Here is a 57,156-nt window from a genome sequence, read left to right as displayed (position 1 = left end):
GGCCGTCGGCGTCAGCGTGACCACCGCCACCTACAACCATGCCTGGGGCGGTCAGCAGGTCTACACGAACTTCCTCGCCCTGTTCCTGGTCTCGGTGGCGAGCTTCATGATGAGCCGCACCGCGCGCACGCGCCGAGAGAAAGAGCTCAACCAGGTCCGCCGGATCGCCACGGCCGCCCAGGAGGTCCTGCTGCGGCCCGTGCCGGCCCAGCTGGGCCCCGTCAGGGCGGCCAGCATGTACCTGGCGGCTGAGACGGGCGCGCAGATCGGCGGCGATCTGTACGACGCGGTCCAGACCCGGTACGGGGTCCGGGTGATCGTCGGGGATGTCCGGGGCAAGGGACTGCCCGCCGTACGGGCCGCCGCGGTCGTGCTGAGCGCATTCCGGGAGTCCGTGCACTACGAGGACGACCTGGTGGAGGTCGTCAACCACTGCGAAGCGGCCCTGCGGCGGGACGCCGCGGGCGCGGGCGTGGCCGGCAGTGACGACGCCCTTCTCGAGGGATTCGTCACCGCGCTCGTCGCCCAGATCCCGGACAACCCCCACGTTGAGGTGATCAACCGGGGCCATCCGCCGCCGCTGCTGCTGCGCAACGGCACGGTCCGGCCCTTGATGCCCACCGCCCCCTTGCCGCCGTTGGGTCTCGAGGAATTCATCAGCGGTCCTCCCGGGCGGATGGACAGCTATCCGTTCGCACCGGGGGACCGGCTGCTGTTGTGCACCGACGGCGTCATCGAGGCCCGCGACCGGGACAGCACCTTCTTCGACTTGCCCGAGGCCATGGTGACCATGCGGGAACACACCCGGCAGGCGTTCCTGGAGGGCCTGCGCCAGGCATTGGTCCGCCACACTCAGGGCCGCCTGGCGGACGATGTGGCGGTCATCCTTCTCGACCGGCGCGAAGACGAGGGGCTCGGGTCGACCGGAGGCCCGGCCCAGGGTCCGCGGTAGGCCCCGTCGTCACGTCAAGCCCGCCCTGTGGCAGGTGGGCCGGAACCGGCTGCCGCGCCGATGACCGTTTCGGCCGCGGCGGAATGGGCCGCCGGCACGGCAGCCTGACTGACTTCTCGGTCTGATCAGGCGGCCTGCCGCAGTCGGACGCAGCATCGTCCGGGGCTGGGTGCCAGGCATGCCTCGAGTCCTGCCTCGTCCAGACCGCTGAGGACACCGCGCAGCAGGTGGAGGTTCATGCCGCAGACCGTCTGGGTGTGTTCCTGGGCCAGCGCGTGGAAGGGGCAGTTGGCCAGAACGATGGCATCGTCCTCGCGGCGTGGCTCGAAGCCGTACCGCTCCAGCAGCTCGAAGACGTCCGTCTTGTTCTTTTCGCCCAGTTGCGTGCCGAGTTCTTCGGCCTTGCGGTGCAACACCTGGCGCACTGGCTCACCGGTCGCGTCGGATTCCTCCACGGCTTGGGCGAGCAGCCGGCCGGCCAGCTCGTAGCGGCGGTCCGGCAGGTTGACGGCGACCTGCTTCGTCGAGCGGCGGTAGAGCTTGGCCGGCCTTCCGGCGCCCGGTCCGGAGCGTCCGCTGCGGCGCTCGTAGATGACGTCGAGCAGTGATTCGTCGGCGAGCCGGTCCAGGTGGAACGCGGCGGTCTTCCGGGCCAGTCCGAGGGCGGCGGCTGCCTCGTCCCGGCTGACGGGGCTCGACTGGCGCACGACGTGGTCATACAGCCTCCTGCGGGTCGGCTCGTCGAGGGCGGCGATGGCGGAGACGTCGGGGTCGCGCACTTCCTTCGGGGTGTCCACGAACACCAGTGTAAAACCCACGGCCATTGACTAAAGAACGAGAGGGGGCTTCTATAGGAAATGAGCCTTGCCGATAGAAGGAGAGGGACATGTCCTCCGTAACCACAAGCACCAGCGCCACCTCCCGGCGGCGGGCGGCGCTGGCCGACCCCGGCTACCAGGCGTTCGTGATCCTGCGTATCGGCTTCACGGTGGCGCCAATCGTGTTCGGGCTGGACAAGTTCACCAACCTGCTCGTGGACTGGCCCATCTACCTCGCGCCGTGGATCGACGACATCGTTCCCGGCAGCGCCCAGGCGGCCATGTACGCGGTGGGTGCGATCGAGATCGTGGCCGGTGTCACCGTGGCGCTGGCTCCCCGATTCGGGGGCTGGCTGGTGGCCGGCTGGCTGGCCGGCATCATCGTCAACCTGCTGACCATCCCGGGCCACTACGACGTCGCCCTGCGCGACTTCGGACTGCTCCTCGGCGCCGTCGCGCTCGCCCGGCTCGCCCAGCGCTACCACACCGAGCAGCAGCGGTGAACAGGTGCGGAGCGCACTGAATCCACCCGGCGGGTGGAGCCTCACGGAACCACCCGCCCGCGCCGGGCCTCCTCGGATCGCCTGGAATCCTTCTCAGCCGGGTGCGAGAGCGATGGAGCAGGCCCGATGAGTGGTGAAGCCGTGTGAACGTCTCCCAGAGCCGATCACCATCGCCCGGTGGTATCGCGGAGCGATGGCTACGTTCCGCTGCGCGACTACGCAGTGATCGGCGATGGCCGCGCCGCGGCGCTGGTCGCCCGCGACGGGTCGGTGGACTGGCTCGGACTGCCGGATCTGGACTTGCCCTCGGTGTTCGGTGCCGTGCTCGACGCCGACCGGGGCGGCCGGTTCCTCCTCGAACCGGCGGTGCACTACCGCAGCGAACGCCGCTATCTGCCCGGCACGAACGTCCTGGAGACGACTTTCGTCACCCCGCAGGGCACTGCGGGGGTCACCGACGCGCTGACCTTGCACGACGAGGGCGCGCTCGCCCCGATGTGCGAGCTGCAACGGCGTATCGACGGCGAATCGGGGGCGGTGCCGATGCGGTGGAGGGTGCGGCCTCGATTCGGCTACGGGGCCCGTGCGACGCGGTTGGCCCGGCGCGCGGGTGCGCCGGCGGCGACAGCCGGTCCGGGTGCTGATGGTGCCGGCGGTGGCTGCCGCGCATGGTGCGGACTCAGCGCCCGGCAGGTCCGCGCGTACCTCTCCGCCGCCGAACCCCCACACCGCGGACATCACCCGCGCCTTCTGGGGCGGCCTGCCATGGCGGAGGACTGTCCACCGCCCGACTGCTCCCCGAGCACGGCAGCCGACATCGTCCGGGTCGGCTGGGACGACATGACGCCGCTCGACGCCGCCGGGGCCCAAGGCGCCGACGACGTCGTCCGGGGCTGCGCGAGCAGGGCGCGGCGTCGAGGGAGGACCGGCGCTCCGCCCAATGACACCCCAGGGTTCAGTGGGGCGTGTCACAGACAATCCGGCGGCGATGTGCGAGCTTCAACTCAGTTACTAGTCAGTTCAGTTACTGAAGAGCCGAGGTGGGGGCAGGACACCTCGGAACGGTCTGCCCGCCACGTGGAGAGGATCGAGTGAGCTCTTTGGAAGCCGCAACACTGGACCAGGTCGTCGACACCGCCCGCTACCCCCTGTCGGAACTCGACAGCGCCGAGGGCCGCGCAGTGGTGTCCCGTGCCCGGCGTGAACTGTCCGCCCTCGGCTGCACCGTGCTGCCCGACTTCATCCGTCCGTCACTGCGCGACACGCTGAGCCGCGAGTGCTCGACCATCGCGTCCCGGGCGCACTTCGACACCGAAACGGTCAACGTCTACAACATTGCGGTGGACGCGGAACTGCCGGACGATCATCCGGGCCGGAAGACCTTCGAGCGCGGCAACGCCTTCGTCGCCCGGGACCGCATCCCCGACGACGCCGTCATCAGCCGGCTCTACTCCGACGAACTGTTCCACCGCTTCGTCGCACTGTGCTTCGGACTTCCGGAGCTCTACGAACTCGCGGACCCGCTCTCCGGGCTCGTCCTCAACGTCGTGGCGCCGGACAGGGAACACCCCTGGCACTTCGACACCAACGAGTACACGGTCAGCATGCTCACCCAACAGGCCGAGTTCGGCGGCGACTTCGAATACTGCCCGGGCATCCGGTCCGCGCACGACGAGAGATTCGACGACGTCCGGGCCGTGCTCGAAGGCCGGGGCGGGGCACTCGTCCGCAGCCTCCCCCTGCAACCGGGTGACCTGCAGCTGTTCAAGGGCCGCTACTCGCTGCACCGGGTCAGCCCCGTCCGGGGCGGCGTCGCACGCCACTCTGCGATCTTCGCCTACAGCGAGCGCCCCGGCGTCGTCGGCAGCGTGGCCCGCACCCGGCAGCTCTTCGGCCGCGTACTGCCCGAGCATCTGGCGGCCGAGGGCCGGGCCGTCCGGGGCGACGCGCTGCTGGACTGACCGACCCACCGACCGGCACAGCCGCCGCCCCCCGCTCTGCGATCGACGAGGAGTAAGCCCTGTGCGTTTCGACGCGACCGGGAAAGTCACGCTCGACCACATCTACACACAGCCCGATCCCCGGGCCTACTTCCGCCTGCTGCGCCCCCTCGGCTACTGCGTTCCACAGCAGGCGAAGCCCTACTTCGCGAAACTCGTGAAGGAGTACCGGGAGGCCCTGCACGTCACCGTGCCCCACATCGTGGACATCGGCTGCTCGTACGGAATCAACGCCGCACTGCTCAAGTACGACGTGACCATGGACGAGCTCTACGCCCGCTACGACGACGAGGGCCTCGACGGGAAGAGCCGCGAAGCCCTGCTCGTCCGCGACCGGAAGCTGTCCCGCTCGCACCAGCCCGCCCAGCGCATCCGTTTCACCGGCCTCGACACCTCCCATCACGCACTGTCCTACGCGCACGAGGCCGGGTTCCTCGACGACGCGGTGCACGCCGACCTGGAGGCGAACGAGCCCACGCCGCGACAGCGCGCCCAGCTCGCCGGGGCGGACCTGGTGATCTCGACCGGCTGCCTCGGCTACGTCACCGAGCGGACACTCGTACGGATCGTCGAGGCGCAGGGCCCCCGGCGGCCCTGGATGGCGCACTTCGTGCTGCGAATGTTCCCCTTCGACCCCGTGGAGCAGGCACTGGGAGGACTGGGCTACCGCACGATCCGCGTCGACGAGGTGTTCAAACAGCGCCGTTTCGCCTCCCCGCAGGAACAGGCGCTCGTGCTCGAGAGCATGTCGGCCGCCGGAGTGGATGCGAGGGGCCTCGAAACGGAAGGCTGGCTCTACGCACAGCTCTATCTTTCCCGCCCGCACGACACCCCAGGTATCGACGATCCGAATCGAGAGCAGAATTGAAGACCAGTCAGGATGCTGTGGTGAACGCGACCTTCGCCCGGGAGGCCGACCTGCCGCGGGTGCCGCTGCCCACCCTGGAAGCCAGCTGCGAGAAATTCCTCGCCTGGTGCGCGCCGCTGCTGACGCCGGACGAGCGGGCGGCGACCGAGGCGGAGGTGGCCGCCTTCCTCCGACCCGGTGGCCCCGGCCGGGTCCTGCACGCGGCGCTGGAGGAGTACGACGCCACGGAGGGTGTGCACAGCTGGCTCGACACCTTCTGGCCCTACCGCTACCTGGGCCGCCGGGACCGGATCGCTCTGAACGCCAACTTCTTCTTCTTGTTCAGGGACACGGGCCGCCCTCAGGTGGAGCGGGCGGCCGGGCTCATCGCGGGGGCCCTCGACCACAAGCGGCAGCTCGACGACGGGCTCATCGCGCCAGTGGTGCAGCGCGGAGCACACCAGTCGATGGTGCAGAACAAGTTCCTGTTCTCCACCACCAGAATCCCCGGCGCACAGCAGGACACCGTCCGCGCCCCGTACACCGACGCCTGGCCTGGTCCGTCCGACGCCCCTCACATCGTGGTGTTCTTCCGTGGCCGGATTTTCCGGCTCGACGTCATCGGTCCCGACGGCGTCCCGCACGCCCTGGACGAACTCGAGGCGGGGCTGCGCGCGGTGATGAAGGCGGGCGACGAGCGAGCCGGCGAGGACACGTCGGTGGGTCACCTGACCACCATGGCTCGTGCCGAATGGGCCGCAGCCCGGGCCTCTCTCGTCGCCGTCCACCCAGGTAACGCCGACGCGCTCGACACCGTCGAGACCGCACTGTTCTGCGTCTGTCTGGAGGACTTCGCACCGGAGAGCACTCAGGACGCCTGCGACCAGTTGCTGTACGGCGACCGCGGCAACCGGTGGTTCGACAAGGCCGTGTCGTTCGTCGTCTTCGCCGACGGGCGCGCCGGCATCAACGTCGAGCACTGCGAGCTGGACGGCACCACCATCCTCAGCTTCACCGACGCCCTGCTCACGAGCCCCGCCGAGGAGTTCTCACGCCGGTCCGGGGCCCGCTCTCAGGGACAGCCCGTACTGGAGCCGGTCGTGTTCGCGCTCGACGACGCGCTGCGCACGCAGGTGCGCGCCGCCGCCGACGCATTCGCCGCGTACGGGCGGAACACCGCGACCAGCACCGTGTCCTTCGAGGACTTCGGCAGCAGTGCGGCCAAGGCGCTGGGGGTTTCGCCGGACGCGTTCGTCCAGGTCGCCTATCAGCTGGCCCACCAGCGGGCGAAGGGCCGGCTCGGTGCGACGTACGAATCGATCGCGACGCGGCAGTACCAGCACGGGCGGACGGAGGCGATGCGCGTCGTCACCCCCGAGATGCTCGCGTTCGTCGCCGCGATGGACGACCCGTCGACGGACACCAACCTTCGGCACGTCGCTTTCCGTGCCGCCGCCGACGCCCATGTGGCGCGTGCGAAGGAGAGCCAGGCCGGCCAGGTGCCCGAGCAGCACCTGTGGGAGCTGGAGCTGATCCAGCGCCGCCGGGGGGCGGAGCTCGGGGTGGACGAGCAGCCCTCCGTGTACCGAACGCCGGGCTGGCTGACGATGCGGGACGACTACCTGAGCACCAGCTCCGCGCCGTCGGCCAACATCCAGTTCTTCGGCTTCGGCTCCACGAGCAGCCGGTGCATCGGTGTCGCGTACGTGCTGTTGCCCGAGCGCTTCAACATCTACCTGAGCACCCCGTTGCCGGTCGCCGACCAGATGCACGCCTTCGCCGGCCACCTCCGCGAGGCGGTTGCCGAACTGCGCGAACTGCTGACGTCCGTGCGGTCCGAGGACTGACCGGCGCACGGAACGGACCGTCGGCCGTGCCCTCCGGGGGGAAGGGCACGGCCGACACCGACGTTGGCCTACTCAGCGATCGCATCGCGTATCCCTATGGGTGGTCGGGTCGTCACGGGGCTCCAGGCGGCCAAGTCCCGTAAGCCATCGAGACAGCCGCACCTGGAGCCCCGAAGCCCTCCGATCTTACGAATGACCGGCTCAGACCCACGTCTTGGAAGGAGTACAGCCCACAGGGGGAGCAGAAGGGGCTTGGGTCAGCTGACCATGGCGGTGCGCGGCTCGATTCCCGGTCGACTGCCTCCGTTCCTGACTGCCGGAATGACGATGATCACGGACGCTTTCTGGAGGGTGGTGGCCATCGAGCCGGCCGCCCGCTCGGCCGACGCGGTCGGGCGGCTGTGGATCGTGGACGGCACCCTGATTCCGGTCCGCGACCGCAAGGCCGGAGCGTCCTCACGCAACTACCGGTTCTCGGCGAACGTGTAGGACATCATCGACGCCGAGACCAAACCGGTGATGGCCGCGGCCCGGCCCGTTCCCGGCAACTCCGCGGACGCGAGGGCATGGCGGGACTCCGCCCTGGCCCAGCACTGGGAAGGCGTGACCGTGCCGGCCGTCGGCGCGTACATCCATTCCGGCCTCCTCGTCCCGCACCGCAAACGCTCCGGACGAGCCCTGCTGTCCGGCGAGGAAGAAGGCAACGCCGAACACCGACGGGTGCGGGTCAGCGGCGAGTGCGCCTTCGCCCACATGAAGCACTACAAGATCCTCCGAGGCTGCCGGCAGCGCGACACCGGCCTCGAACCGGGTCGCCGGAGCGGCCGGCCGAGCTCTACTTCCGGCGCGCCGACCAGGACGAGGTCAACCCGGCCCGAGTGGATCGAGCGCCTGGACAAGGCGCTCATTGCTGCGGGAGTCCGTCATCGGGGCGAACCCTTCGCCAGTGTCGGCACGGCCACACCCAAGCCGACACCTCCCCAAACAGCGAGGAGGCCGTCGAGTGCCACTGGGCGGTGCCGCTGGGCCTTGATGAGCAATATGCCGTGTCCGGTACCCAGCAGGACGAAGCCTTCTTCAGGCACTCGCTGTTGCCTGGTATGGAGAACGTGCCGAGCGCAAAGACGCGCCTGCTCGTGCGACTGGCGTGGCGTCAGAAAAGTCAGCAACGGGTCAGTGTGAGTCCTGAAACACCGGACAACAGCCGACCGCACATGCGAAGCGATGTAGCCTCCCAAGACCGCCTTTGACCTGCAGGAAGCAGGCAGGGAGCAGACATTTCGGGAGTTTCTTCATGTTCCGGACAATGTTCAAGTCCAAGATCCACCGGGCCACCGTGACCCAGGCCGACCTGCACTACGTCGGTTCGGTCACCGTCGACGCCGACCTGATGGAGGCGGCCGACCTCCTGCCCGGTGAGCTCGTGCACATCGTCGACATCGACAACGGCGCCCGACTCGAGACCTACGTCATCGAGGGCGAGCGCGGTTCCGGTGTCATCGGGATCAACGGTGCCGCCGCCCACCTCGTACACCCCGGCGACCTCGTGATCCTCATCAGTTACGCGCAGATCGAGAACGCCGAGGCCCGGACGTTCGTGCCGCGCGTCGTGCACGTCGACGGTGACAACCGCATCGTGGAGCTGGGGACCGACGCCTCCGCGCCCGTCCCCGGGAGCGACACGGTGCGCGGCCCGCATGCCGTGCCCGCGCCCGCCGCCGCGCCCGTCACCGTGCGCATCTGACCGATCCACGCCGAGGGAGCGTCGCCGCATGGCCGAGCCGGAGATTCGAGACGACCGGGCGAACGGACGCCTGGAGGCCTTCGAGGATGGCACCTACGTCGGTGTCGTCGTCTACTTCGTGCTCACCGCCGAGCCCCACGCCCTCGTCGCCGTGCACACGGTCGTCGAGGACGGCCACGAGGGCAAGGGCGTCGCCGGGGCGCTCGTGCGCGAGTTCTACGCGATCGCCGCAGGTGAGGGCGTACCCGTCGTGCCGCTCTGCCCGTACGCCGCCGCCTGGGCCGAGCGTCACCCGGACGAGGCGCCGGTCGCCCCGTCCGAGGTGGTCCGTGCGGCGAAGCTCCAGCTGAAGTCCACCCCGAGCCTGTGGTGACCACGACCGGCACAACGCTGGCCCTGCTGCACACCTCACCGGTCCACGTCCCCGTCTTCGACGGGCTCCGCGACCGGCACCACCCCGGGCTCGTCCTGCGCCACGTCGTCGACGAGGAGCTGCTGGTGCGCGCCCGGGAGGCGGGGCCCGAGGCGGTCGCCGGGGCGGTGGCGGCCGCGCTCGCGGCGGCCGTCGCGAGCGCGGCCGAGGCCGTGCTCCGCACCTGTTCCACGATCGGCGGGATCGCCGAGCGGCAGGCGGGCGACCTGGTGCCGTGCCCGTGCGGCACGGCACCAGACGCCGCTCCCTGATCCGGCCTGATCGACAAGACACCCCCTGGGCGCTGTTCGAGGCGGGGGACCGGGACGGCTACCTCGCCGCCGCGGCCGACGCGGCGTCCGGTCCGCGCGGCACCGCCGACTGACCCGAAGGACGGGATCCGGCGGGCGCCGCGGCGTCCGCCGGGCCACCCTGGGGAGTGAGGAACCCGTCGACCGAGAGGTCCGTGATGACCCACCCGTACCCCGATCCGCTGCCCCCCTCGCCCATTCCGCCGCCGGTTCCGTCACCGCCGCCGGTCCCCCCGCCGAACCCGGTCCCGGTCCCGCCGGACCCCGATCCGAGCCCGGCGCCGCAGCCCGGCGGACCGGTACCGGAACCCGAGCCTCAGCCCCAGCCGGGCCCCGCCGGTCGCCGTCCGGCGTCAACGGGAAGGTGACATACGGGCCTTGGGCTTTGGCGTATCCCTTGTCACGGAGCGTGCGCCACCCCTAACTTGGACGGCTGTTGCTGTGTTCAAGGGGGGCCCATGGCCGTACGCGGACGTCACCGCCGCCACCAGCCGAGCCGGATCAACCGTGCCTCGCTCACCGTCACCGCGGGAGGCGCCGGAATGGCGCTGCCCTTCATCGGGGCAGGCACCGTTCAGGCCGCCTCGCTCGATGTCTGGGAGAAGGTCGCGTCCTGCGAGTCGACCTCCCACTGGCACATCAACACGGGCAACGGCTACTTCGGCGGTCTGCAGTTCAGCCAGTCCACCTGGGAGGCCTACGGCGGCACGCACTACGCGCCGCGCGCCGACCTCGCCTCCAAGGACCAGCAGATCGCGATCGCCGAGCGGGTCCTGAAGGGCCAGGGGCCCGGCGCCTGGCCGTCCTGCGGCCCCGGCTCGGGCCTCGCCCGGGGCGGAGACGCCCCGGACATCACCCCCCGTGCGGCGACCACGAAGGCGTCCCGCGGCGGGAACACGCCCAGCACCGCCTCCCTGCCCGGCCAGCGCGCCTTATCCGAGCGGCCGGCCAGGAACGTCGGCCCGACCGCCGTCCCCACCGTCCGCGAGATGTACACGGTGACGCCCGGCGACTCCCTGTCGAAGATCGCCCGCGACGAGCGGGTCCAGGGTGGCTGGAAGCGCCTGTACGACACGAACCGGCCCGTCGTCGGCGACGACCCCGACCTCATCCACCCCGGCCAGCGCCTGACCCTGCGCATCGCCGCCCCGAAGAAGCCCCCGACGAAGGCCCCCTCGGTCACGACGCCCCCGCCGAGGCTCTCGGGACCCGGCACCGCGCCCCGGACCCGGCCCGCCACACCGCCGACCACGAAGCCGATCGCGAAGCCGACCGCGAAGCCGGTCGCCCAGCGGCCCGTGGCGAAGCCGGTGACCAAGCCCGTCACCAAACCCGCGTCCAAGCCGGCCGTGAAGCAGGTGTCCAAGCCCGCCACGAAGCCCGTGGCGAAGCAGACGTCCAAGCCCGCCACGAAGCCCGTGGCGAAGCAGACGTCCAAGCCCGCCGCGAAGCCCGCGTCCACGCCCAGGACGAAGCCCGCTCCCCGGCCCGCCTCCACGCCGCGGCCGCCCGCCGCGGCGGAGGACCGCTACTCCGCCCCCGTCTCCGCCGACATCGGCACCCGCTACGGCAAGCCCGGTTCCTCCTGGTCCAGCGGCTACCACACCGGCGTCGACTTCCCCGTGCCCACCGGCACCTCCGTCAAGGCCGTGGCGGGGGGACGGATCGTCTCCGCCGGGTGGGGAGGCGCGTACGGCTACCAGATCGTCCTCCGCCACGACGACGGCCGCTACAGCCAGTACGCCCACCTCTCCGCGCTCGCCGTCCGCGAAGGCCAGCGGGTCACCGCCGGCCAGCGCATCGGCCGCTCAGGATCGACCGGCAACAGCTCGGGACCGCACCTGCACTTCGAGGTACGGACGGGTCCCGGGTACGGCTCCGACATCGACCCCCTGGCCTACCTCAGGGCGCGCGGGGTCTCCCTCTGACCCCGCCGCTGGTCCGGAGTCCGGTGCACGCCCCCGACCCGACGCCGGGAGTGACTCGGCCGGCACCGTCATCCGGTCCAGCGTGAGCTGGATCAGGCCGCCCGCGGCCACCGCGCCGCTGATCAGCGCGGCGACGGTGCCCGCCGTGCCGTAGCGGAAGCTCTCGCCGAACAGGGTCAGGCCCACGGCCGCGGCGACCACCGGGTTGACCACCGTGACGGTGGCCAGCGGGGCCGCGAGCCCCGCGCCCCGGTACGAGGCCTGCGACAGGAGCAGCCCGGTCACGGCGAGCGCCGAGAGCACGAGGAGCGCGGTCCATTCGGCGAGCGGCGCGCCGGGCGTCCACTCCTCCGCCACCGACTTCGTGAAGACCGAGGCGATACCGAAGGCGACACCCGCGGCGGCGGCCAGGACGACGCTGCGCAGCACCGACCTGCCCACCAGGTGCGCGGCCGCGAACAGCGCGGCCACCACCCCGAAGGTGCAGCCCGCGAGCAGCCACCGGTCGCCGTCGGCCAGGGACCGCGCCTCGGCACCGCTCGTGAGGCTGAGCAGCCCGGCCAGACCCACCGTGGCCATCACGGCGCCGCGCCAGGCCCGCGATCCGGCCTTGCGGCCGACGAACAGCGCGGCCATGGGCAGCGCGAACACGATCGTGAGCGCACCCAGCGGCTGGACCAGGCTGAGCGGTCCGTACGCGAGGGCCGCGACGTGCAGGGTCGCGCCGACGCCGTTGAGCAGGACGGACCCCCACCAGGCCGGGCTGCGCAGCGGCGCGTAGCGCGGACCTGCGGCGGAGGCCGCGACCCGCTCCTGCACGATCGCCGCGGCCGCGTAGGCGACCGCCGAGACCAGGGCCAGGAGGACGGACAGCAGGAGGGGACTCATACCTTCCACGATCTCTCTTCCCGGCCGATCGCGTCGTCGTACCAGGGGACGTCTTCGCGGGTACACCTGTCGCAGTACGTGGGCCCGACGTACGCCTGGAGATGTACACCCGTGCAGGTCAGAACGGGTGCAAAGCGACTTTTTCGAGCAGTGTCGAAGAGCCGCGCGGAGCGGTTACGGTGGTCGGAATTCGTGCCCGGAAGACCTCGGCACGCGACCGTGACCGGAATCGGGGGGAGCTCGGGTGGATCTTGTGGAGAGCGGGTCGGTGGGCGGATTCTTCGCCCTGCGCACCAGTGCGCCGGAGACCGGCGGAGCGCACCGCCCGCTCGCGCGCCTGTACGCGGGCGACGACGGCCCCCTCCACGCGCGCGTGGACCGGGTCGCCGACCGGCTCGGCGCCCCCGAGCGGCGCGTCGGGGCATCCGTCGCCCACCTCGGGCTCGCCGCCCGGCTCTGGTCCACCGCCCTCGGGCCCGCCGCCCTGCACGGCCGCTTCCCCGCCCTCGACCCCGCAGAGCTGTACTGGGACGGGGCCCTCACCTCACCCGACGACCTGTGGTGGGCCGGTTCCGACACCCGCCCCGCGACCGTCGACGAGATCCGCGCGGCCGTCCAGGAGGCCCACCTCGTGCCGCTCCACGCGGCACTCCGCCGCGACGGGCACATCTCCCCGCGCCTGCTCTGGGGCAACGCGGGCTCCGCCCTGGCCGGCGCCCTGCGCGAGCTGACCCGCTGGGCGCACGCCCACGGCCGCCCCGAGGCCGCCGCACGGGCCGCCGACCTGGTCTCCGGACTCCTCGACCACCCTGACCTCGCCGGTACGGTCCGCGGCCCCCGGCTGCGCCGCGTCAGCTGCTGTCTCTACTACCGCTGCCCCGGCGCGGGCCTGTGCGGCGACTGTGTCTTCGACCACGCCCCCCGAACGGGTTTGGAGGGGCGGCCCCCCGCTCCGTAAAGTTGCCGGGGTTGCCGTCTTGCGAGCCCACGGACGGTGACAGCCCACGAACGGTGACGTACGAGCGAACGAGGAACCCGAAGGCCATGACGGTGACCGAAGAAAACCAGGACTACGGGCCGGGTATCGACCCCGATCGCCTGGCCGTCTGCCTCGGCGTCCTCGACGAGCTCGACAAGCTCGACGTCGACCACCCGGACGCCATCCGCGTCCGGCGCGCCACCGCCGGGATCTACCGGACCGTGAAGCAGCGCCGCCGCCAGGAGCGCCGGGCGTTCAAGACCGCCAACGACAAGGCGGTCACCGAGGCCACGGCCACCGGCTCCGCGCAGCGCATCGACGACGAGACCGAGGGCATCCTGCCCTCCTCCGTCACCGAGGAAGGCCGGATCGCGGGGATACTCCAGCGTCCGCGCTCCTGCTACATCTGCAAGACGCGGTTCGTCGAGGTCGACTACTTCTACCACCAGCTCTGCCAGCAGTGCGCCGCCGAGAACCGGGCCAGGCGCGAGGCCCGCGCCGACCTCACCGGCAAGCGCGCCCTGCTCACCGGCGGCCGGGCCAAGATCGGCATGTACATCGCGCTCCGGCTGCTGCGCGACGGCGCCCACACCACCATCACCACCCGCTTCCCCAAGGACGCCATCCGCCGCTTCAAGGCGATGGACGACTCGGCGGACTGGATGCACCGCCTCGAGGTCGTCGGCATCGACCTGCGCGACCCGGCCCAGGCCGTGGCGCTCGCCGACCAGATGACCGAGGCCGGGCCGCTGGACATCCTCATCAACAACGCGACGCAGACCGTGCGCCGGCTGCCGTCCGCGTACGCCGCCCTGGTCGAGGGCGAGAACGCCGCGCTGCCGGCCGGCGAGCTGCCCGCCCACCACGTGATCGGCGCCTTCAACTCCGGCGCTGTCGGCGAGCTCGTCGGATCGTCCGAGCTTCCCGCCGGCGTGCGCGACCTGGAGGCCCAGCAGGTCGCCGACCTCGCGCTCGTCGCGGGCAACGCGACCATCGCCAAGCACCTCGACGGCACCGCCATCGACGCGGGCGGCCTGGTGCCGGACGTCGTCGACTCCAACACCTGGGTGCAGAGCATCGAGCAGATCTCCCCGGTGGAGCTCCTCGAGACCCAGCTGTGCAACTACACGGCGCCGTTCATCCTCATCAGCAAGCTGCGCCCGGTGATGGCCGAGGCGGCGAAGAAGGCCGCCAGCGGACGTTCGTACGTCGTGAACGTCTCCGCCATGGAGGGCGTCTTCAGCCGCGGCTACAAGGGCGCGGGCCACCCGAACACCAACGCCGCCAAGGCCGCGATGAACATGGTGACGAGGACCAGCGGCGAGGAGATGTTCAAGACCGACGGCATCCTCATGACCTCGGTCGACACCGGCTGGATCACCGACGAGCGTCCGCACTTCGACAAGCTGCGCCTCGCCGAGGCCGGCTTCCACGCCCCGCTCGACCTGGTCGACGGCGCGGCCCGTGTCTACGACCCGATCGTGCGCGGCGAGGACGGCGTGGACCTCTACGGCTGCTTCCTGAAGGACTACGCCCCCGCGAACTGGTAGAAACCGTCCGCGGCAGGCCGCACAAGCGATTCCCGCTGTTTCGGCAAGAGCGCCTCACCGGCCAGGTGGGGCGCTCTTTCGGCTTGGTTCACCCGATTGCGTCACACTTCGGAGCCCGGTAGAGCGCAGGCGCGCTCATTTGGTTACTGTGATGTCCACGGTCGGCCACCGAGGAGACACACCGTCCTCACGGCCTTCCAGGGACAGGCCTGCCACCAAGGCCGCGGTCCCGCCCGACAACGGCGCCACCGCGACCGACCGGCATCTGTCCTACAGGTACGCGACACAGAGGAGTGCGCGGTGACACCAGAACTGACGAAGCAGGAACCGCGACCGGCCGAACCCAACGACCGGACGCGCAGGAACGGCGAGCTGGGGAGCCTCGACGTGTGGGCCCACGCGGCCCCGATCCGGCTCGCGGGATACGAGGACGACCTCGCCGAGCCCCACATCCTGCCCAGCATCGACTGATCCCCCGCTTCACCCCCGGTGTCCCCGGCCGTTCGCGGCCCGGGGGCACCGGTGCGTTCAACGGGGCCCGCGCGCCGGTTCCCGCAGCCGGGTCGGCGGCAGGTACTCGCGTACGAGCCTCCGGTGCCACCAGGCCCCGGTCGCGCGCAGCTCGCGCCAGGTCGTGTACCGGTACCGGTAGAGCCGGGCGCGGACGAACGTCGGTGGCGCGTCGGGGAACGGGTTGTGGGCGAGCAGCCGCAGGGTGTCCCGGTCGCCGTCGAGCAGCCGCTCGACGAACGGGCCGAACCAGTCGCGCGCGTACCCCGGGCTGAGGGCCGCGAACCACATCAGCCAGTCGAGCCGCAGATGGTACGGGGCGAACTGCCGGGGCAGCCGGCGCGGATCACCGGGCTTGCCCTTGAAACCGTACTCCCGCCACACCGTGCCCGCGTGCGGCACCGGGTCGTCGGTGCCCTCGACGACGATCTCGTCCCGGATCCGCCCGACCGTGCCGAACGCTCCGTACGTGTTGACCAGGTGGTACGGGTCGTACGAGCGGTTCATCGCCTGGTTCCGGGAGAGCAGGTTGCGCACCGGTCGGTAGCTCCGTACCAGGACGAACGCGGTGACCGCGACGACCAGGACCACGTACCAGAGCGGCGGATCGGGCCGGGGGTGCTCGCCGGTCACCGGGGAGGCGTCCACGACGGAGAGGGCGAGCACGATGGTGATCCAGTTCAGCCAGGCGAAGTTGCCGGAGAGCACCAGCCACAACTGGGTCGCGATCATGAGACCGGCCGCGATCGTGGCCACCGGCTGCGGGGTGAACAGCAGGAACGGCACGACGAGCTGGACGACGTGGTTGGCCGCCACCTCCACCCGGTGCAGCGGGCGCGGGAGGTGGTGGAAGAACCAGCTCAGCGGACCGGGCATCGGCTGGGTCTCGTGATGGTGGTAGAGGCAGGTCAGATTGCGCCAGCACGGGTCGCCGCGGATCTTGATGAGCCCGGCGCCGAACTCGACCCGGAAGAGCAGCCAGCGCAGCAGGAACAGCACGAGGACGGGCGGCCCCGTGTCGTCGTTGCCGAGGAAGACCGCCAGGAACCCGGTCTCCAGGAGCAGCGACTCCCAGCCGAAGGCGTACCAGGTCTGCCCCACGTTCACGATCGACAGGTACAGCGCCCAGAGGACCAGCCACAGCAGCATCGACACCGGCAGCGGCGCCGCGTCCCCGGCGCCCGCGAGCAGCGCGAGGGCGAGCGCGGCGCCGGACCAGGCGACGGCCGCGAAGAGGCGGTCGGAGTAGCGCCAGTGGAAGAGCGACGGGGTGTGCCGCGGCCGGGTCCTGCGCACGTACTCCGGTACGGGGAGCATGCCGCGCTCCCCGATCAGCGCCCGGAACTGCAGGGCCGCCGACAGGAACGCCACGCAGTACAGCCCGGCGAGGCCCCGCTGGAAGACGATCCGGCTCAGCCAGTGGTCGGGTGCGGTGAACCACTCCATCGCTTCCAGTATCGGCCCGGGATCACGTCCTGACGAGGCGCCGCAGCGTCCGGCCCAGCTGACGCGCGTAGGCCCGCTGGAGGAGCGGGATCACGGGGCCGCCGAGCCGGGTGTACCAGGCGGCGGGGCGGCTGAACGCGGTGACCGCGAACCGGACCGTGCCGTCGGGGTCGTGGTGGACCATGAAGGACTCCTCGCCGCACTCCGGATGCCCGGTGAGGGTTCCGTAGGCGAAACCGATCCGCTGTTCCTCGTACGCCGTCCAGATCACCGAGCAGGGGGCTCCGAGCCGCAGCGGGCCGAGGCCCGCCGATATCTCGACGGTCACGCCGGGGGCGGCACGGTCGGAGTCGGCGAGGAGGCGTGCCCCGGTGGCGCGGTGCATCCGCCAGGTGGTGACGGCGGCTCCGGCGGCCTCGAAGGCGGCCCGGCCGTGGCCGACGACCGCGCTGTGCCGCAGGTGGTGGTAGCCCTCGGGGAGGGCGGCCGGGGTGCGGGTGGCGGCGACCTCGCGGTAGCTGAGGGTCGGGCGGGGGCGGTCGGGCCGGGACAGGCTGCTCATGAGGCGGGTCATGCCGGAAGCTCCGTTCGCGGGTGGGCTGTGGGATGGGTGAGGTTCGTGGGAGTCGCGAGGTGGTCCGGCGTCGGGTGCGACGCCGGATGGTCCGAGCGGAGGCGCCGGTGGGCGAGCAGCGCGCAGACCGCGAAGCCCAGGGCGTTGCCCAGACCGTGGGTCGCGGCCGTCCAGGTCAGATCGAGGTGCGGAAGGCCGGTCGCCTCGCCCAGTGCCCAGCTCAGCGCGAGCAGCATGGTGACGAAGAGGACCAGGGCCGATACGGCGAGCAGCCCCCGGGTGAGGCGGTCGGCCGCCAGGGTGCGGCGTTCGCGCAGGGTCAGGACCGCGACCGCCGTCATGCCGGCCGTCAGGACGACGGCGCCGAGCAGCTCGGCCCAGTCGTCGACGAAGTAGCCGAGCAGCACGAGCAGGGTGCCCGCCGGGACGCTGAGCGCGGCGAAACGGGCGGTGGGGCCGTCGGAGACGCGGCAGAGGAGACCGGCGACGAGGGCGGCGGCGAAGCCCGCGAAGTGGAAGTGCGGGACGGTCAGCGCCAGGATGTCCAGGTCGAAGCCGAAGAGCGGGTACGAGGCCCGCTCCGCGACCAGGGCGAGGCCGGCGACGGATGGCGCGACCAGGGCGGTGAGGACCGCGACCTCGCCGGGCGCGAGGGAGCGGGTCAGGATCAGCCGGGCCGGGGCCTGGAGCGCGAGGGCCAGCGTGGCGAGGGCGTAGACGGCGGCGAGCGCGGTCGAGAGCCCGGAGCGGGGCAGCCACAGGGCGAGCGCGCCGGGGACGGCGAACAGCGGCCAGGCGCGCCGGAGCGCCTCCCGGCCCGGTGGTCGGGGGCCGTCGAGGAGCGCGAGCCCCGTCGGGATCGCCCAGAACATGCCGATCGTGACGACCGTGCCCACCAGGACCGACAGTGCGGTCATTGCGCATCCCCCCACTTGAACGTGTTCAACTGGCGTGTCCGAGCGTAGAGGCTTTCTTGAACGTGTTCAAGTGCGGGTGGTGACACGGTCGGCGGCCCTCCGCTTGCGGGGCCCCGCGCACTGCGACAGACATGAAGGACTGGCCGGAACCGGGCGCCGTGGCCCGGGGGAGAGAAAGCGGGAGAACCAGGTGCGCTCACCCCTCTGCCGGACGCGGCGAACCCCCACCGCTCCGGGCGCGACCCACCCGACCGCACTCGACCCGACCGCTCCCCGCGCGACCGACCGGACCGCCCCCCGAGCCGCCCCGGCGGCGGATCACCGCGCGCCCCGCCCCACGGCTCCCCGCGCGACCCCCCGCGCCGCCGTCGCCCGCTCCGCGCTCGCGGCGCTCGCCGCCTCGCTCCTCCTCGCGGGGTGCAGCTCCGTCTGGGAGGGGTCCCGGGGCGGCGCCCAGCCCGCCGCGGCCGGTTCGACGCAGGACGTCCTCCTCCAGCCGCTCGCCGCCCAGGGTCCCGACCCCTTCACCGAGTCCTCGGCCCGTGCCACCGCACGGGGGTCCTCCCCGGCCCGGGGCCCGGACAGCGGCGGCCCGCAGGTCCGCGAGGTCACCGGCTCCACCCCCGGCCTCTACGGCGGCACGCGCGCGGAGGGCAGCTGCGACGTCGAGCGGCAGGTCGCGTCCCTCTCCGCCGACCAGGACAGGACCCGCGCCTTCGCCGAGGCCGCCGGAATCCCCGACGCCAACCTCCCGGACTGGCTGCGCGGGCTGACCCCGGTCGTCCTGCGCTCGGACACCCGGGTCACCAACCACGGCTACCGCGAGGGCAAGGCCAAAGCCTTCCAGTCCGTCCTCCAGACCGGTACGGCGGTCCTCGTCGACCAGTACGGCTCCCCGCGCGTCCGCTGCGCCTGCGGCAACCCGCTCCGCACCCCGGCCGCGGTCCGGGACGGCATCCACCAGGGCGAACCCTGGGACGGCTTCGACCCCGACCGTGTGATCGTCGTCCGGCCGACCACCACCGTGGTCACCAGCCTGGTCATCGTCAACAACGCCGACCGCAGCTGGATCGAGCGGGCCACCGGCAGCGACGGGGCCGAGGACCGCAAGCCCGCCGTGGAACCCGACTGCGACCCGGACGCGTGCGCCCTCGCCGACGCGACGCCCGACGGCGCCACACCCGACCGCCGTACGTCCCCCGGCCCCGCCACCCCGGACGATCCCTCCCGGCCCGTCCCGCCCGCTCCGGTCCCCCCGGCCCCGGAGAACCCGCTGCCCGACGCCTCCGGGACCGGTGGCACCGACCCGGGCCCGGTCGACCCCGACCCGTACCCCGTGCCCGACGCTGATCCGTACCAGGACCCGAACACCGACCCGCGCGTGCAGCCGGACCCCGCCGACCCGTACGCGGAGCCCCCGGGCGAGCAGACCGTCCCGGACGGCGAACTTCCGCCGGAGGAGCTCTTCCCCGCCCGACCCGTCCCGGATCAGCCCGAGACCTTCGAGGGATGAAACGGATCTTCATGGTGCGCACGGGCGGGGCTGCGCCTAGCGTGGCCCCATGAACGCGGGCAACGGGGGAGGGGATGCGGTCGAGCGGCTCAGCCGCGCCCTGGAGGGAACGGGCGGCGGGACGGCACGGATCCTGGCCGCATTCGGTACGGCCTTCCGGATGGGCGGTTTCGACTGGGATCTCGTCAACGGCACGATGATCATGGACGAGGCCGCCCTCGACGTCTTCGACATGGACCGCGCGGACTACGACGACCGCCCCGACTCGCTCGGCTCGCGGGTGCTGCCGGACGAGGCCCGTCGCCTCGACACCCTGGTCGCGCAGGCGCTCAAGGACGGCAGCGCGGAGTACGGCGCGTACTTCCGCATCCGCCGCCGCGACGGCGGGCACCAGTGGACCCACACCCAGGGAATCGTCCACCGCGACGACAGCGGCCGCCCGGTCCGCATCGTCGGTGTCGTCCGGGACGCCACCCATGAACTCACCGAGTCCGCCGCCCGGCTCGGCCTCGACGAGGGGCGGCGCCGGCGCGCCGGGGTCGTCGAGGGCACCACGGCCGCCCTCGCCTACGCGCGGACCGTGCAGGACGTCATCGACCTGCTCAACGACTCCCACGCGCTGGAACACTTCGGCGCCGCGAGCCTCGTCATGGGCCTCCTCGACGCCGGCCGCATCCAACTGGTCGCCGAGGGCCCCGACGGCGCCTTCGTGCCGGGCACCCGGTTCACCCGGGTGGACGAGCCGTACCCGATGAGCGAGGTGATCCGCACCCTGCGGCCGCGGTTCATCGAGTCGCCCCGGGACTTCGCCGACTCCTTCCCGGTGCTCTGGCCGCACATCAGCGGACTCGGCATCACCGCCGCCGTCTATCTGCCGCTCATCGCGCAGGCCCGGCCCATCGGCGCGCTCGGACTCCTCTACAGCGACAAGACCGGCTTCAGCGAGGACGAGCGGACCCTGCTCGTCGCCCTCGGCAGCAGCATCGCCCAGAGCCTCCAGCGGGCCATGCTGTACGAGCAGGAGCACGACCTCGCCGAGGGGCTCCAGCAGGCGATGCTGCCCCGCCGGATCCCCGACGTGCCGGGCGCCCAGACGGCCGTCCGCTACCGTTCGGCCCGCCTCGGCCGGGACATCGGCGGCGACTGGTACGACATCATCGCGCTCCCCGGCGGGCGGGTCGGCGCCGTCATCGGGGACGTACAGGGTCACGACACCCACGCGGCGGCCGTCATGGGCCAGCTGCGGATCGTGCTGCGCGCGTACGCCGCCGAAGGGCACACCCCCGCCACGGTGATGGCCCGCGCCTCCGTCTTCCTCCACGAACTCGACACCGAACGCTTCGCCACCTGCACGTACGCCGAGGTCGACCTCGGCACGGGAGTCGTCCAGGTGGTGCGCGCCGGCCATGTCGACCCGCTGATCCGGGAGATGGACGGGCGCTGCCGCAGGATCCCGGTAGAGGGCGGACTGCCGCTCGGGCTCTCCGCCGAGTTCGGCCGGCTCGACTACCCGGTGACCACGCTGGAACTGGACCCCGGGCAGACGCTGATGCTCTACACCGACGGTCTGGTCGAGAAGCCGGGATCCGATCTCGACGAGGGCCTCCAGTGGCTCTCCGCCCTCGTCCGGCGCGGGCCCGCCGACCTCCAGGAGCTCGCCGACCACCTGTGCGACGTGGTCGCCGACCGGGGCGGCGAGGACGACGTCGCGATCCTGCTCCTGCGCCGCCAGACCGCGACCGCCGCTCACGGCGCCGGCCGGTTCCAGCAGCACGTGGCCCAGAACGACCCCGAGGCGCTGAGCTCGGCCCGGCACATGATCAGGGCCGCCGTCCAGGCCTGGGGCGCCGAGGAACGGGCCGACGAGATCGAGCTGGTCGCCGACGAGCTGATGACCAACGCGCTGATGCACACCGACGGCGGGGCCATCGTGACCCTGCGGATCCTCGGCGGGGCCGAACGGCGGCTCCGGGTGGAGGTCGAGGACCGCTCCAGCGCGCTGCCCCGGCGCCGTGAGGCGGGGGAGGCGGGCGTCTCCGGGCGCGGACTGCTGCTCGTCGACCAGATCTCCGACGTCTGGGGAGTGGAGTCGCGGGGGAGCGGCAAGTGCGTGTGGTGCGAATTCACCGTGCAGAACTGAGCCCGTCACAGAAAGGTGCGACTGTTAACAGAAGAGCACGACAGTTAACAGTGCGTGCATCGATCATCCTTGACCGTAACTGTCGGTACGCGATTGACTTCGTGCTCCCGGCTCTCCGCGCCGCATGTACGTGAGGACACCCGTGAGCAGTGAGCTACTGGCACCGCTGGACCTGGCCTTCTGGCACCTGGAATCCACCGCGCACCCCCTGCACCTCGGGGCGCTCGCCCACTTCGGCCCCACCCCCACGGACAGCGGCCAGGAGCCGCCGGACGTCCTCGGCCTGCTCGCCCGCCGCGCCGCCGCCGTCCCCCGGCTCCGGATGCGCGTCCGCGACGTCCTGCTCCCCGTCGGCGGCGCCGCCTGGAGCGCCGACCCCGACTTCGACGTACGCCGGCACGTCCACGAGATCGCCCTCCCCGGCGCCGACTTCCCCGCCGAGGCCACCCGCCTCGCCGCCGAACTCATGGAACGGCCCGTCGCCCGCGGCCTGCCGCCCTGGGAGATGTACCTGCTCAGCGGCGCACCCGACGGCTCCTTCGCCGTCCTCGTGAAGCTCCACCACGCCCTCGCCGACGGCATGCGCGCGGTCGCCATCGGCGCCGGCATCTTCGACGAGATCGCCGTGGGCCGCCGTACCGCCGGCCGCGCCCGCCCCGTACCCCCACGCTCCTGGCTCCCCGGACCAGGACGGCTCCTCGGCATGGCCCGCGACCGGCTCGGCGACCTCGGCCGGGCCGTCGAGGTCGGAGCCTCCGTCGTCCGCGCGAGCCGCCTCGACGGACGGCCCACCGCCGCACTCGCCGCCGAGTCCAGCGGCACCCGCCGGATCGCCACCGCCTCGCTGCCCCTCGAGCGGGTCCACCGGATTCGCCGCACCACCGGCGGCACCGCCAACGACGTCCTCCTCGCCCTCGTCGCGGGGGCCCTCCGCCGCTGGTTCGACGGGCGCGGGCCGTCCCTCCCCGGAGCCGACCTCCGGGCCCTCGTCCCCGTCTCCCGGCGCCGGCCCGGCACCCCGCCCGGCCCCGGCAACAGCCTCTCCGGCTACCTCCTCGACCTGCCCGTCACCGAGGCCGACCCGGCGGCCAGGCTGGCCGCGGTCCGGAGCGCCATGGACCGCAACAAGGCCGCGGGCCCCCTCAGGGGCGCCGGGGCCGTCGCCCTCCTCGCCGACCAACTGCCGCCGCTCGCCCACCGCTTCGGCGCCCCGTTCGCCTCCGGCGCCGCCCGGCTCCTCTTCGACCTCCTGGTCACCCAGGTGCCGCTGCCCCGCTCGGCGCTCTCCCTCGGCGGGGCGCCGCTGCGCGCGCTCTTCCCGATGGCCCCGCTGGCCCGCGGCCAGTCCCTCGCCGTCGCCATGTCCCCGTACGGCGGCCAGGTCCACATCGGTCTGGTCGCCGACGGCGAGGCCGTCCCCGACCTCGACGCGCTGGCCGACGCCCTGACGGCCGAACTCGACCTCCTGGACCCGCCGGAGACGCCGTAGCCCTGCGGTCTACGCGGTACAGGTCGTGCCGGGGCGAACCTTCGTGAGGCGGATCAGGTACTCCTCGACCTTCTTGTCGACGCAGGGGTTGCGGCCGTACCCGGTGTGGCCGGGGGCTTCGAAGGACAGCAGCATGCCGCCGGGGAACTGGCCCGCCAGGCTCACCGCCTCGGCGTACGGCGTCGCCGGGTCGCCGGCCGTGCCGACGACCAGGACCGGCGGGACACCCGCGGCCTTCACCCGGTGCGGGCGCTGGGGACCGGCAGGCCAGTCCTTGCAGACCAGCTCGCCCGTCACCCCGGTCGTGCCGTAGACGCCCGCCGCCTTCTCGGCGGGGCCGAGGGCGTCCCAGTAGGCCTGGGCGTCGCGCGGGTGGGGGACGTCGAGGCAGTTGATCGCGATGAGGGCGGCCTCGCTGTTGTCCTCGGGGACGGTGTCGGCGGGCCCGGTCTGCGCGGCGCCGGAGTCGGCGCCGGACTCCGCATCGGGCTCCGTCGACTCCTCCTCTCCCGCCGCCAGGGCCGCCAGCTTCGTACCGTCGCCGCCGTCCGCCGCCGCCAGGGCCTCGGACAGGGCCGCCCACTGGACCTCCGGTGTGTACATGGACAGGCTCAGCGCGGAGACCAGGGCTGCGGCGTCGAGACCGTACTCGGAATCGTCGACCGGCAGCGGCTCGCGCCGCGTCCGCTCGACGAGCCGGCCGATCAGCCCGCGTATCTCCTCGGGCGTCGCGCCGGGGCAGCCGTCACCGACCACGTCGGCGCAGGAGGCGGCGTACTCCTCGACCGCGTCCCGGAAACCGGTGGCCTGACCGAGCGCCCGCTGCCGCCAGTCGAGCGACGGATCCACCGCCCCGTCCAGGACCATCGCCCGTACGCGGCGCGGGAACTGCTCGGCGTACGAGGTGCCCAGGCTCGTGCCGTACGACCAGCCGACGTACGTCAGCCGCCGGTCGCCGAGCGCGGCCCGCAGGACGTCCAGGTCGCGGGCGGCATCGTCCGTGCCGACGTGCGCGAGCAGCGGCCCGCCGGCCCTCCGGCAGCCGTCGGCGGTGGCCCGCGCGTCCGCGAGGGCGTCGGCGCGCTCGGCGTCCGTACGGGGGTTGAGGGGAGGGACGGACGTGTCGTCGCCCGGGGAGGTGTCCGTGGATCCCGCAGGGGCGCAGGTCAGCGCCGGCTTGCTCTCCCCGACGCCGCGCGGGTCGAAGGACACGACGTCGAACCGCTCGCGCACACCGCGGCCCAACTCGTCGGCGCCGCCGTCCTTGATGAGCCGCACGCCGCGCTCGCCAGGACCCCCGGGGTTGAGAACGACGGACCCGACGCGCTTCCCGGGGACCGCGGTGGCCGCCTTCGCGACCGGCAGGACGAAGGTCTTGCCGTCGCCGGGACGCGCGTAGTCCATCGGAACGGTGAGCGAGGCGCACAGGTGGTCGCCGCACGGCTTCCAGGCGAGCTTCTGGCCGTAGAAGCGCCGCAGGCCGGGACGGTCCGCCGGATCGGCGGGCCCGGCCGACGACCTCGGCCGGCTCCCGTCCGGGCCGGACCCGGCCGTACAGGCGCCCAGGGAGGCGACGCCGAGTACGGCGAGGGCGAGAACGAGTGCCTGGCGGCGGCGGGTGGGGGCGGTGATCACGAGGTACTCCCATGGGTGGTCGGTCCAGGGAAGGATCGCGCGCGGATGCTGAGGATTTGCTGAGGCGGGGGGGAGGGGGGAGGGGGCGAGGACGGGAGCCGTCCGCGTGGTCATCCGGAGGCCGCGACCGGGACCGGACGCACCGGACCGACCCTCAGTCCGGTGTCGGCAGCCTCAGGACGAACCTCGCCCCGCCACCGTCCGTCGGCCCCGCCGTGAGCGTGCCGCCGTGGACGTGGGCGACCCAGGACGCGATCGACAGACCGAGGCCGGTCGATCCGGATCCGCTGCGGAAGCGTTCGAACAGGGCGCCGGCGACACCCGGCGGCAGGCCGGGCCCCGCGTCCTCGACCGTCAGGGTGCCGTCCCGGGTCACCGTGATCCGTACCTCCGCCGGAACGCCGGGCGCGTGGCCGTGCGCGAGCGCGTTGCCCAGCAGGTTGCCGACGGCCCGGCGGACCAGATCGGGATCGGCGACCACGACCGTGTCCTCGGTCTCGACCCGGACCTGATGGCCCTCCGCGGGCGCCTCGGCGGCCTCCTGGACGACCGCCTCCACCAACTGGTCGAGGCGCAGCGGCTGGCGCGCCACCGTGGCCGTGCCGGACATGAGGCGGGCCCGCGTCAGCAGCCCGTCGACCAGCCGGCCCATGCCCTCCGCCAGGCGCAGCGTGCGCCGGTGCACATCGGTGCTGTCCGTGTCGCCGCGCAGCGCCGTCTCCGCGAGCGTCCGCAGCGAGGCCGCCGGGGTCCGCAGATCGTGCGCCGCGTCCGCCAGGAACGCCTCCTGCCGGCCGAGCGCGGTGAGCGCCGGCCGGACCGCCCGCCCCGAAAGGGCATGCCCGACGGCCGCCGAGAGGAGTACGAGGATCGCGCAGCCGCCCGTCACCACCCACACCAGCCGCCGGTGGTCGTCGCCCTGTGCCGACGCGTCGGTCAGGGTCACCAGGACGCCCTGCGGCCCGTCGTCCTCGGCCGCCTCCGGTGGGTAGAAGGGCAGCGCGAAGACCCGTACCGGCTCTCCGTTCGTCGTACGCCGGTCGAAGCCCCGTGCCTCGCCGGCCCGCGCCGCCGCACGCCCGGCCTCCATGACCACCCCGGGACCGGCCGTCAGGCACGGCGCCGCCGGCGCGTGCTGGACGGTCAGATCGCCGGAGCGGGTCCCGCCGTCGCCGGTCCCGCCGGTCCCGGCCTCGGCCTCGGCGGTCACGAGGAGGACGGTCAGCGGTGGGCAGTCGGTGTTCACCGTGTCCGCGAGGACGTCCGTGACCGGCCGCCCGTTCTCGTCGGTCTCCAGCAGACCCAGGGCCCAGCTGGTGTCCGCCTCCATCGAGTGGTCGAGCTGCTCCCGCCAGCGCGTGCTGTCGCTGCGCACGGCCAGTACGGCCATCGCGATCAGACCAACGGCGCTGGTCAGCGCGAACAGCAGACTGATCCGACGGCGCAGCCGCCGGACCCGCTCCGTCGGCGTGAGCGTGCCAGACGACGCCGCCGAACGGCGGAAGGGAACCCGCCTCACCGCGTGCCGTCGGGCGGCGCGAGCCGGTAGCCGACCCCGCGCACGGTGTGGATCAGCGGCGGGTCCCCCAGCTTGCGGCGGAGCTGGGAGACGAGCACCTCAAGGACGTTGGACTGCGGGTCGGCCATCTCGTCCCAGCAGCTCTCGATCAGCTCGGCACGCGAGACCGCCTGGTCGGCGCGGGCCGCGAGGGCCTCGAGGACCGCGAACTCCCTGGTGGTGAGCGTGAGAACCACCCCGGCCCGGCGGACCAGCCGACGGGCGGTGTCGATCTCCAGGTCGCCGGCGCGATGCACCGGAGGACGTACGACGGCGGAGCGCCGGCACAGGCTGCGCACCCGGGCGACCAGCTCGGGCACGGCGAACGGCTTGACCAGGTAGTCGTCGCCGCCGCTCGCGAAGCCCTCCACACGGTCCGCCACCGTGTCGCGCGCGGTCAGGAAGAGGACGGGCACGGCACGGCCGTCGCGCCGCAGCCCCTCGACATAGGCGGCGGCGTCCCCGGACGGCAGCATCCGGTCGAAGACCGCGCAGTCGTACGCGGTCACGAACAGGGCCTCGTCGGCCCGGGGCAGATCGGCGGCCTCGTCGACGGCGAGCCCGGCGGCCCGCAGAGCGGCGGCCACCCCGAACCGGAGGTCTTCGTCGTCCTCGACGAGCAGTACGCGCACGTCACCCACCCTAGGCGGTGCGCCGCGCGTCCCGTCCGGCCCCCCGTGGACACGCCCCGGAGGGTGTCCGGCGAGCGGCCCCGCCACCCGTGCGGCAGGGTGGAACCATGCCCGAACTGCCCGAGGTGGAAGCGCTCCGCGCGTTCCTCGACACGCACCTGGTGGGCAAGGAGATCGCCCGCGTGCTGCCCGTCGCGATCAGCGTCCTCAAGACGTACGACCCGCCCCTGAGCGCCGTCGAGGGCGCCGAGGTCACCGCGGTCGGACGGCACGGGAAGTTCCTCGACCTCACCGCCGCGGGACCGGCCGGCGAGCTGCACCTCCTGTTCCATCTCGCCCGCGCGGGCTGGCTCCGCTGGCAGGACCCGCTGCCCTCGGGACCGCCCAAGCCGGGCAAGGGCCCGCTGGCGCTGCGGACCGCGCTCACCGGCGGCGACGGCTTCGACCTCACCGAGGCGGGCACCACCAAGCGCCTCGCCGTGTACGTGGTGCACGACCCGCAGGAGGTCCCGGGCGTCGCGCGGCTCGGACCCGACCCGCTCGCCGAGGAGTTCGGCCCCGATGAGTTCGCCGCGCTGCTCTCCGGCGAACGGCGCCAGATCAAGGGCGCCCTGCGCGACCAGAGCCTCATCGCCGGCATCGGCAACGCGTACAGCGACGAGATCCTCCACGCCGCGAAGATGTCCCCCTTCAAACCCACCCAGAACCTCGGCCCGGACGAGACCGCCGCCCTCTACACGGCGATGCGGACCACCCTCCACGAGGCCGTCGACCGCTCCCACGGTCTCGCCGCCGGGAAGCTCAAGGCCGAGAAGAGGAGCGGCATGCGCGTCCACGGCCGCACCGGCGAAGCCTGCCCCGTGTGCGGCGACACCATCCGCGAGGTCTCCTTCAGCGACTCCTCCCTCCAGTACTGCCCCACCTGCCAGACCGGCGGGAAGCCCCTCGCCGACCGCCGCCTGTCCAAGCTCCTCAAGTAGCCCGACGCCGCGGAGGCGCTCGCGGCCGCCCGTTACACTCCGCCGCATGCTGCGCGTACTGGCCGTCGACGACGAGGAACCCGCCCTCGGGGAGCTGCTCTATCTGCTGCGCGCCGACCCCCGTGTGCGCTCCGCCGAGGGCGCGGGTGACGCCACCGCCGCCCTCCGCAGGATCGGGCGTGCCCTGGAGACCGGGCCGGACGGCGACGACGCCGTCGACGTCGTCTTCCTCGACATCCACATGCCCGGCCTCACCGGACTCGACGTGGCCCGCCTGCTCGCCGGCTTCGCCCGCCCGCCGCTCGTCGTCTTCGTCACCGCCCACGAGGGCTTCGCGCTCCAGGCCTTCGACCTGAAGGCGGTCGACTACGTCCTGAAGCCCGTCCGCCGCGAGCGCCTCGCCGAGGCCGTCCGCCGCGTCCACGACCTCGTGCACGCCACCGCCGCCCCGGCCCCGGCGGGGCCCACCGCGCCCGCCGTGCCCGAGCAGATCCCCGTCGAGCTCGGCGGGATCACCCGGTTCGTCTCCGTCGACGACATCGTGTACGTCGAGGCCCACGGCGACTACGCCCGCCTCCACACCGACCACGGCAGCCACCTCGTCCGCATCCCGCTCTCCACCCTCGAGGAGCGGTGGGCGGCCCGCGGCTTCGTCCGCATCCACCGCAGCCATCTCGTGGCGCTCGCCCGGATCGACGAGCTCCGCCTCGACGGCGGCGCCACCTCCGTACGGGTCGGCGACACCGACCTGGCGGTCAGCCGGCGGCACGCCCGCCCCCTGCGCGACCTGCTGATGCGCCGCGCCGCGGGCTGAGCCGACCTGCGCCGCCCCTACCGCGGGTGCTCCCACCTGCGTAGACTCCACGCGACCCGGGCCCCGAGGGCCGCTCCTTCCGACCGAAGCGGACGACGATGTCCGAGCAGCACCCTCCCCCGTCCTCCGGCCGGGGGGACCCCCAGCGCCGACCCCGCCGCGAGACCGTCACGTACGCCTCCGCCCACGGCGCCGGGACGACCGTGCCGGGCCCCGCCCGGCGCCACCCCGTCCATCCGCCGGCGCGCTCCGAGATCGACGAGCAGACCACCCTCGGCCACACCTACGTCCGCTCCCTGATGCGCAGCCAGCTGCGCGCCGCGCTCACCGCCCTGGGCGCGCTCGCGCTGCTCGTCGGCTCGCTGCCGCTGCTCCTCGCCCTGCCCGCCCCCGAGTCCTTCGTCTGGCTCGCCCTCGGCGTCGGGGTGTACCCCGTCGTCTGGGGAATAGCCCACTGGTACGTACGGCGCGCCGAACGCAACGAGCGCGACTTCACCGGCCTCGTCGAACGCTGAAGCGCCGCGTGAACCAGACCTACGCCGTCGCCGCCGTCACCGCCGTCGTCCTCGCCACCGTCCTCATCGGCGCCCTCGGCCTGCGGATCTCCCGGACGACCTCCGACTTCTACGTGGCCTCGCGCACCGTCCGGCCCGGCCTCAACGCCGCCGCCATCAGCGGCGAGTACCTCTCCGCCGCCTCCTTCCTCGGCATCGCCGGGCTCGTCCTCGTCCAGGGCCCCGCGATGCTCTGGTACCCGGTCGGCTACACCGCCGGCTACCTCGTGCTGCTGGTCCTCGTCGCCGCCCCGCTGCGCCGCTCCGGGGCGTACACCCTCTCCGACTTCGCCGAGGCCCGCCTCGAATCCCCGCAGGTGCGCCGTCTCGCCAGCCTCTTCGTCGTCGGCATCGGCTGGCTGTACCTGCTGCCCCAACTCCAGGGCGCCGGGCTCACCCTGGAGATCCTCACCGGCGCCCCCGACTGGGTCGGCGGGCTGCTCGTCGCCCTCGTGGTCACCGGCACCGTCGCCGCGGGCGGCATGCGCAGCATCACCTTCGTGCAGGCCTTCCAGTACTGGCTGAAGCTGACCGCCCTGCTCGTCCCCGTCCTCTTCCTGCTCGCCGCCTGGTACGCCGACGGGGCACCCAGGGCCCGCTTCGACGCCCCCGCCGTGCTGCGCGGCCACACCGTCGTCAAGGTCGCCGACACGGTACGGATCGGTCTCGACGACCCGCTCACCGTCACGGTCACCGGCAGCGTCGACTCGGTCCCGTACGAGAAGCGGACCGTGACCCTCGCCCCCGGCACCCATCACGTCACCGGCGGCACGACCCTCGCCTTCGCGCCGGGAGCGGCACTGCCCGAGAGGGTCGCCGGCGGTGCGGACCCTTCCCCTGCCTCCGGCCGGGGGGACTCCCGTCTCGCTCCGCTCGGCTGGTCGCAGCCGCTGGCCGGGGGCCGCGACGGACACCAGCTGTACGCCACGTACGGACTGATCCTCGCGACCTTCCTCGGCACCATGGGCCTGCCGCACGTCGCCGTCCGCTTCTACACCAGCCCGCACGGCCGGGCCGCCCGCCGCACCACCCTCGTCGTGCTCGGACTCGTCGGCGCCTTCTACCTGCTGCCGCCGCTCTACGGCGCCCTCGGCCGGATCTACGCCCCCGAGCTCGCCCTCACCGGCTCCGCCGACGCCGCCGTGCTCGTGCTGCCCGACCGCATCCTGGGCGGGCTGCTCGGCGACCTCCTGGGCGCGCTCCTCGCAGGCGGCGCCTTCGCCGCCTTCCTCTCCACAGCCTCGGGGCTGACCATGTCCGTCGCCGGAGTCCTCACCCAGGACGTCCTGCCGTCCCGGGGCGTACGGCACTTCCGTCTCGCGACCCTGCTCGCCACCGCCGTACCGCTGGCCGTGGGGGTGTTCGCCTCGAAGGTGCCGGTCGCCGACGCCGTCGGCCTCGCGTTCGCCGTCTCCGCCTCCTCCTTCTGCCCGCTGCTCGTCCTCGGCATCTGGTGGCGGCGCCTCACCCCGCCCGGTGCGACGGCCGGGCTGCTGCTGGGCGGCGGCTCCGCGCTCGCGGCCGTGATGGCGACCCGGGCCGGGCTCGCCCCCGAGGGCTGGCCGCACACCCTGATGGCCTGGCCTGCGGTCTGGTCGGTGCCGCTCGGCTTCCTCACCATGGTTCTGGTCTCCCTGGCCACGCCCCGCCGCATCCCGCCCGGCACTCCGGCGCTCCTCGCCCGCCTCCATCTGCCGGAGGAGATCACCGGTACCGTCCCCGCCGCCGCCCAGGAGGTCCGCCGATGAGCGGCATCGCCCTCGCCGCCGCGGCCGCCGCCGGCGCCGTGCTGCTCGCCGCGGGCTTCGTCCTCGGGCGGTTCGCCGCCCGGCGCGGTGGCCGCGCCGCCGATCCCGACCTCGGCACACCCGTCGAACGGGCCACCTTCCACACCCTGCACACCGCCTCCCTCGCCGCCCCGCCGCTCCGCGCCGGGCTCACCGAGGAGACCGCGCGCAGGGCGGCCGGCACCCTCCGCTCGCTGCTCGGCACCGAGGCGCTCTGTCTCACCGACCGGGGCGCCGTCCTCGCCTGGGACGGACCGGGCGAGGACCATCACCGGGCGCACGTGCCGGAACAGGCGGCCGAGACCCTGGAGACCGGCCGCAGCCGGTCCGTGCACACGGACTGCGCCGACCCCGCCTGCCCGCTGCGCTGGGCGGTCATCGCCCCGCTCACCGGGGAGGACGGGGTGCTCGGCGCGCTCGTCGCCTACGGCTCGCGGGAGTCGGCCGTCCTGGTGCGGGCCGCGACCGAGGTGGCCCGCTGGGCCTCCGTACAGCTGGAGCTCGCCGAACTCGACCGCTCGCGCACCCGCATCGTGGAGGCCGAGATCCGTGCGCTGCGCGCGCAGATCTCCCCGCACTTCATCTTCAACTCCCTCGCCGCCATCGCCTCGTTCGTCCGCACCGACCCGGAGCAGGCGCGCGAACTCCTCCTCGAATTCGCCGACTTCACCCGCTACTCCTTCCGCAAGCACGGAGAGTTCGCCCAGCTCGCCGACGAACTGCGGTCCATCGAGCAGTACTTGGCGCTCGCCGGGGCACGCTTCGGGGACCGGCTGAAGGTGACGCTGCAGATCGCCCCCGAGGTACTGCCGGTCACCCTGCCCTTCCTGTGCCTCCAGCCCCTCGTGGAGAACGCCGTGAAGCACGGCCTCGAGGACCGGGAGCGGGGCTGCCGGGTCACGATCGCCGCCCGCGACGCGGGCGCGGAGGCCGTGGTGACCGTCGAGGACGACGGCATCGGCATGGACCCGGAGCTGCTGCGCGCGGTCCTGCGCGGAGAGCACCCCGCCGGCTCCGGCATCGGCCTCTCCAATGTGGACGAGCGGCTGCGCCAGGTGTACGGCGCGGAGTACGGACTCGTCATCGAGACGGGGGTCGGCGCGGGGATGAAGGTGACGGTGCGCATCCCCAAGTACCGCCCCGGCGTGCACCGTTCGCCGGCCTGACCGCGTAGGGAACGGGCAGGGGGACGGGTCAGCGCAGGTGCAGCGAGAGATGGGCGAGCGGCAGGCCCAGCTTCCAGGCGGGCAGCCAGACCTGCTCCTCCTCGTCGACCGTGCAGCCGGACTCCTCGTCCGTCCGGCCGTCGAGGTCGGCGGCGCGGACCCAGGTGTCGCGCAGGCCGCGCCACGCCGTCTCCGCGAGCGCCAGGTCGGGGCCGTCGCCGCCGGCCGCGCGGCGCGCCGCGAGCCGCTCCTCGACCCAGGGGGGCCAGGGCCGGTCGTACGCCGTGTGCCGCAGCCATTCCTCGACGCGGCCCGCGGGCCGGCCGCCCACCGGTCCGTCCGGTTCCTCCGAGAGGTGGACGGTGAGGGCGAGCGCCTGGAGGCCCGCCCGGTACTCCAGTGAGCCGGGTGCCACGAGGGCGGCGGCCCGCAGCACCTCGTCGGCCAGGTACTCGGCGCACAGCCAGGCCATCGGGACGGCGAGTTCGCCGCCACTCGTGCCGCCGGCGCCGTTCGTGCTCTCGGGGCGCAACGCTCCCACCTTCTCCCGGACATCGGGGACCCGGACGTGTGGGACCCGGGGAGAGCTTCCTCCGTGGAGGGCGCCCGCGTGTCCCGCTTTGCTCAACTCGCCCGTGTGGTTTCGGATACGTTTCCCGGCCGGATCGGTGCCGGTGGGATTACTGATGTTCCGGGAGGTGTACGGGGCGGGGGAGGCGTCTTCGGCGGCAGAGGCAGCGGCGGCAGCAGAGTCAGCGCGGCGGCAGAGTCAGCGGCGGCAGCGGCTCCGCCGGCCGCCGGGGTGGCGGCCGGGGAGTGGGTGCTCAGCCGAGGAGCGCGTACACCGCGGTCGCGTGGGCCGCGGTCTCCTCCGTGCCCTCGGCCGTCATGGTGATGTCGGCGAAGGCCATCCGCTTTCCCGCCTTGGTGAGCCGGGCCCGCACCAGGACGTCGGCGCCGACGACCGCCCGCTGGAAGCTGATCGACTGCTGGACGGTGGTCATGGGCACGAAGCCGCCCCGGGCCGCGGCGACCGCGATCACCGTCGCCGTGTCGGCGGCGGCCATCAGGGCCTGCCCGGACAGGCCCCCGCCCTCCCGGGCGAGCCGCTCCGACCACGGGAGCCGGAGCACGGCCTCCTGGCCGTCGACCGATTCGACGGTGAGTCCCAGATCGAGCACCCAGGGCGCGAAGTTGTCGGCGAGGATCTTTTCGGCGGCGGCGAGTGTCAGCGTCACGGCGTCATTGTGGGGCCGTGACGCGGGGCCGGGCAACGGCCGCGCGGTGCGGCCGGTAGCCGGGCAGCGACCGGCCCAGCTGCCGCAGCGCGTAGTGGGAGCGGGACTTGACGGTGCCGGCCGGGATGCCGAGGTCGACGGCGGCCTCGTTGACGGTCAGGCCGTGGAAGTAGATCCGGACCAGGACGGCGCGGTGCTCGGGGCTCAGTTCGCGGACGGCCGCCCGTACGTCGAGCGCGGCCTCGGCCGAGGCGGTGGCGTCGTCGGGGTCGGGGGTCACCGCGAGGACGCCGTCCCCGATCTCGGCGGGCCGGGCGAGGCGTGAGCGCCGGGCGTCGATGGCGAGGCGGCGGGCCACGGTGAAGAGCCAGGGGCGCATCGAATCGTAGGGGCCGTCGAAGGCCTCGGGATGCAGCCAGGCCCGTACCAGGGTCTCCTGGACGAGGTCCTCGGCCCGCTGGCGGTCCCCGTAGGTGAGGCCGAGCAGGAAGGAGAGGAGCGCGGGGCCGTGGTCCCGCTGCAGCTCCTCGAGGGTCCGTTCGTCGGTGGTCGCCGTAGTCATGCTCCCCGCCTCTCCTGCGGCTCGTCGTCCGGGGCGTATCGGAACCCATTCGGACGGCGAGGGACAGGGAACGCACATCGGTCTGCGACGAACGGTCGGACCGAGCGGCGAATGGTAAGGCGAGCGGTCGTGAAGTGGTCGACCGGAGTCGCTGCGTCCGTTTCAGCGGGGTTCCTGTCGTTCTGCGGCCTTGACCCTTGACTGCGGCTTTCTCGCGAGATGAATTCATGTGAACAGATGTTCATCCCACGAATCGGGCGGAGTGCCGACATGACCTCACGCACCAGACCCGCGGGCGTGGTGGCGCTCGCCGCCGTCCTGCTCGCGGCGGCGACCGGCTGCACCGACGAGAGCGGCCCGGCCGGGGGAGCCCCCAGCCCCGAGGCCACGGGCGGGCGACCGGGATCCGCGCGGCCCGCCGCCCCGTCCGCCGCACCCGGAGGGGCGTCCGCGCCCGTCGGATTCACCCTCGTCGCCTCCGGAGACGTCCTCCCGCACGACTCGATCATCCGCCGCGCGGCCCAGGACGCGGGCGGGAACGGCTACGACTTCACGCCGATGCTCTCCGGGGTGAAGCCCGTCGTCTCCCGGGCCGACCTGGCCATCTGTCACATGGAGACCGTGTTCGGGCAGGACGGCGGGCCCTACACCGGCTACCCCGCCTTCAAGTCGCCGCCCGAGGTCGCCGCCGCGCTCAAGGCCACCGGCTACGACTCCTGCTCCACCGCCTCCAACCACACCCTCGACGACGGAGCGGCGGGCCTCGGCCGCACCCTCGACGCCCTGGACCGCGCAGGTGTCCGCCACGCCGGCTCGGCCCGTACGGCCGAGGAGGCGGCGAAGCCCACGCTGCTCAAGGCGGGCGGTGCCACCGTGGCCCAGCTCGCCTACACGTACGACACCAACGGCTATCCGATGCCCGAGGGGCAGCCGTGGGCCGTGCAGACGCTCGACGAGCAGAAGGTGATCGCCGACGCCCGCGCCGCCCGCGCGGCCGGCGCCGACGTGGTCGTGGTCAGCGTCCACTGGGGCAGCGAGTGGCAGACCGAACCCGACGAGCGGCAGCTCACGCTCGGCCGGGCGCTCACCGCCTCCCAGAGCGGCGGCCGCCCCGACATCGACCTGATCCTCGGAACGCACGCCCATGTCCCGCAGGCGTACGAGAAGGTCAACGGCACCTGGATCATCTACGGGATGGGCGACCAGATCGCCGGGGACATGATCAACCACGAGGGCGCCTACGACCCCCGTGGCAACCAGGGCAGCATCGGCCGCTTCACCTTCGGCCCGCCCAGGATCCCCGGCGGGCGCTGGGAGGTCACCAAGGCCGAGTTCGTACCCCAGTGGTTCGACACCGGACGCGGCCGAGTGGTCAACCTCGGCGCCGCCGACGGCTCCGACCCGCGCCACACCGAGATCCGGAACACCATCCGGCAGGTGGTGCTCAGCCGCGGCGGGGCCGAGGACGGCCTGATGATGGGCAGGTAGCCCGCCACCGACCGGCACCGGCCGTCCAGGGCACGAAGCGGCCGGTCACGGCAGCGGCCGGCCGGTCACGGCAGCGGCCTGCCCGTCACGGCACCCTTCACGCGCTCGGCGGACATGCGGATCTCCGCGACCAGGTCCTGGGCGATCTCCACGGTGGTCCCCACCTTCGAGGCTATCGGCTCATCGGGTGCTTTCGGCGGGGCGGTCGGTGTTGATGAGCCGCGCGGGTCCTCATCCGTATGAACCATTGGTCATGAAAAAGGATCAGATGCCCAAGGGGCGCCGTGCGGTGCTGCGGCTCGCCGCCGCCCTCGGGGCCACCGCCACCGTCGGAGTCGTCGCGGCGGACCGGCTCGCGGCGCCCGAACCGGCCGGCGGGACCGCCGCGCCCCCGGCTCCACCGGGCCGGGGAGCGGGACCCGCCGCCGGCCCGCAGGCGCAGGCCGCCCGGCTGCGCCCCACCGCGTACCGCCTCCAGCCGATGACCGCGTACGCGCCCCCCGCGTTCCGGCGGGCCGTGCCGCCGGTCCGGCAGCGGCCCTTCCTCAGCATGTCCGAGGTCGGCCGCTCGATGGTGCTCAGCTTCGACGACGGCCCGGACCCCCGCTACACCCCGGGCATCCTGGAGACCCTGCGCCGCTACGACTGCCGGGCCATGTTCTTCGTCTGCGGCGAGATGGCGGTCGAGAACCCGGACCTGCTGCGGGAGATGGCCGCGGACGGGCACGTCGTCGGCAACCACTCCTGGTCGCATCCGCTCATCCCCGAACTCCGGCCCTCCCGCATCCGCGACGAGCTCGGCTCCACCAGCGAGGTCGTGGAACGGACCCTGGGGACGGCCCCGCTCTGGTACCGCGCACCCTACGGGGCCTGGAACCGGCACTCCTTCGAGATCGGGGCCGAGCTCGGCATGGAGCCGCTCGCATGGACCGTCGACACCCTGGACTGGAAGGAGCCCGGCGCCGACACCATCGTCCGCCGCGTCCTCGACGGCGCCGCGCCCGGCGTCGTCGTCCTCTCCCACGACGCCGGCGGCGACCGCGCCCAGAGCGTGACCGCGCTCCGCCGCTATCTGCCCGAACTCCTCGACGCGGGCTACCACATCACCGTCCCCCGGCGCTGACCGCTCCGGTAGGGACGGCACGGCCGGGACCGCGGGCTCGGGTGCGGGTGCGGTCGCGGTACGGGCTCCCGTACAGGCTCCCGTACGGGAAAGGGCCCCGGCACCAGGTGCCGGGGCCCTTCGCCGTGTCCCGCTAGCGGGAGCCGACCATCCGCGCGTACACGACGACGTTCCCGTCGTAGCCACGCGCGCGCGTGTAGCCGCCGCCGCAGGTGATGACCCGCAGCTCGGGCTCACCCGTGTCGGCGTACACCTGCACGCCCGGGAAGTCGTCCTTCGCGTACACCTCCAGCCCGTAGATCTCGAAGACCGCGATCCGGCCGTCGTACCGCTCCACCTCGATGTGCTGGCCCTTCTCCAGGGAGCCCAGGCCGTAGAAGACCGCGGGTCCCTGGGCGTTGTCGACATGGCCGACGACCACCGCGGTGCCGCGCTGCCCGGGAGAGATGCCGTTCTGGTACCAGCCGGCGAGATTGGCGTCCTGGGGCGGCGGGGCCGCCACCCAGCCGTCCGGGTCCAGGCCCACGTCCATGATCGGGGCCGCCACCTGGATCGCCGGGATCTTGATCCGGGAGGCGGGGGCGAAGGGCAGCGGCTCCAGACCCTCGGTCGCCCCGTCCTGCGGCGCGACGGGGCGTGCCACCGGACGGGCCGCCGCGGCGGGCTGCGGAGGCCCGTCGGCGAGGTCCACTCCGTTGCGCATCATCGCGATCCCGGACAGCATGGCGAGGGCCAGGACGCCCCAGGGGCGGCGTCTCCTGCGCTGGAAGACGCGGAAGTCCTTCGGGGGCATGGTTCTCCCTTCGTGGCGTCGTCAGAACGGTAAAGGCGACCTGACGGACCGTCGCGCCGGACGATGCGAACGGGTGGGGGCCGCCGCCGGACGGGTGTCGGAGCGCGGGTACGGGGGCGTGCCGACGTCCCTCCTGCCCCGCGCTCGCGCCGGGGCAGTGTGGAGCGCACCCCCGGCGCCCGGCTGCCGACAGGTGGGTGACATGGGGCTGACCCATCCGAGTAATCGTCAGATAAGCCGCCCACGCGGCCCTGACCTGCGGATCTTCCTCCTCCGACGGCCCGATTCCGGGCGTGTCGCCTCACCGGGGTGGACCAGTGCCGAAATGCGCTGCTCGCTGCGGCTTGTGATGGTTCGTCATGGAAGGCGTACTCGTCGACACTCCCGGAGCACCGCTTTGGGGCGTCTTCCACTGGAGGTTCAACCATGCGTGCTGCACGCACTCTGGCGGTGACCGCCACCGCGATCGCGGCGGTCGGCCTTGCGGCCCCCCTTGCCGCCGCCACCTACGGTCCGAGCAACGTCGTCAGCGGTGGCTCGAACAACACCCCGAGCAACGTCACCGTCAGCCCCTTCGAGGTCCACCCCGGGTCGACGCTCACGATCACCGCCAGGGGCTGCAACCGTGGCGGCACGGTCACGTCCAACGCTTTCCCGGACGCCACCCTCTCGGGTGGCAACGGCGTCTCCACCGCCGTCGCCCGCGTCTACAACAACGCCACTCCCGGCAACTACAACCTGGCTGTCCGGTGCAACGGCGGCTCCAACGTGGTCACGGAGCCGTTCCGGGTCCTCCCGGGCCGCGGTGCCCAGGGCGGCATCGGCGGCTCGCTGGCCCCCAGCTCCACGGAGATGGCCGTCGGCGGCAGCCTGGTCGCCGCCGCCGCCCTCGGCGGCGGGCTCTTCATCGCCCGTCGTCGCCGTATGACCGGTGCGGGGGTCTGACCGGTCGAACCTCCCGGTCGGCCCGCCCGCCCGTCGCCCCCGAGTCCCTGCCGGGACCCGGGGGCGACGGGCGTCCGCGGACGCCGGGCACCGCACCGGTCACGACGGCCGCTCAGTGACGACGGGCCGAGCCGGAGCGGCGCCGCACCACGTACACGCCGCCGACGGTCGCGGCCAGCACGAGCGCACCTCCGGCGGCCAGTTGGAGCGGCTCGAAGCCGCCCACCGAACCGCCCAGGCCGCCCTGCACGCCACGCGGGGGAGTGAGGATGGTGGAGCCGATGGTCGGGGTGGCGGTGGGCGTGCCGCTGATCGTCAGGGTCCTTGTCTCCGAGATCCCGCCGGTGCAGTTGAACGACACCGTGTACACGGCGCCGCGTCGGGAGTCCGCGTCCACGGTGGCGATGGCCGCCGAACCCGGTGCGATGGTGACGGTGTCGAAGATGCCGGCCGAGGCCGTCGCCGTACTGGCGCAGCCGGGGGCGCTCAGCGTCACCCGGCCGCCCGGGGCGACGACCGAGGGCGACACGACGAAATCGCCCGGTGCCTTGGCCCGTGCCGCTCGCGGGTTCGGTGCGGGAGCACCGTCCGCCGCGACGGCGGTGGGGGCGGCCAGGGCGAGGGCGGCCGCCCCCAGCAGGGCAGTGGACGCGGCACGTATCGCGCGCATGGTGAATCCTCCGGGTCCCGAGGGGCAGCCGCGGAAAGGGGGTTTCCGCGAAAGACCGTGCGTACACCTCGATGTCCGAAACGCTAGAAGCGCACTACCACAGCCGCGATCCCAGACGTGCGAATGGGGCACACATGTCCCCCGAGTGGCTCACCCGGCCGTGTCGCCTCACGGTGTGAGCTGCGGGAACAGATCGGTGAACGGCGCGGCGGTGGCCGAGATGCCCCGGCCGAACGGCGCGTCGAAGTCCCAGATCAGGAACAGCAGGAAGGCGATCAGCACGCTGAAGAGTCCGGCGAGCAGCAGTTCGCGCCCGGTCCTGCGGATCTGCAGGGTGAAGATCAGCCCGACCGTCACCAGGGCGCCGATGATCAGGCCGAACCACACCACCCCCGGCATGGTCGCCCCCGCGTTCTGCCCGCGGGCTCCCCGGGCGTCGTCGGCCACCGCCACCTGGTCGACGAGGGGCTGGTACGCCTGTCCCTCGAAGTCGTCGGCCGGCTGGTAGTCGGTGACGCTGCGCCGCACCTTCTCCATGAGGGCGGTGCCCTCCTCGCTCAGCTCGCCGTTCTCCGCCATGTACGTCCACTCGTCGTCGACCACATAGCCGACGTACGCGTCGACGTCGGCGCGGATGCGCTCGCGGACCGCCTGCGGGTACACCTCCACGCGGGCCGAGATCTCGTGCATCGCCTGCGCCTCCTGCCGCACGGTCTCCTGGGCGGCGCCGCGGGCCTCCCAGACGCCGGCGATGGCGAGACCGAGGACGATCGCGTAGATCACGCCGATCATCATCGTCATGTACTCGATGACGTCCGGGGTCTCGCTCGGGTCGTCGTCCTCGGGAATCCGGCGGTTGTTGATGACGACGATCGTGAGGACGACAGCGCACGCGGCGGCCATCGCAAGCGTGAGAACAAGCCATTCAGACATGGATTCCTCTTGCGGGATTCAGAGGGGCAGAGGGGCCGTTGGGACGGCGGGTCACTTGGACCGGGGGCGCAGGATCGCCGTCGCGAGCACCGCGGGCGCGGTGATCATGAGGGTCGCGGTGACGACCGAGGTGCCGCTCTTCGGCTGGGGTCGGGCGACGCGGCGGTAGTGGGGCAGCGCCACGGGGCCGGGCGCCGGAGGCCGGGGACGCAGGGTGGGCGGAGGCGTCGGGCTCGGGCTCGGCGGAGGCGGAGGCGGGGCCGGCGGCGCGGGCGCGGGCTCCGGCGGCCTCGTGGTCGGAGGCGCAGGGGGCTTCGGGCGCGGTGCGGGCCTGGTGGCCGGTGGCTTCGGCACGGGCCGGGGCGGAAGAGAGGTGGGCGGCGGAGGCGGCTCCGGCTTCGGTGACGGCGAGGGCGTCGGGGAGGGGGAGGGGGACGGCGGTTCGGGCGTCGGGGTCGGCGTCGGGGTCGGCGTGGGGGAAGGCGTGGGCGTCGGCTCGGGCGTGGGGGACGGGCACGGCGGGGGCGGCTCGGTGGGGCAGGGCTTCGGGTGGTGGTGGTGGTGATGGCCGTGCCCCTTTCCCTTTCCCTTGCCCTTCCCTGAGCTGCCGTGGCCGTGGCCGTGGCCGTCGCCGTCGCCATCGCCGTGGCCGTCGCCGGCGATCGCCACCGCGACGTGGGAACCGCCCGGGCCGGTCGAGGCGTAGGCGCAGGCGTCCGCGGCGGCGGGCACGGGAGCGGCGAGAAGCCACACCAGTGCGAGGGCCGCCAGCGGCCGCGCGAGGAGTGATCCGTACTGAGACACGCCGTCGAGCTTGATCACAGGCGCGGCGCGCCGGGGCGGAATCGCGCGGGATTCGCCGGATGGAGCGGATCTCCGGACAGACTGGTTTGACGTTTCGCCTCGTTCGAAGTCGGCCGGGGCGACTCGGCGGGGCTCAATGCCCGTGTATCGCCGGGCAGCTGGATTCCGGAAGACGGCGGACCGGGTCCGTTCCGGCCTCGGATCGATAACTGTCCGGTTGTCGCCCTGTCGGACGGGAAGGAGAAGGGGGCATCCTGCACCGGCGACCAGACCCCTCCGGCGGCAACAACCGAGGTACGGGCGGGGCCTGGGCGTCCAGCGCGGGGAGCCGCACTCGGCCGAAGAGCCGACGCACACTCATATGCACGTGAATTTGCACAGCCTGAAGGCGTGAACTCTTCGTTCCCGAGAGCACGTGCCAATGGCGTGTGACCAAGAACGGACCGCGAATTTCCGTTTCTACTCGCTCTCTCGGCGGGCGATCAGTAGCCTCACCTCGAACACCGGCCGCGAACACATGGCCGCATCCCCCATGGCGACTTGTTGGAGACATTGATGGAGCGTCCCGCCTGGGCTCCGCCTGGTATCGACATCTCGGTGCCGAGCGTGTCCCGTATGTACGACTTCTATCTGGGCGGCTCGCACAATTTCGAAGTGGACCGGGAAGCGGCGCGCAAGGCCATGGAGTTCATGCCTGGCCTGCCCAAGATCATGCAGGCGAACCGTGCCTTCATGCGGCGCGCCGTCCGCCACGCCGTTGACAACGACGTCACCCAGTTCCTGGACATCGGCTCCGGCATACCCACCTTCGGCAACGTGCACGAGGTCGCCCGGTCCGCCGACCCCGCGGCCCGCGTCGTCTACGTCGACCACGACCCGGTCGCCGTGGCCCACAGCCGCGCCGTCCTGGAGGGCGACGAGGGCGCCGCGGTCGTCGCCGCGGACCTGCGCAAGCCGGCCGACATCCTCTACAGCCCCGAGGTGTCCCGACTCCTCGACCTGGAGCGGCCGGTGGCGCTGCTCCTCGTCGCCGTCCTGCACTTCCTGGAGGACGAGGACCGGCCGTACGAGGCCGTCACCGAACTGCTCGACTCCCTCGCGCCCGGCAGCCTCCTCGTGCTCACCCACGCCTCGTACGAGGGCATCCCGCTCTCCGAGGAGCAGGCCGGCGGCACCGTCGGGGTCTACCGGAACATCCGCAGCCCGCTGGTGATGCGTTCCGGCGCCGAGATCACCCGCTTCTTCGAGGGCACCGAACTGATCGAGCCCGGCCTCGTCCCGATGCCCCACTGGCGTCCGGACAGTCCGGCCGAGGAGGAGGATCCCTACGCCTTCTCCGGTTTCGCAGGGGTGGGGCGCAAGGCGTGAAGGTCCCGTCTCAGCCGTCCGGCAGCGTTGCCGAAGCCGACGGCCCGGAGGACAGACTCAGGCGGTTCGTCACCATCTGGAGCCGCGCCATCTTCCCGGTGACCGCCACCTCGCTGACCCGTGCCGAGTTCGAGGTCCATCTGCTGCCGCTGGCCCGCACCCTGTACGACGCGCTGCACGCCCGGCCGTTCGACACGGCCCCGGCCCAGCGCACCGGCGCGGCGCTCGTCGCCGCCCACTGCACCGACCCGGACGCCCTCGGCCGCAGCCTCGGGGTCGTGGACTCGTACCTGGTGCTCTACTGCGGTACGGAGTCGGACCTGCCGGCCGAGGAGCTCCGGGCCCGGTGCTCCCGGCTGCAGCACGCGATGGCCGCCGGCTACGCCCAGGCCCTGCGCGAGCGCACCCGGGCCGAGCAGGAGGCCATCGCACGCTCCGCGCTCTCCGCCCGCAGCGCCGCCGAGATCGCCCTGCACGCCACCGAGAGCCGCTTCCGGGCGGTCTTCGACGGGGCGGCGATCGGCATCGGCATCGCCGACCTCGACGGCAACGTCCTGGAGGTCAACGAGACCCTCACCCGGATGTTCGGCGGCATGGAGGGGCCGCTGCGCAGCCGGAACGTCAGCGAGTGGGTCCACCCGGAGGACGGCCCGCACGTCTGGAAGCTGTACGACGAGCTGGTCCGCGGCGACCGTGAGCACTACCGGGTCGAGAAGCCGTACTACCGCGGTGACGGAACGGTTCTCTGGACCAACCTCACCGTCTCGCTCCTCCGCGACGCCGAGGGCAACCCCCAGTACCAGCTGGCCCTCATGGAGGACACCACCGAGCGGCGCCTGCTCCATCTGCGCCTGCGGTACGAGGCCACCCACGACGCGCTGACGGGGCTTCCCAACCGGACCCTGTTCTTCGAGCGTCTGGAGAAGGCCCTCGCGCCCGGCGAGAACGCCCGCTTCGGCCTCTGCTACCTGGACCTCGACGGCTTCAAGGTCATCAACGACAGCCTCGGCCACTCCACCGGCGACCGGCTCCTCGTCGAGGTCGCCGACCGGCTGCAGAGCTGCGTCACCGGGTCCGGCGAGATGGTGGCCCGGCTCGGCGGCGACGAGTTCGTCGCCCTCACCACCCGTGCCGCCGGCGAACAGGACGTCACCGAACTCGCCGACCGCATCCTCGCCGCCCTCTCCACCCCCCTCCGCATCGACGGCCGCGAACTGACCGTCCGGGGAAGCCTCGGCGTCGTCGAGGGCCCGGCAGGCGAACGCACCCCGGCCGAGGTACTGCGGAGCGCCGACATCACCATGTACCGGGCCAAGTCCGCCGGCGGCAACCGCTTCGAGCTCGCCGACCCGGAGGCCGACGCCCGCGCCATCACCCGGCACGGCCTCACCACGGCCCTGCCGACCGCGCTGGAACGCGGCGAGTTCTTCATCGAGTACCAGCCGCTCGTCCACCTCGACGACGGCAGCGTGCACGGCGCCGAGGCGCTCGTACGGTGGTGCCACCCGCAGCACGGAGTGCTCGGCCCCGACCGGTTCATCCCGCTCGCCGAGGACACCGGGCTCATCGTGCCGCTCGGCCGCTGGGTGCTCCAGGAGGCCGTGCGCCAGGCCCGCTTCTGGCAGGCCCGGCATGCCGACGGCGGGCCGCTGCGGATCAACGTCAACCTCTCCCCGACACAGCTCCACCACCCGCGCCTGGTCGCCGACACCGTCGACGTCCTGGAACGGTCCGGGCTCGAACCGGGCGCGCTCTGCCTGGAGGTGACCGAGTCGGCGCTCATCGGCGCCGACGAGGACCTGCTCAAGCCGCTGCGGCAGCTCGCCGAGATGGGCGTGGACATCGCGCTCGACGACTTCGGCACCGGCTACTCGAACCTGGCCAATCTGCGCCGGCTGCCGGTGAGCGTCCTCAAGCTCGACCGCTCCTTCACCCGGGGCATGCAGCAGCATCCGGTGGACCCGGTCGACCTCAAGATCGTCGAGGGGATCGTCTCCCTGGCGCACAGCCTGGAACTCGCCGTCACCGTCGAGGGCGTGGAGACCGGGGCCCAGGCCCGCCAGCTCCGCGACCTCGGCTGCGACACGGCCCAGGGCTGGTACTACGCCCGCCCCGGCGCCCCGGACCGCATCCACTCGCTGCTCCTGGCGGACGCGGTCTGAGACCCGGACGTACGAAACCGGCCTCCCCGCGTGGAGCGGGGAGGCCGGGAAGAGGTACGGGGGAGGAAAGCGGAGAGGCTATTTCAAGGAGTGGGTAGAAGGAAGCCTCTCCATGGCCTCGCCCCGAAAAGACCGTAGCACTCAGGCGGGCAGCAGGTCGCGCAGATTTTCCGGGGTGAACACCCGCGAGCCGGGGGCGAGCCCGTCCGGCCGCTCCAGACCGATGTACGTGACCGGGCCGTCGGGCACGGTCCGGCCGTCCCACAGCGTCGTCTCCGCCCCCGACTCCGCCATCAGGGACACGAGATGGCGCATCGTCAGATGGGTGCGTCCGAGCAGGGCGCGCATCACGACCGTGATCGTCACCCGGTGCCCCTCGACCTGGTTCGCCGACGGCGCCCCCCGCAGGTACAGGTGCAGCCAGTGCGCGTGCCAGCGGCCCTCGTCGTCCCGGCGGAAGGCGAGCGGCAGCGCCACCTTGCCGGGACCCCGCAGATCCGACTTCATCCGCACCGTACGCGGCTCGAACGGCCGGCCCTGCTGCTCGGACTCGCGCAGCATGAAGCCGAAGAAGCCCTCCGCCACCTCGTCGAAGCCCTCACCCGAGAAGACGTGCACCTGCGGCACGATGAACGTGCCCCGGACCGCGCCGAGCCGCAGATCGATGAACTCCGAAGCCCCGTCCGGGGCTTCGGTGATGTCACCCGAGTGACGGCCCTCGACGTCGGTCAGGGCCGTGTACGACAGCCAGGTCACGGTCCGGTAGTCCGCGTCCAGGACGAGCGCCGACAGATCGAGGTCGGTCGTGCGCCGCGCCTCCCGCCAGTACGTGAAGAAGCGCAGCAGCTCTCCCCCGACCGGCGAGACCGAGCCGCGCGGCAGCACGCCGAGCCCCGCCGAGGCCGCCCGGCCGCTCAACGGCAGGGCCACGTCCAGGACGTCCGGGTCGATCAACAGGTGCCCAGAAGAGGGGAGTCGGCGCCGGGTCTCGGCGTCGAGCACCGCGACGAGCCGCTCGCGGTCGGTGTCCTCAAGCGGCGGACGCGTGTCGTCGGCGACCCAGGCCGAGCCCTCCCGGTTCACGAACACCCTGCGCGCACCGCCGTCCGCGCCCGCGCGGTTCTGGACGTGCTCGCGCACGGACAGGACGACCCGGCCCGACACCTCCGGAGCGGCCCGCTCGACGGCCGCGAGGACCGCCTCCCGCTCCTTGCCGTCCGCCGCGACGCGCAGCAGCCGGTCCAGGGCGCGGAACAGCCGCCCCGGCGCGTGCGCGGCCAGCAGCTCCGCCGCGCCCGCGACATCGCCCCGCGCGAGCAGCTCCTCCACGCGGCTGTCGAACGACGGCGCCCTCCGCTCGCCCCGGGCGACGGCGAACACCGCGGCGGCGTGCGGCCAGTGCGGGTACTCGTGGGGGTGCAGGCGCTCCCCGAGGCGCTTCCACGCCTCCCGGTGCGCGGACACGTCCGACAGCTTCGCCGGGGACGCGGCCACGACCGCGTCAAGCCCCGCGAGCAGGGCGCGGCGGTGCGGACGGGAGAGCGCGCGGAAACGGGTGGGCTCGCGCAGGGTGACATCGCCGTCCGCGAGGGCGCAGGCCAGCCGCAGGACGTCGGTCACGGTGTCGAGCAGCGGCGTGGCGCCCACCCGCAGCCGGGCGTGGTTGACGACGGCGCGGTTCTCCCGGACCGTGATCGTCTCGGGCTGGGGGCCGTCCGCGCACTGCTCGGCGAGCAGGGCCAGATCACGCAGATGCTCCTCGCCGAGCGGGGTCGTGCTGCCGGCCAGGGCCAGATAGAGGGAGGTGACCTCGGTCTCCGCGTCCGCGCCGAGGTGCAGCACCGTCAGCCGGTCGCCGGCCGAAGCGATCAGCTCGTCGTGGACGGCGAGCATCTCCTCGTACGTGTGCTGGTAGCGGCCGTACGACGGGAGGGTCAGCAGGTCGAGAACGCCGGCGCTCAGCTGCTCGACGGTACGGGCGCGGGTGTCGTCGTCGGCGAGCGCCTCGGCCACGCACCACCTCCAGAAGTCGAGCGTGTCCGGCACGTTGTCCGGGAAGTCGACGAAGTACACGTTGTGCCGGACGTGGTCGCCGACGAGTTCACGGACGGTCACGAGGGTGCGGACGGCGGTCTCGACGACCGTCGGCCCGGCCAGCCCCGACAGGCGCTCGACCAGTTCGCCCGACAGCTTGAACCCGGCGGTCATCAGGGCCGCGTCGAACCTGCGCGTGGCGGCGGCCCCGTCCCCGGCCGGACCGGTGGGGGAGGGGAGACGGTGGGTGTGCCGGACGACCAGGTGTTCGAGAGCGTGGACCATGGAGGCATGCTCGCAGCCGCCGGCGGTCCGTCGCACGCGGATTTACCGGGGCGGGGGAGGAGCGACGGGGGCGCGGGTGGAGGGCCGGGGGTCGGGGTGCGGGAGGCGCGGCGGGGGTCGGCCGGCGGCCCCTCAGACGGTACTCACAGCCCGGTCCGGGCCGCCCCGCCGCGAGGCCAGCAGCATCCGCTGGAGCTCCCGCGCCGCCCTCGGCGGTGCGACGTCGCTGCGGTGCGCCAGGGCGATGGTCCGCCGCAGGCCCGGCCGGGCCAGGGCGGTCACGCGGAGGTCCCGGCCCGCCCGCGCCGCCACCATCGCGGGGACGACCGCGAGCCCGAGCCCGGCCCGTACGAACCCGAGGACCGCGTCCAGCTCACCGCCCTCGACCGTGAACGTCGGCTCGAAGCCCTCCGCCCGGCAGGCCGCCACGGTCAGTTCCCGCAGGTCGTAGCCGTGCCGGAACATCACGAGCGGCTGGTCCCGCAGGTCGGTGATCCGCACCGGGCGGCGCGGCGCCGGAGCCGACGCCGAGGAGACGACCACCAGGTCCTCCCGGAGCAGCTCCACCGTCGTCAGGGCCGGTGACGGACTCGGCAGCGGCAGCACCACCAGCGCCAGGTCGAGGGCCCCGCGGGCCAGCTCCCGTACGAGATCGTGCGAGCCGCCCTCCTCGATGAGGAGCTCGATCCCCGGGTGCAGGTCGTGGAAGGCGCGCAGCACGTCCGGCAGCAGCCCGGTGCACAGGCTCGGCGTCGCGCCGAGCCGCACCCGGCCCCGCTTCAGCTGGGCCAGCTCCTGCACCTCGATACGGGCCGTCTCCGTGTCGGCGAGGATCCGGCGCGCGAGCGGCAGCAGGGCCTCGCCCGCGTCGGTGAGTGCGATGTTCCCCCGGGCTCGGCTGAACAGCTCGGCGCCCAACTCCTGTTCCAGGGCCTTGATCTGCTGGGAGAGCGAGGGCTGCGAGACATGGACGCGCTCGGCGGCCCGGGTGAAGTGACGGGTCTCGGCCACGGCGACGAAGTAGAGGAGCTGCTGGAACTGCATGGTCACCAGGGTAGGCGACATTCATAGGGCAAGCCTATCGAGATCAGCCGGACCATGTCTTGGACCTCTCGGGCACTTCGGCCCTAGCGTCATGAGCATGGCTCTGGCACCCACGAGGGACCGGACGACGGGCCGCCCGCCGTCCCCCACACCGTCACGCGGATTCCTGTCATCGACCCTCGGCAAGAAGACGGTCATGGCAGTCAGCGGGCTGCTCATGCTCGGCTATCTCGTCGCCCATGTCGCCGGCAACCTGAAGGTCTTCTTCGGCCCCGAGGAGTTCAACGCCTACGGCCACTGGCTGCGGGTCATGGGCGCCCCGGTGCTGCACCACCACTGGGCCCTCTGGCTCGTCCGGATCGTGCTCCTCGCCGCCGTCGTCGCCCACGCCGTCTCCGCGTACCAGCTGAGCCGCCGTGACGTGAAGGCTCGCCCCACCGCGTACGTCCACCGCCGCAAGCGCTCCTCGTACGCCACCCGCACCATGCGCTGGGGCGGGATCATCCTCGCCCTCTTCATCGTCTGGCACGTCCTCGACCTGACCACCGGCACCGTCCACCCCGGCGGCTTCGAGGAGGGCAAGCCCTACCAGAACGTCGTCGACACCTTCTCCACCTGGTACGGCAACGTCGTCTACATCGTCGCCATGCTCGCCGTCGGCCTCCACGTCCGGCACGGCTTCTGGAGCGCCGCCCAGACCCTCGGCGTCGGCAGCGCCCGCCGCGAGCGCCTTCTGCGAGGCCTCGCCGACACCCTCGCGCTCGTCCTGACCGCGGGTTTCATCTCCGTCCCCGTCGGCGTCATGACCGGAGTGGTGAGCTGATCCATGACCTCCACCGAATTCGCGGCCTACGCCACCGGTGAGCCGATCACCGACGCCAAGGCCCCCACAGGACCCGTCGCCGAACGCTGGGACACCCGCCGCTTCCAGGCCAAGCTGGTCAACCCCGCCAACCGGCGCAAGCACCGCATCATCGTGGTCGGTACCGGTCTGGCCGGCGGCTCGGCCGGCGCCACCCTCGCCGAACAGGGCTACCACGTCGTCCAGTTCTGCTTCCAGGACTCCCCGCGCCGGGCCCACTCCATCGCCGCCCAGGGCGGCATCAACGCGGCCAAGAACTACCGCAACGACGGCGACTCGGTCCACCGTCTCTTCTACGACACCGTCAAGGGCGGCGACTTCCGCGCCCGCGAGTCCAACGTCCACCGGCTCGCCCAGATCTCCGTCGAGATCATCGACCAGTGCGTCGCCCAGGGCGTCCCCTTCGCCCGCGAGTACGGCGGACTCCTCGACACCCGCTCCTTCGGCGGCGTCCAGGTCTCCCGCACCTTCTACGCCCGCGGCCAGACCGGCCAGCAGCTCCTGCTCGGCGCCTACCAGGCGCTGTCCCGGCAGATCGCCGCCGGAAACGTCGAGATGCACGCCCGTACGGAGATGCTCGACCTGGTCGTCGTCGACGGGCGCGCCCGCGGCATCGTCGCCCGCGACCTGATCACCGGCGAGATCTCCACCCACTACGCGGACGCGGTGGTCCTCGCCAGCGGCGGCTACGGCAACGTCTTCTACCTGTCGACGAACGCCATGAACTCCAACGCCACCGCCGTCTGGCGGGCCCACCGGCGCGGCGCGTACTTCGCCAACCCCTGCTTCACCCAGATCCACCCCACCTGCATCCCGCGCACCGGCGACCATCAGTCCAAGCTGACCCTGATGAGCGAGTCGCTCCGCAACGACGGCCGCATCTGGGTCCCCAAGGCCAAGGGCGACACCCGTGCCGCGGCCGACATCCCCGAGGACGAGCGCGACTACTACCTGGAGCGGATCTACCCCTCCTTCGGCAACCTCGTCCCGCGTGACATCGCCTCCCGCGCCGCGAAGAACGTCTGCGACGAGGGCCGCGGCGTCGGCCCCGGCGGGCAGGGCGTCTACCTCGACTTCGCCGACGCGATCCGCCGCATGGGCCGGGCCGCCGTCGAGGAGAAGTACGGCAACCTCTTCGACATGTACGCGCGGATCACCGCTGAGAACCCGTACGAGGTCCCCATGCGGATCTACCCCGCCGTCCACTACACGATGGGCGGACTCTGGGTCGACTACGACCTCCAGACCACCGTCCCCGGGCTCTTCGCCATCGGCGAGGCCAACTTCTCCGACCACGGGGCCAACCGGCTCGGCGCCTCCGCCCTCATGCAGGGCCTCGCCGACGGCTACTTCGTCCTCCCGGCCACCATCAACGACTACCTCGCCCGGCACCCCCACACGGAGCCCGTCACCGACGACCACCCGGCCGTGAAGGAGGTGCTCGCCGAGACCGAGGACCGGCTGAACCTGCTCCTCGCCGTCGACGGCGACCGCACCCCCGACTCCTTCCACCGCGAACTCGGCGAACTCATGTGGGAGTACTGCGGGATGGCCCGTACGGAAGCGGGCCTGCGGACCGCGCTGGCACGCATCCCGGAGATCCGCGAGGAGTTCTGGAGCCGGATCAAGGTCCCCGGCACGGGCCAGGAGTTCAACCAGTCCCTCGAGAAGGCCAACCGCGTCGTCGACTACCTGGAACTCGCCGAGCTCATGTGCCTCGACGCGCTCCACCGCGCCGAGTCCTGCGGCGGCCACTTCCGCGAGGAGTCCCAGACGCCCGACGGCGAAGCCGCCCGCCATGACGAGGAGTTCGCGTACGCGGCGGCCTGGGAGTTCGGCGGCACCGGCACGGCCCCCGTCCTCCACAAGGAGGACCTCACCTTCGAGTACGTCCACCCCACCCAGCGGAGCTACGCATGAGGCTCACCCTGCGCGTCTGGCGCCAGCAGAACGCCGGCGCCCCCGGCGCGATGTCCACCTACGACGTGGACGGAATCTCCGCCGACATGTCGTTCCTGGAGATGCTCGACACCCTCAACGAGGACCTCATCCTGCGCGGCGAGGACCCGGTGGCCTTCGACCACGACTGCCGCGAGGGGATCTGCGGCGCGTGCAGCCTCGTCATCAACGGCGACGCGCACGGACCGGAGCGGACCACGACCTGCCAGCTCCACATGCGGTCGTTCGACGACGGCGACACCATCGACGTCGAGCCCTGGCGGGCCTCCGCCTTCCCCGTCGTCAAGGACCTGGTCGTCGACCGCTCCGCCTTCGACCGGGTCATCCAGGCCGGCGGCTACATCTCCGCACCCACCGGCTCGGCCCCCGAGGCCCACGCGACCCCCGTCCCCAAGGCGGACGCGGACTCCGCCTTCGAGCACGCCGAGTGCATCGGCTGCGGCGCCTGCGTGGCGGCCTGCCCCAACGGCTCGGCCATGCTCTTCACCTCCGCCAAGGTCAACCACCTGAACGTGCTGCCCCAGGGCTCCCCGGAACGCGAGACCCGGGTCCTCGACATGGTGGCCCAGATGGACGCCGAGGGCTTCGGCGGCTGCACCCTGACGGGCGAGTGCGCGACGGCCTGCCCGAAGGGCATCCCGCTGCCGTCGATCGCGGCGATGAACCGGGAATGGCTGCGGGCGCAGCGGAAGGTGAAGGGCTAGGAGGCGGGGTCACAGGGGCGCGGCGTAGGGGTCGACGGAGACCCAGCCCTGCTCCGTCAGGACGAAGACCAGGCCCCCGGCGACCAGGAGGTTCCACGCCTCTCCTCCGGCGCGCGCCGAACCCGGAGGAAGCGTGAAGCGGCTCGCCACCGTATGCCGGGTCAGGTCCACGACGGCACCGCGGGCCCCGCAGAGCACGTAGGCCCGCTGGCCGGTCACGACGGGCGCGGGGTCGTCCGTGTCACACCGCATGCCCAGCGGAAGCTGCCAGACGGGGCCGCCCAGCAGCTCGGGGTCGATCTCGGCGAAGTCGTCGTCGGGCCGCTGGGAGTCGGCGCGGGCGAACACATGGCCGTCGGAGACGGTCAGGGAACGCAGTGAGACGTTCGCCAGCCGGTTGCCGAACCCGGTGTCGGGCCCGCGAGCCGGGGAGTTGAGGAGGAAGCCGGGCTCCTCGCCCTCCGGAGAGGAGATGCGGCACAGGAAGGTGCCGCGCGGGCCCTTGAGCATCACCACGGAGAACTGGACCGGATCGCAGGGCTCGGTGAGGCGCGTCGTGTAGAGCGGCCTGCCGTCCGTCGCGGCGAACGAGGAGACTCGCTCGCCGCTGAAGGCGTCGGCCCCCGCCGCGTCCTTCGCCGAGACCACGTGCACGGCGAAGGCGTCGACCCGGAGGAGACTCCCGCCGAACAGGGCGTGAGGGACGGAGCGTTCCCACCTCCGGTGTCCGGTCCGGGCGTCCACGGCGAGCAGGGTGCCGTCGACCAGGGACGCGTAGGCACGGGTGGCGTCGCCGGTGAGATGGAGCGGCTTCTCCTTCGTTCGGAGCGTCCAGCGAGCGGAACCGTCGGTGAGCCGTAAGCCCTTCAGTGCCCGTGGTGCCGGGACGACGACCACGCCGTCCACCACGGCGGGCGACTCCCCGCCGTTCACCTCCGCCCGTACGGACCAGAGCTCCCGCCCGGTCGCCGCGTCCAGCCGGACGACCCGTCTCGGCCCGGTCCCCCCGGTGGCGGAGAGACAGACGAGCGAGGCGTCGGCGAAGACGCACTGACCGAGATCGGCCCCCGCCGTCCAGGGCCGCCAGCCCTTCGGCCGGCGCTCGGGCGCGTCGGCGTAGGCGTGCGGAGCGGCTCCGTCGCCACCGGCCACGGGGCGGTACACCGTCGGGGCCGTGAGCGCGGCGGCCGACGGCACGTCCGGTTCGGCCGCGCTCCTCGTGGGGGCGGACGGGGTCCGCGCACCGCTGCCCGCGCCGGCTCCGGCACCACCCTCCGGCCACGCCATGTACGCGCCCGTCCCCACCGTCAGGGCCACCGCCGTGGCGAGGGCCACCAGCAGCGGCCTCCGAGGGGCTCGTGAGCGGTCCGTGGGGGCGGTGGTCGCGGCCGGTTGACGCGAGGGCGCGGCGGGAGCCGCCGGGCGGCGGCCCCACTCGTTCTCCGGCACCGTGCGGAACGCCGTCAGCAGGTCGTCGGGGCCCGGACGTTCCGCCGGTTCCTTCGCCAGGCACCACTGGACGATCTCGCGGACGGTCCCGGAGAGTTCCGCCACCTCCGGCGGCTCGTGGACCACGTTGTACGCCGTCATGTACGGGCTTCCGCCGTCGAACGGGCCCCTGCCCGTCGTCGCGTAGCAGAGGACCGCGCCCAGGGAGAAGACGTCCGTCGCCGGGGTCACCCGGTGCGGGGCGGAGAGCTGTTCCGGGGACATGTACGGAGGTGTGCCGAGGATGCGGCCGGTGATCGTCATGGTGCGGTGATCGGGCGCGCGGGAGATGCCGAAGTCGATGACCCGGGGGCCGTCGTCCGTGAGCAGGACGTTGTCGGGCTTGAGGTCACGGTGGATCACCCGCACCTGGTGCAGCTCGCGGAGCGCCTCGACCAGGCCCACCGCGAGGAGGCGCAACTCCGCTCCGGTGAGCGGTCCTTCGGACTCGACCCGGTCGCGGAGGGTGCGCCCGGGGACGAAGGCCGTCGCCATCCAGGGCCGCTCCGCGTCGGGGTCGGCGGCGACCACGGGGGCGGTGAACGCGCCGCTGACCCGGCGCGCCGCCCGAATCTCCTGGCGGAAGCGGGTACGGAACTCCGAGTCGGCGGCGAACTGTTCGTGCACGATCTTCAACGCGACGGGCCGCCCCGAGTCGGCCTGTGCCAGGTAGACGGTTCCCATCCCGCCGGCACCCAGCCGGTCGTGGAGCTCGTACCCACCGATCCGGCGTGGGTCGTTGTCCCGCAATGCCACGTCGTCCCCGTCCCCCGGTCTCGTGTGCGAGAGAGCGTACCGGGCGGCGGAGTCCGGATCAGGACAGTCTCGGGGCGTGGGCTCCGCCACACGGCGCACCCCGAAGCGAAAGATCATTCACGAAATGATCACTTTCTCCGTAAGATCTTCGCTTCGGGGTGCTGTCGACCGCGCGAACAGCAAGATCAACTCCGTTCAACCCTGTACATTTCATGGCAAGTTGTCCACATCGCAGCCAACCGGCTTCCGGCGATTTCCGCCCCGCGCCCACCCCCGGGTACTGATGAGCACTGCCGGGGGCATATGACCAAACCCCCGGTCGCACAGACCATTTGGGGGTTTCATGTCCAGCATCACCCGCCGCCGGGTACTCGGCGTCGCGGCCGGGGCCGCGGGGGCCGCCGCGGGCCTCGCCCTGGCCGGTTCCGCCGTCGCCGACGGTCCCCGAGCCGCCGCTCCCGCGGCCGGCCCGGCCCCGGCGTCCTTCGACGAGGTCTACCAGGGCCGCCGCATCCAGGGCGGGCCCGCGCACGGCGGAGGCCACCACGGGGGACACCACGGAGGGGGCTACTCCGTGACGATCGACGGCGAGGAACTGCACGTCATGCAGAACGCCGACGGCACCTGGATCAGCGTGATCAACCACTACGAGCCCGTCGCCACGCCCAAGTCGCTGGCCCGCGCGGCCGTCCGCGAACTCCAGGGCGCCCCGCTCGTACCCCTCACCCTCGGCTGATCGATCCAGGAGCGGCACCCGTCATGACCGTACGCAAGAACCAGGCCTCCCTCACCGCCGACGAGAAGCGGCGCTTCGTCAACGCCGTCCTGGAGCTCAAGCGCTCCGGGCGGTACGACACCTTCGTCACCACACACAACGCCTTCATCATGAGCGACACCGACAACGGCGACCGCGTCGGCCACCGCTCGCCGTCGTTCCTGCCCTGGCACCGGCGCTTCCTCATAGAGTTCGAGCAGGCGCTGCAGTCCGTCGACCCGACCGTCAACCTCCCCTACTGGGACTGGACGGCCGACCGCACCTCCCGCTCCTCGCTGTGGGCGCCCGACTTCCTCGGCGGCACCGGGCGCGCCCGCGACGGCCAGGTGCTCGACGGCCCGTTCGCCCGCAGCGGCAACCGCTGGACGGTCACCGTCCGCGTCGACGGCCGCGACTACCTGCGGCGCGACCTCGGCGCGGGCGGCCGCCAGCTCCCCACCCGCGCCGAGGTCGACTCCGTCCTCGCCATGGAGACGTACGACACGGCCCCGTGGAACAGCTCGTCGGACGGCTTCCGCAACCACCTCGAAGGGTGGCGCGGGGTGAACCTCCACAACCGCGTCCACGTCTGGGTCGGCGGCCAGATGGGCACCGGGGTCTCCCCGAACGACCCCGTGTTCTGGCTGCACCACGCCTTCATCGACAAGCTGTGGGCCGACTGGCAGGCCCGCCACCCCAGGTCCCCGTACCTGCCGGCCGCGGGCACCGCGAACGTCGTCGACCTCGGCGACACCATGCGCCCGTGGAACGACGTGACCCCGGCGGACATGCTGGACCACACCCGCCACTACACGTTCGACACGGCGGCCTGACCCCGCAGGACCGGGCCTCGGCTCCGTGGGCCTGGCCCCGTCGGACGGACCTCAGCCACGTCCGGCGGGCCCCAGGGCCCGGAGCAGATACGGCGCGGTGCGGCTCTCCGCCGCCCGCGCCACCCGGTCCGGAGGGCCCGCGGCCACGATCCGGCCGCCCTCGTCGCCGCCGCCCGGACCGAGGTCGACCACCCAGTCCGCGGTGGCGACCACGTCCATGTCGTGCTCGACGACGATCACCGAGTGACCGGCGTCCACGAGGCCGTGGAGCTGCCGCATCAGGACCTCGACGTCCGCCGGGTGCAGGCCCGTCGTCGGCTCGTCCAGGACGTACAGCGTGGGGGAGCGGTGCGGCCGCTGGAGCTCGGACGCGAGCTTGATGCGCTGCGCCTCGCCCCCGGACAGCTCCGTCGCGGGCTGCCCGAGCCGCAGATAGCCGAGGCCCACGTCGAGCAGGGTGCGCAGGCTCCGTGCGGCGGCGGGCGTGTCCTCGAAGAACACGGCGGCGGACTCGACGGTGAGATCGAGGACCTCGGCGATGGTGAGGCCCCGCAGCCGCACCTGGAGGGTCTCGGGGTTGTAGCGGGCGCCGTGGCAGTCGGGGCAGGGCGCGTACGTGCTGGGCAGGAAGAGCAGCTCGACGGAGACGAAACCCTCGCCCTGGCAGGTCTCGCACCGGCCACCGGGAACGTTGAAGGAGAAGCGGCCCGCCCTGTAGCCGCGCCCCCGCGCCTCCTCGGTCTCCGTGAACAGCTTGCGCACCACGTCGAACAGGCCCGTGTACGTGGCCAGGTTGGAGCGCGGGGTGCGCCCGATCGGCCGCTGATCAACCGTCACCAGACGGCCGACACCGGAGAGTTCCTCGGTGAGCGCGCCCACGAGCGTCGACTTCCCCGAGCCCGAGACACCGGTGACCGCCGTCAGCACGCCGACGGGGAAGGCCGCGTCGACCGACCGCAGATTGTGCCGGGACACCGGCCCCGTCCGCAGCCACCCGGCCGGTGCGCGCACCTCCCGCGCGGGTCCGGGCTCCCGGTCGAAGAGGAAACGGCGGGTCGCGGACGCCTCGACGTCCACGAGTTCGCCCGGCGGCCCGCTGTGGAGGACCCGCCCCCCGTGCACCCCGGCGAGCGGCCCGACGTCCACGAGCCAGTCGGCGTGCCGGACCACGTCGAGATGGTGCTCGACGACGAAGACGGAGTTCCCGGCGGCCTTGAGCCGGTCGAGCACCACGAGCAGCGCCTCCGTGTCGGCAGGGTGCAGGCCGGCGGAGGGCTCGTCCAGGACGTACACCACACCGAAGAGCCCCGAGCGCAGCTGGGTGGCGAGCCGCAGCCGCTGGAGCTCGCCGTTGGAGAGGGTGGGGGTGGCCCGGTCCAGACTGAGATAGCCGAGGCCCAGCTCGGTCACGGTCGCGATCCGGGCGACGAGGTCCCCGGTCAGGACGCGCGCGGTCTCCCCGTCCTCCGCCGCCGTGGTGGAGAGGAGTCCGGCCAGCGCCGTCAGCGGCAGCGACGCCAGGTCGGCGATGGTCCGGCCGGCGAACGTCACCGCGAGCGCCTCCGGCCGCAGCCGCCCGCCGCCGCAGACCGGGCAGGGAGCGCTGGTGAGGAAGCGCTCGGCCTTCGCCCGCAGCGTCGGGCTCTTCGAGTCCGAGAAGGTCCGCAGGACGTAGCGCCGGGCACTCATGTACGTGCCCTGGTAGGGGCGTTGGATGCGGTCGGCGTCCCGTACCGGATGGACCGTGACGACCGGCTGCTCGTCCGTGAAGAGGATCCACTCCCGGTCCTTCGCGTCGAGCTCGCGCCATGGCCGGTCGACGTCGTAGCCGAGCGTGTCGAGGACGTCCCGCAGGTT

General features: G+C 72.8%; 51 protein-coding genes and 1 pseudogene (2 of these 52 running past the window's edge). 33 read left to right on the top strand and 19 right to left on the bottom strand.

The annotated features are described in order from the left end of the window. Nucleotides 1-952 carry the 3' portion of a PP2C family protein-serine/threonine phosphatase gene (locus tag E0F75_RS05430; protein WP_187621310.1) on the top strand. It extends 221 nt beyond the left edge of the window, so only the last 952 of its 1,173 coding nucleotides appear in the window; the start codon falls outside the window, past its left edge; it ends in the stop codon at nucleotides 950-952. Nucleotides 953-1,077: 125 nt separating this feature from the next. On the opposite strand, the gene E0F75_RS05425 is transcribed toward E0F75_RS05430, so the two are convergent. Continuing rightward, a complete protein-coding gene (locus tag E0F75_RS05425; protein WP_229312562.1) occupies nucleotides 1,078-1,755 on the bottom strand; it encodes a metalloregulator ArsR/SmtB family transcription factor in 678 nt (225 codons plus the stop codon). Nucleotides 1,756-1,838: 83 nt separating this feature from the next. Here E0F75_RS05425 and E0F75_RS05420 point away from each other — a divergent pair, with 83 nt between their 5' ends. The 10 genes and pseudogenes from E0F75_RS05420 to E0F75_RS05375 all read left to right on the top strand — a co-directional run bounded on the left by E0F75_RS05420 (nucleotide 1,839) and on the right by E0F75_RS05375 (nucleotide 11,362). After that, nucleotides 1,839-2,273 (top strand): hypothetical protein, encoded by a 435-nt coding sequence (locus tag E0F75_RS05420; RefSeq protein ID WP_187621308.1) that lies wholly within the window; start codon nucleotides 1,839-1,841, stop codon nucleotides 2,271-2,273. 177 nt (nucleotides 2,274-2,450) lie between these two features. Then, nucleotides 2,451-3,368, top strand: coding sequence for a trehalase-like domain-containing protein (locus E0F75_RS05415; RefSeq protein ID WP_229312516.1), 918 nt, complete (start codon nucleotides 2,451-2,453; stop codon nucleotides 3,366-3,368). Beyond that, a complete protein-coding gene (locus E0F75_RS05410) occupies nucleotides 3,365-4,234 on the top strand; it encodes an arpA protein (protein ID WP_187621307.1) in 870 nt (289 codons plus the stop codon). Before E0F75_RS05415 ends, E0F75_RS05410 begins: the two co-directional genes overlap by 4 nt. Before the next feature lie 61 nt (nucleotides 4,235-4,295). Then, complete coding sequence (locus E0F75_RS05405; RefSeq protein ID WP_187621306.1) at nucleotides 4,296-5,141, top strand: class I SAM-dependent methyltransferase; 846 nt, start codon at nucleotides 4,296-4,298, stop codon at nucleotides 5,139-5,141. Nucleotides 5,142-5,161: 20 nt separating this feature from the next. Then, nucleotides 5,162-6,967 carry a choline/carnitine O-acyltransferase gene (locus tag E0F75_RS05400; RefSeq protein WP_229312515.1) on the top strand — a complete coding sequence of 602 codons (1,806 nt, stop codon included), beginning with the start codon at nucleotides 5,162-5,164 and terminating at the stop codon, nucleotides 6,965-6,967. Between the two features lie 351 nt (nucleotides 6,968-7,318). Next, nucleotides 7,319-7,771, top strand: a pseudogene (locus E0F75_RS40675) (transposase family protein); the annotation flags it as partial. Between the two features lie 490 nt (nucleotides 7,772-8,261). After that, nucleotides 8,262-8,711, top strand: coding sequence for an aspartate 1-decarboxylase (gene panD, locus E0F75_RS05390; RefSeq protein ID WP_187621304.1), 450 nt, complete (start codon nucleotides 8,262-8,264; stop codon nucleotides 8,709-8,711). A gap of 28 nt (nucleotides 8,712-8,739) precedes the next feature. Continuing rightward, on the top strand, nucleotides 8,740-9,084 hold the full coding sequence (locus E0F75_RS05385) for a GNAT family N-acetyltransferase (RefSeq protein WP_187621303.1): 345 nt from the start codon (nucleotides 8,740-8,742) through the stop codon (nucleotides 9,082-9,084). Next, on the top strand, nucleotides 9,078-9,395 hold the full coding sequence (locus E0F75_RS05380) for a hypothetical protein (RefSeq protein ID WP_229312514.1): 318 nt from the start codon (nucleotides 9,078-9,080) through the stop codon (nucleotides 9,393-9,395). Before E0F75_RS05385 ends, E0F75_RS05380 begins: the two co-directional genes overlap by 7 nt. A 497-nt stretch (nucleotides 9,396-9,892) precedes the next feature. Beyond that, entirely contained in the window at nucleotides 9,893-11,362 is a 1,470-nt protein-coding gene (locus E0F75_RS05375) for a transglycosylase family protein (RefSeq protein ID WP_187621302.1), read from the top strand. Here E0F75_RS05375 and E0F75_RS05370 read toward each other — a convergent pair. Next, nucleotides 11,243-12,250, bottom strand: a complete 1,008-nt coding sequence (locus tag E0F75_RS05370) for a DMT family transporter (protein ID WP_194480122.1) — start codon at nucleotides 12,248-12,250, stop codon at nucleotides 11,243-11,245. The genes E0F75_RS05375 and E0F75_RS05370 overlap by 120 nt on opposite strands. 244 nt (nucleotides 12,251-12,494) lie before the next feature. Between E0F75_RS05370 and E0F75_RS05365 the strand changes: the two genes are divergently transcribed. The 3 genes from E0F75_RS05365 (at nucleotide 12,495) to E0F75_RS05355 (ending at nucleotide 15,250) form a co-directional block, all read left to right on the top strand. Next, the gene (locus E0F75_RS05365) at nucleotides 12,495-13,208 is read left to right on the top strand and encodes a (2Fe-2S)-binding protein (RefSeq protein WP_187621300.1); all 714 of its coding nucleotides are present in this window, start codon (nucleotides 12,495-12,497) and stop codon (nucleotides 13,206-13,208) included. Between the two features lie 86 nt (nucleotides 13,209-13,294). Next, on the top strand, nucleotides 13,295-14,779 hold the full coding sequence (locus E0F75_RS05360) for an SDR family NAD(P)-dependent oxidoreductase (RefSeq protein ID WP_187621299.1): 1,485 nt from the start codon (nucleotides 13,295-13,297) through the stop codon (nucleotides 14,777-14,779). 300 nt (nucleotides 14,780-15,079) lie between these two features. Further along, nucleotides 15,080-15,250: a hypothetical protein gene (locus E0F75_RS05355; protein ID WP_187621298.1), complete on the top strand. Its 171-nt coding sequence runs from the start codon at nucleotides 15,080-15,082 to the stop codon at nucleotides 15,248-15,250. Nucleotides 15,251-15,307: 57 nt separating this feature from the next. On the opposite strand, the gene E0F75_RS05350 is transcribed toward E0F75_RS05355, so the two are convergent. From E0F75_RS05350 to E0F75_RS05340, 3 genes are read right to left on the bottom strand one after another with little or no spacing between them, the layout of a single operon-like run. Further along, complete coding sequence (locus E0F75_RS05350) at nucleotides 15,308-16,735, bottom strand: lipase maturation factor family protein (RefSeq protein WP_187621297.1); 1,428 nt, start codon at nucleotides 16,733-16,735, stop codon at nucleotides 15,308-15,310. A gap of 22 nt (nucleotides 16,736-16,757) precedes the next feature. Further along, complete coding sequence (locus E0F75_RS05345) at nucleotides 16,758-17,309, bottom strand: DUF1990 family protein (RefSeq protein ID WP_187621296.1); 552 nt, start codon at nucleotides 17,307-17,309, stop codon at nucleotides 16,758-16,760. Beyond that, nucleotides 17,306-18,217 carry a YndJ family protein gene (locus E0F75_RS05340; protein ID WP_229312561.1) on the bottom strand — a complete coding sequence of 304 codons (912 nt, stop codon included), beginning with the start codon at nucleotides 18,215-18,217 and terminating at the stop codon, nucleotides 17,306-17,308. The genes E0F75_RS05345 and E0F75_RS05340 overlap by 4 nt, the downstream gene beginning before the upstream one ends. 199 nt (nucleotides 18,218-18,416) lie before the next feature. Between E0F75_RS05340 and E0F75_RS05335 the strand changes: the two genes are divergently transcribed. The 3 genes from E0F75_RS05335 (at nucleotide 18,417) to E0F75_RS05325 (ending at nucleotide 23,368) form a co-directional block, all read left to right on the top strand. After that, entirely contained in the window at nucleotides 18,417-19,739 is a 1,323-nt protein-coding gene (locus E0F75_RS05335; RefSeq protein ID WP_229312513.1) for a DUF6777 domain-containing protein, read from the top strand. Between the two features lie 160 nt (nucleotides 19,740-19,899). Beyond that, entirely contained in the window at nucleotides 19,900-21,879 is a 1,980-nt protein-coding gene (locus E0F75_RS05330; protein ID WP_229312560.1) for a SpoIIE family protein phosphatase, read from the top strand. Between the two features lie 142 nt (nucleotides 21,880-22,021). Next, complete coding sequence (locus E0F75_RS05325) at nucleotides 22,022-23,368, top strand: wax ester/triacylglycerol synthase family O-acyltransferase (protein ID WP_187621294.1); 1,347 nt, start codon at nucleotides 22,022-22,024, stop codon at nucleotides 23,366-23,368. 9 nt (nucleotides 23,369-23,377) lie between these two features. Here E0F75_RS05325 and E0F75_RS05320 read toward each other — a convergent pair whose 3' ends face one another. The 3 genes from E0F75_RS05320 to E0F75_RS05310 form a co-directional block, all read right to left on the bottom strand. Next, nucleotides 23,378-25,003 carry an alpha/beta hydrolase gene (locus E0F75_RS05320; RefSeq protein ID WP_229312512.1) on the bottom strand — a complete coding sequence of 542 codons (1,626 nt, stop codon included), beginning with the start codon at nucleotides 25,001-25,003 and terminating at the stop codon, nucleotides 23,378-23,380. A gap of 154 nt (nucleotides 25,004-25,157) precedes the next feature. Then, nucleotides 25,158-26,393, bottom strand: coding sequence for a sensor histidine kinase KdpD (locus tag E0F75_RS05315; protein WP_187621585.1), 1,236 nt, complete (start codon nucleotides 26,391-26,393; stop codon nucleotides 25,158-25,160). A 125-nt stretch (nucleotides 26,394-26,518) separates the two neighbouring features. Then, entirely contained in the window at nucleotides 26,519-27,193 is a 675-nt protein-coding gene (locus E0F75_RS05310) for a response regulator transcription factor (protein ID WP_187621292.1), read from the bottom strand. Between the two features lie 107 nt (nucleotides 27,194-27,300). Here E0F75_RS05310 and E0F75_RS05305 point away from each other — a divergent pair, with 107 nt between their 5' ends. The 5 genes from E0F75_RS05305 to E0F75_RS05285 all read left to right on the top strand — a co-directional run bounded on the left by E0F75_RS05305 (nucleotide 27,301) and on the right by E0F75_RS05285 (nucleotide 32,494). Beyond that, on the top strand, nucleotides 27,301-28,173 hold the full coding sequence (locus E0F75_RS05305; protein ID WP_187621291.1) for an Fpg/Nei family DNA glycosylase: 873 nt from the start codon (nucleotides 27,301-27,303) through the stop codon (nucleotides 28,171-28,173). A gap of 46 nt (nucleotides 28,174-28,219) precedes the next feature. Then, complete coding sequence (locus E0F75_RS05300) at nucleotides 28,220-28,987, top strand: LytTR family DNA-binding domain-containing protein (RefSeq protein ID WP_187621290.1); 768 nt, start codon at nucleotides 28,220-28,222, stop codon at nucleotides 28,985-28,987. A 98-nt stretch (nucleotides 28,988-29,085) separates the two neighbouring features. After that, complete coding sequence (locus E0F75_RS05295; RefSeq protein WP_194480118.1) at nucleotides 29,086-29,502, top strand: hypothetical protein; 417 nt, start codon at nucleotides 29,086-29,088, stop codon at nucleotides 29,500-29,502. Nucleotides 29,503-29,510: 8 nt separating this feature from the next. Further along, nucleotides 29,511-31,289, top strand: coding sequence for a cation acetate symporter (locus tag E0F75_RS05290; protein ID WP_187621289.1), 1,779 nt, complete (start codon nucleotides 29,511-29,513; stop codon nucleotides 31,287-31,289). Continuing rightward, the gene (locus E0F75_RS05285) at nucleotides 31,286-32,494 is read left to right on the top strand and encodes a histidine kinase (RefSeq protein ID WP_187621288.1); all 1,209 of its coding nucleotides are present in this window, start codon (nucleotides 31,286-31,288) and stop codon (nucleotides 32,492-32,494) included. The genes E0F75_RS05290 and E0F75_RS05285 overlap by 4 nt, the downstream gene beginning before the upstream one ends. Before the next feature lie 28 nt (nucleotides 32,495-32,522). Here the strand turns inward: E0F75_RS05285 and E0F75_RS05280 are convergent, their stop codons facing one another. The 3 genes from E0F75_RS05280 to E0F75_RS05270 form a co-directional block, all read right to left on the bottom strand. Beyond that, the gene (locus E0F75_RS05280) at nucleotides 32,523-32,966 is read right to left on the bottom strand and encodes a hypothetical protein (RefSeq protein WP_229312559.1); all 444 of its coding nucleotides are present in this window, start codon (nucleotides 32,964-32,966) and stop codon (nucleotides 32,523-32,525) included. 352 nt (nucleotides 32,967-33,318) lie between these two features. Next, complete coding sequence (locus E0F75_RS05275) at nucleotides 33,319-33,732, bottom strand: PaaI family thioesterase (protein WP_187621286.1); 414 nt, start codon at nucleotides 33,730-33,732, stop codon at nucleotides 33,319-33,321. Nucleotides 33,733-33,736: 4 nt separating this feature from the next. Next, nucleotides 33,737-34,294 (bottom strand): sigma-70 family RNA polymerase sigma factor, encoded by a 558-nt coding sequence (locus E0F75_RS05270; RefSeq protein WP_187621285.1) that lies wholly within the window; start codon nucleotides 34,292-34,294, stop codon nucleotides 33,737-33,739. A 270-nt stretch (nucleotides 34,295-34,564) separates the two neighbouring features. On the opposite strand from E0F75_RS05270, the gene E0F75_RS05265 reads away from it, so the two are divergent. Continuing rightward, nucleotides 34,565-35,782 carry a CapA family protein gene (locus tag E0F75_RS05265; RefSeq protein ID WP_187621284.1) on the top strand — a complete coding sequence of 406 codons (1,218 nt, stop codon included), beginning with the start codon at nucleotides 34,565-34,567 and terminating at the stop codon, nucleotides 35,780-35,782. A 253-nt stretch (nucleotides 35,783-36,035) separates the two neighbouring features. After that, nucleotides 36,036-36,905 (top strand): polysaccharide deacetylase family protein, encoded by an 870-nt coding sequence (locus E0F75_RS05260; protein WP_187621283.1) that lies wholly within the window; start codon nucleotides 36,036-36,038, stop codon nucleotides 36,903-36,905. Nucleotides 36,906-37,038: 133 nt separating this feature from the next. Here the strand turns inward: E0F75_RS05260 and E0F75_RS05255 are convergent, their stop codons facing one another. Next, nucleotides 37,039-37,698, bottom strand: a complete 660-nt coding sequence (locus tag E0F75_RS05255) for a class F sortase (RefSeq protein ID WP_187621282.1) — start codon at nucleotides 37,696-37,698, stop codon at nucleotides 37,039-37,041. Nucleotides 37,699-38,124: 426 nt separating this feature from the next. Here E0F75_RS05255 and E0F75_RS05250 point away from each other — a divergent pair, with 426 nt between their 5' ends. After that, entirely contained in the window at nucleotides 38,125-38,643 is a 519-nt protein-coding gene (locus E0F75_RS05250) for a hypothetical protein (RefSeq protein WP_187621281.1), read from the top strand. 112 nt (nucleotides 38,644-38,755) lie between these two features. Here the strand turns inward: E0F75_RS05250 and E0F75_RS05245 are convergent, their stop codons facing one another. From E0F75_RS05245 to E0F75_RS39945, 3 genes are all read right to left on the bottom strand, one after another. Then, nucleotides 38,756-39,313, bottom strand: coding sequence for a hypothetical protein (locus E0F75_RS05245; protein ID WP_187621280.1), 558 nt, complete (start codon nucleotides 39,311-39,313; stop codon nucleotides 38,756-38,758). Nucleotides 39,314-39,481: 168 nt separating this feature from the next. After that, a complete protein-coding gene (locus tag E0F75_RS05240) occupies nucleotides 39,482-40,246 on the bottom strand; it encodes a DUF4239 domain-containing protein (RefSeq protein ID WP_187621279.1) in 765 nt (254 codons plus the stop codon). A 51-nt stretch (nucleotides 40,247-40,297) separates the two neighbouring features. After that, on the bottom strand, nucleotides 40,298-40,429 hold the full coding sequence (locus E0F75_RS39945; protein ID WP_267499374.1) for a hypothetical protein: 132 nt from the start codon (nucleotides 40,427-40,429) through the stop codon (nucleotides 40,298-40,300). A gap of 31 nt (nucleotides 40,430-40,460) precedes the next feature. On the opposite strand from E0F75_RS39945, the gene E0F75_RS05235 reads away from it, so the two are divergent. From E0F75_RS05235 to E0F75_RS05225, 3 genes are all read left to right on the top strand, one after another. Then, the gene (locus tag E0F75_RS05235; RefSeq protein WP_187621613.1) at nucleotides 40,461-40,811 is read left to right on the top strand and encodes a hypothetical protein; all 351 of its coding nucleotides are present in this window, start codon (nucleotides 40,461-40,463) and stop codon (nucleotides 40,809-40,811) included. Nucleotides 40,812-41,605: 794 nt separating this feature from the next. Then, a complete protein-coding gene (locus E0F75_RS05230; RefSeq protein ID WP_187621278.1) occupies nucleotides 41,606-42,418 on the top strand; it encodes an SAM-dependent methyltransferase in 813 nt (270 codons plus the stop codon). Then, nucleotides 42,415-44,580 (top strand): bifunctional diguanylate cyclase/phosphodiesterase, encoded by a 2,166-nt coding sequence (locus E0F75_RS05225; protein WP_187621277.1) that lies wholly within the window; start codon nucleotides 42,415-42,417, stop codon nucleotides 44,578-44,580. Before E0F75_RS05230 ends, E0F75_RS05225 begins: the two co-directional genes overlap by 4 nt. Before the next feature lie 141 nt (nucleotides 44,581-44,721). On the opposite strand, the gene E0F75_RS05220 is transcribed toward E0F75_RS05225, so the two are convergent. After that, on the bottom strand, nucleotides 44,722-46,899 hold the full coding sequence (locus tag E0F75_RS05220) for a TerD family protein (RefSeq protein ID WP_187621276.1): 2,178 nt from the start codon (nucleotides 46,897-46,899) through the stop codon (nucleotides 44,722-44,724). A gap of 132 nt (nucleotides 46,900-47,031) precedes the next feature. Next, entirely contained in the window at nucleotides 47,032-47,943 is a 912-nt protein-coding gene (locus E0F75_RS05215) for a LysR family transcriptional regulator (protein ID WP_187621275.1), read from the bottom strand. A 97-nt stretch (nucleotides 47,944-48,040) separates the two neighbouring features. Here E0F75_RS05215 and E0F75_RS05210 point away from each other — a divergent pair, with 97 nt between their 5' ends. From E0F75_RS05210 to E0F75_RS05200, 3 genes are read left to right on the top strand one after another with little or no spacing between them, the layout of a single operon-like run. After that, nucleotides 48,041-48,766 carry a succinate dehydrogenase gene (locus tag E0F75_RS05210; protein WP_374115369.1) on the top strand — a complete coding sequence of 242 codons (726 nt, stop codon included), beginning with the start codon at nucleotides 48,041-48,043 and terminating at the stop codon, nucleotides 48,764-48,766. Between the two features lie 3 nt (nucleotides 48,767-48,769). Beyond that, a complete protein-coding gene (locus E0F75_RS05205; protein WP_187621273.1) occupies nucleotides 48,770-50,725 on the top strand; it encodes a fumarate reductase/succinate dehydrogenase flavoprotein subunit in 1,956 nt (651 codons plus the stop codon). Then, on the top strand, nucleotides 50,722-51,468 hold the full coding sequence (locus E0F75_RS05200; protein WP_187621272.1) for a succinate dehydrogenase/fumarate reductase iron-sulfur subunit: 747 nt from the start codon (nucleotides 50,722-50,724) through the stop codon (nucleotides 51,466-51,468). Before E0F75_RS05205 ends, E0F75_RS05200 begins: the two co-directional genes overlap by 4 nt. A 9-nt stretch (nucleotides 51,469-51,477) precedes the next feature. Here the strand turns inward: E0F75_RS05200 and E0F75_RS05195 are convergent, their stop codons facing one another. After that, on the bottom strand, nucleotides 51,478-53,712 hold the full coding sequence (locus E0F75_RS05195) for a protein kinase (RefSeq protein ID WP_187621271.1): 2,235 nt from the start codon (nucleotides 53,710-53,712) through the stop codon (nucleotides 51,478-51,480). 343 nt (nucleotides 53,713-54,055) lie between these two features. Between E0F75_RS05195 and E0F75_RS05190 the strand changes: the two genes are divergently transcribed. Continuing rightward, on the top strand, nucleotides 54,056-54,448 hold the full coding sequence (locus tag E0F75_RS05190) for a tyrosinase cofactor (RefSeq protein WP_187621270.1): 393 nt from the start codon (nucleotides 54,056-54,058) through the stop codon (nucleotides 54,446-54,448). Nucleotides 54,449-54,471: 23 nt separating this feature from the next. Continuing rightward, the gene (locus E0F75_RS05185; RefSeq protein ID WP_187621269.1) at nucleotides 54,472-55,299 is read left to right on the top strand and encodes a tyrosinase family protein; all 828 of its coding nucleotides are present in this window, start codon (nucleotides 54,472-54,474) and stop codon (nucleotides 55,297-55,299) included. 51 nt (nucleotides 55,300-55,350) lie between these two features. On the opposite strand, the gene E0F75_RS05180 is transcribed toward E0F75_RS05185, so the two are convergent. After that, nucleotides 55,351-57,156, bottom strand: the 3' portion of a protein-coding gene (locus tag E0F75_RS05180) for an excinuclease ABC subunit UvrA (protein WP_187621268.1). 555 nt of this gene lie beyond the right edge of the window; 1,806 of the gene's 2,361 nt are visible here — the last part of the coding sequence; its start codon lies off the right edge, out of view; the stop codon is at nucleotides 55,351-55,353.

The organism is Streptomyces sp. CB02980, from assembly GCF_014451325.2.
In the GTDB taxonomy this organism is placed as follows: Bacteria; Actinomycetota; Actinomycetes; order Streptomycetales; family Streptomycetaceae; genus Streptomyces.
Note: the sequence above shows the minus strand (reverse complement) of the source record. Positions and strands in the feature narration are given on the sequence as shown.

Bases quoted from the DNA above. Each gene is read 5' to 3' on its own strand.
- E0F75_RS05285 (WP_187621288.1), top strand. From the start codon at position 31,286: ATGAGCGGCATCGCCCTCGCCGCCGCGGCCGCCGCCGGCGCCGTGCTG.
- E0F75_RS05280 (WP_229312559.1), bottom strand. From the start codon at position 32,966: ATGGCCTGGCTGTGCGCCGAGTACCTGGCCGACGAGGTGCTGCGGGCC.
- E0F75_RS05220 (WP_187621276.1), bottom strand. From the start codon at position 46,899: ATGGTCCACGCTCTCGAACACCTGGTCGTCCGGCACACCCACCGTCTC.
- E0F75_RS05270 (WP_187621285.1), bottom strand. From the start codon at position 34,294: ATGACTACGGCGACCACCGACGAACGGACCCTCGAGGAGCTGCAGCGG.
- E0F75_RS05205 (WP_187621273.1), top strand. From the start codon at position 48,770: ATGACCTCCACCGAATTCGCGGCCTACGCCACCGGTGAGCCGATCACC.
- E0F75_RS05215 (WP_187621275.1), bottom strand. From the start codon at position 47,943: ATGCAGTTCCAGCAGCTCCTCTACTTCGTCGCCGTGGCCGAGACCCGT.
- E0F75_RS05375 (WP_187621302.1), top strand. From the start codon at position 9,893: ATGGCCGTACGCGGACGTCACCGCCGCCACCAGCCGAGCCGGATCAAC.
- E0F75_RS05305 (WP_187621291.1), top strand. From the start codon at position 27,301: ATGCCCGAACTGCCCGAGGTGGAAGCGCTCCGCGCGTTCCTCGACACG.
- E0F75_RS05420 (WP_187621308.1), top strand. From the start codon at position 1,839: ATGTCCTCCGTAACCACAAGCACCAGCGCCACCTCCCGGCGGCGGGCG.
- E0F75_RS05360 (WP_187621299.1), top strand. From the start codon at position 13,295: ATGACGGTGACCGAAGAAAACCAGGACTACGGGCCGGGTATCGACCCC.
- E0F75_RS05300 (WP_187621290.1), top strand. From the start codon at position 28,220: ATGCTGCGCGTACTGGCCGTCGACGACGAGGAACCCGCCCTCGGGGAG.
- E0F75_RS05265 (WP_187621284.1), top strand. From the start codon at position 34,565: ATGACCTCACGCACCAGACCCGCGGGCGTGGTGGCGCTCGCCGCCGTC.
- E0F75_RS05385 (WP_187621303.1), top strand. From the start codon at position 8,740: ATGGCCGAGCCGGAGATTCGAGACGACCGGGCGAACGGACGCCTGGAG.
- E0F75_RS05295 (WP_194480118.1), top strand. From the start codon at position 29,086: ATGTCCGAGCAGCACCCTCCCCCGTCCTCCGGCCGGGGGGACCCCCAG.
- E0F75_RS05245 (WP_187621280.1), bottom strand. From the start codon at position 39,313: ATGCGCGCGATACGTGCCGCGTCCACTGCCCTGCTGGGGGCGGCCGCC.
- E0F75_RS05250 (WP_187621281.1), top strand. From the start codon at position 38,125: ATGCGTGCTGCACGCACTCTGGCGGTGACCGCCACCGCGATCGCGGCG.
- E0F75_RS05255 (WP_187621282.1), bottom strand. From the start codon at position 37,698: ATGCCCCCGAAGGACTTCCGCGTCTTCCAGCGCAGGAGACGCCGCCCC.
- E0F75_RS05230 (WP_187621278.1), top strand. From the start codon at position 41,606: ATGGAGCGTCCCGCCTGGGCTCCGCCTGGTATCGACATCTCGGTGCCG.
- E0F75_RS05370 (WP_194480122.1), bottom strand. From the start codon at position 12,250: ATGAGTCCCCTCCTGCTGTCCGTCCTCCTGGCCCTGGTCTCGGCGGTC.
- E0F75_RS05350 (WP_187621297.1), bottom strand. From the start codon at position 16,735: ATGGAGTGGTTCACCGCACCCGACCACTGGCTGAGCCGGATCGTCTTC.
- E0F75_RS05200 (WP_187621272.1), top strand. From the start codon at position 50,722: ATGAGGCTCACCCTGCGCGTCTGGCGCCAGCAGAACGCCGGCGCCCCC.
- E0F75_RS05315 (WP_187621585.1), bottom strand. From the start codon at position 26,393: ATGGCCGTACTGGCCGTGCGCAGCGACAGCACGCGCTGGCGGGAGCAG.
- E0F75_RS05345 (WP_187621296.1), bottom strand. From the start codon at position 17,309: ATGACCCGCCTCATGAGCAGCCTGTCCCGGCCCGACCGCCCCCGCCCG.
- E0F75_RS05260 (WP_187621283.1), top strand. From the start codon at position 36,036: ATGAAAAAGGATCAGATGCCCAAGGGGCGCCGTGCGGTGCTGCGGCTC.
- E0F75_RS05185 (WP_187621269.1), top strand. From the start codon at position 54,472: ATGACCGTACGCAAGAACCAGGCCTCCCTCACCGCCGACGAGAAGCGG.
- panD (WP_187621304.1), top strand. From the start codon at position 8,262: ATGTTCCGGACAATGTTCAAGTCCAAGATCCACCGGGCCACCGTGACC.
- E0F75_RS05190 (WP_187621270.1), top strand. From the start codon at position 54,056: ATGTCCAGCATCACCCGCCGCCGGGTACTCGGCGTCGCGGCCGGGGCC.
- E0F75_RS05330 (WP_229312560.1), top strand. From the start codon at position 19,900: ATGGGCGGTTTCGACTGGGATCTCGTCAACGGCACGATGATCATGGAC.
- E0F75_RS05210 (WP_374115369.1), top strand. From the start codon at position 48,041: ATGGCTCTGGCACCCACGAGGGACCGGACGACGGGCCGCCCGCCGTCC.
- E0F75_RS05240 (WP_187621279.1), bottom strand. From the start codon at position 40,246: ATGTCTGAATGGCTTGTTCTCACGCTTGCGATGGCCGCCGCGTGCGCT.